The sequence below is a fragment of the Tateyamaria omphalii genome, assembly GCF_001969365.1.
Taxonomy (GTDB): domain Bacteria; phylum Pseudomonadota; class Alphaproteobacteria; order Rhodobacterales; family Rhodobacteraceae; genus Tateyamaria; species Tateyamaria omphalii_A.
This window is the reverse complement of record NZ_CP019312.1, coordinates 173,015-227,876: the sequence shown is the minus strand read 5'-3', so window position 1 is coordinate 227,876 and position 54,862 is coordinate 173,015. Positions and strand designations below refer to the sequence as shown.

At 62.7% G+C, this 54,862-nt stretch carries 60 protein-coding genes and 1 pseudogene (1 of these 61 only partly in view); 35 read left to right on the top strand and 26 right to left on the bottom strand.

The features are described from left to right. Positions 1–39 precede the first annotated feature (39 nt). From sdhD to BWR18_RS01025, 8 genes are all read right to left on the bottom strand, one after another. On the bottom strand, positions 40–411 hold the full coding sequence (gene sdhD, locus BWR18_RS01060; protein WP_076626314.1) for a succinate dehydrogenase, hydrophobic membrane anchor protein: 372 nt from the start codon (positions 409–411) through the stop codon (positions 40–42). A 12-nt stretch (positions 412–423) separates the two neighbouring features. Continuing rightward, positions 424–807 carry a succinate dehydrogenase, cytochrome b556 subunit gene (gene sdhC / locus BWR18_RS01055; RefSeq protein ID WP_076626313.1) on the bottom strand — a complete coding sequence of 128 codons (384 nt, stop codon included), beginning with the start codon at positions 805–807 and terminating at the stop codon, positions 424–426. A gap of 151 nt (positions 808–958) precedes the next feature. After that, positions 959–1,618: a DUF1194 domain-containing protein gene (locus tag BWR18_RS01050; protein ID WP_076626312.1), complete on the bottom strand. Its 660-nt coding sequence runs from the start codon at positions 1,616–1,618 to the stop codon at positions 959–961. A gap of 50 nt (positions 1,619–1,668) precedes the next feature. Beyond that, the gene (locus tag BWR18_RS01045; protein WP_076626311.1) at positions 1,669–2,379 is read right to left on the bottom strand and encodes a DUF4344 domain-containing metallopeptidase; all 711 of its coding nucleotides are present in this window, start codon (positions 2,377–2,379) and stop codon (positions 1,669–1,671) included. A 71-nt stretch (positions 2,380–2,450) separates the two neighbouring features. Then, complete coding sequence (locus tag BWR18_RS01040) at positions 2,451–3,482, bottom strand: MaoC family dehydratase (RefSeq protein WP_076626310.1); 1,032 nt, start codon at positions 3,480–3,482, stop codon at positions 2,451–2,453. Further along, positions 3,482–3,685: a DUF1737 domain-containing protein gene (locus BWR18_RS01035; RefSeq protein WP_076626309.1), complete on the bottom strand. Its 204-nt coding sequence runs from the start codon at positions 3,683–3,685 to the stop codon at positions 3,482–3,484. The genes BWR18_RS01040 and BWR18_RS01035 overlap by 1 nt, the downstream gene beginning before the upstream one ends. 4 nt (positions 3,686–3,689) lie before the next feature. Beyond that, positions 3,690–4,244, bottom strand: coding sequence for an NnrU family protein (locus tag BWR18_RS01030; RefSeq protein WP_076626308.1), 555 nt, complete (start codon positions 4,242–4,244; stop codon positions 3,690–3,692). A 3-nt stretch (positions 4,245–4,247) separates the two neighbouring features. Next, on the bottom strand, positions 4,248–5,102 hold the full coding sequence (locus tag BWR18_RS01025) for an HpcH/HpaI aldolase/citrate lyase family protein (RefSeq protein WP_076630037.1): 855 nt from the start codon (positions 5,100–5,102) through the stop codon (positions 4,248–4,250). A gap of 353 nt (positions 5,103–5,455) precedes the next feature. On the opposite strand from BWR18_RS01025, the gene BWR18_RS01020 reads away from it, so the two are divergent. Further along, on the top strand, positions 5,456–5,776 hold the full coding sequence (locus BWR18_RS01020; RefSeq protein ID WP_076626307.1) for a hypothetical protein: 321 nt from the start codon (positions 5,456–5,458) through the stop codon (positions 5,774–5,776). A 119-nt stretch (positions 5,777–5,895) separates the two neighbouring features. On the opposite strand, the gene BWR18_RS01015 is transcribed toward BWR18_RS01020, so the two are convergent. Both BWR18_RS01015 and BWR18_RS01010 read right to left on the bottom strand, forming a co-directional pair. Beyond that, complete coding sequence (locus tag BWR18_RS01015; RefSeq protein ID WP_076626306.1) at positions 5,896–6,333, bottom strand: GNAT family N-acetyltransferase; 438 nt, start codon at positions 6,331–6,333, stop codon at positions 5,896–5,898. After that, positions 6,330–7,082, bottom strand: a complete 753-nt coding sequence (locus tag BWR18_RS01010) for a sulfite exporter TauE/SafE family protein (RefSeq protein ID WP_076626304.1) — start codon at positions 7,080–7,082, stop codon at positions 6,330–6,332. The genes BWR18_RS01015 and BWR18_RS01010 overlap by 4 nt, the downstream gene beginning before the upstream one ends. Positions 7,083–7,251: 169 nt before the next feature. Here BWR18_RS01010 and mdh point away from each other — a divergent pair, with 169 nt between their 5' ends. Both mdh and BWR18_RS01000 read left to right on the top strand, forming a co-directional pair. Next, positions 7,252–8,214 (top strand): malate dehydrogenase, encoded by a 963-nt coding sequence (gene mdh / locus BWR18_RS01005; RefSeq protein WP_076626302.1) that lies wholly within the window; start codon positions 7,252–7,254, stop codon positions 8,212–8,214. Positions 8,215–8,286: 72 nt separating this feature from the next. Next, positions 8,287–9,102 carry an adenylate/guanylate cyclase domain-containing protein gene (locus BWR18_RS01000; protein WP_076626301.1) on the top strand — a complete coding sequence of 272 codons (816 nt, stop codon included), beginning with the start codon at positions 8,287–8,289 and terminating at the stop codon, positions 9,100–9,102. Here BWR18_RS01000 and BWR18_RS00995 read toward each other — a convergent pair. Next, positions 9,099–10,133 carry a glycosyltransferase family 2 protein gene (locus BWR18_RS00995; protein ID WP_172839339.1) on the bottom strand — a complete coding sequence of 345 codons (1,035 nt, stop codon included), beginning with the start codon at positions 10,131–10,133 and terminating at the stop codon, positions 9,099–9,101. The two genes, BWR18_RS01000 and BWR18_RS00995, sit on opposite strands and share 4 nt — an antisense overlap. Before the next feature lie 177 nt (positions 10,134–10,310). On the opposite strand from BWR18_RS00995, the gene sucC reads away from it, so the two are divergent. From sucC to lpdA, 13 genes and pseudogenes are all read left to right on the top strand, one after another. Beyond that, positions 10,311–11,504, top strand: coding sequence for an ADP-forming succinate--CoA ligase subunit beta (sucC, locus tag BWR18_RS00990; protein ID WP_076626297.1), 1,194 nt, complete (start codon positions 10,311–10,313; stop codon positions 11,502–11,504). 4 nt (positions 11,505–11,508) lie between these two features. Further along, positions 11,509–12,198: a hypothetical protein gene (locus BWR18_RS00985; RefSeq protein WP_076626296.1), complete on the top strand. Its 690-nt coding sequence runs from the start codon at positions 11,509–11,511 to the stop codon at positions 12,196–12,198. A 44-nt stretch (positions 12,199–12,242) separates the two neighbouring features. Continuing rightward, positions 12,243–12,671, top strand: coding sequence for a hypothetical protein (locus tag BWR18_RS00980; protein ID WP_254684908.1), 429 nt, complete (start codon positions 12,243–12,245; stop codon positions 12,669–12,671). Continuing rightward, positions 12,668–13,489, top strand: a complete 822-nt coding sequence (locus BWR18_RS00975) for a glycosyltransferase family 25 protein (RefSeq protein WP_076626292.1) — start codon at positions 12,668–12,670, stop codon at positions 13,487–13,489. Before BWR18_RS00980 ends, BWR18_RS00975 begins: the two co-directional genes overlap by 4 nt. A gap of 19 nt (positions 13,490–13,508) precedes the next feature. Continuing rightward, complete coding sequence (sucD, locus tag BWR18_RS00970) at positions 13,509–14,393, top strand: succinate--CoA ligase subunit alpha (protein WP_076626291.1); 885 nt, start codon at positions 13,509–13,511, stop codon at positions 14,391–14,393. Positions 14,394–14,446: 53 nt separating this feature from the next. Then, the gene (locus tag BWR18_RS00965) at positions 14,447–15,163 is read left to right on the top strand and encodes a sulfotransferase family 2 domain-containing protein (RefSeq protein WP_076626289.1); all 717 of its coding nucleotides are present in this window, start codon (positions 14,447–14,449) and stop codon (positions 15,161–15,163) included. Positions 15,164–15,218: 55 nt separating this feature from the next. Continuing rightward, positions 15,219–18,175, top strand: a pseudogene (locus tag BWR18_RS00960) (2-oxoglutarate dehydrogenase E1 component). A 4-nt stretch (positions 18,176–18,179) separates the two neighbouring features. Then, a complete protein-coding gene (odhB, locus tag BWR18_RS00955) occupies positions 18,180–19,715 on the top strand; it encodes a 2-oxoglutarate dehydrogenase complex dihydrolipoyllysine-residue succinyltransferase (RefSeq protein ID WP_076626288.1) in 1,536 nt (511 codons plus the stop codon). 4 nt (positions 19,716–19,719) lie between these two features. Then, a complete protein-coding gene (locus tag BWR18_RS00950) occupies positions 19,720–20,079 on the top strand; it encodes a VOC family protein (RefSeq protein ID WP_076626287.1) in 360 nt (119 codons plus the stop codon). Then, positions 20,076–20,504, top strand: a complete 429-nt coding sequence (locus BWR18_RS00945; protein WP_076626285.1) for an MAPEG family protein — start codon at positions 20,076–20,078, stop codon at positions 20,502–20,504. Before BWR18_RS00950 ends, BWR18_RS00945 begins: the two co-directional genes overlap by 4 nt. Then, positions 20,501–21,046 (top strand): hypothetical protein, encoded by a 546-nt coding sequence (locus BWR18_RS00940; protein ID WP_076626283.1) that lies wholly within the window; start codon positions 20,501–20,503, stop codon positions 21,044–21,046. Before BWR18_RS00945 ends, BWR18_RS00940 begins: the two co-directional genes overlap by 4 nt. Next, a complete protein-coding gene (locus BWR18_RS00935) occupies positions 21,043–21,453 on the top strand; it encodes an MAPEG family protein (RefSeq protein WP_076626282.1) in 411 nt (136 codons plus the stop codon). The genes BWR18_RS00940 and BWR18_RS00935 overlap by 4 nt, the downstream gene beginning before the upstream one ends. A 75-nt stretch (positions 21,454–21,528) precedes the next feature. Then, positions 21,529–22,917, top strand: a complete 1,389-nt coding sequence (lpdA, locus tag BWR18_RS00930; protein WP_076626281.1) for a dihydrolipoyl dehydrogenase — start codon at positions 21,529–21,531, stop codon at positions 22,915–22,917. 97 nt (positions 22,918–23,014) lie between these two features. Here lpdA and BWR18_RS00925 read toward each other — a convergent pair whose 3' ends face one another. Beyond that, positions 23,015–23,386: a hypothetical protein gene (locus tag BWR18_RS00925; protein ID WP_076626280.1), complete on the bottom strand. Its 372-nt coding sequence runs from the start codon at positions 23,384–23,386 to the stop codon at positions 23,015–23,017. Positions 23,387–23,715: 329 nt separating this feature from the next. On the opposite strand from BWR18_RS00925, the gene BWR18_RS00920 reads away from it, so the two are divergent. Continuing rightward, positions 23,716–24,216 carry a fasciclin domain-containing protein gene (locus BWR18_RS00920; protein WP_076626279.1) on the top strand — a complete coding sequence of 167 codons (501 nt, stop codon included), beginning with the start codon at positions 23,716–23,718 and terminating at the stop codon, positions 24,214–24,216. A gap of 40 nt (positions 24,217–24,256) precedes the next feature. Here the strand turns inward: BWR18_RS00920 and BWR18_RS00915 are convergent, their stop codons facing one another. From BWR18_RS00915 to BWR18_RS00900, 4 genes are read right to left on the bottom strand one after another with little or no spacing between them, the layout of a single operon-like run. Then, a complete protein-coding gene (locus tag BWR18_RS00915) occupies positions 24,257–24,859 on the bottom strand; it encodes a pyridoxamine 5'-phosphate oxidase family protein (protein ID WP_076626277.1) in 603 nt (200 codons plus the stop codon). After that, the gene (locus BWR18_RS00910; RefSeq protein WP_076626275.1) at positions 24,846–25,577 is read right to left on the bottom strand and encodes a lysophospholipid acyltransferase family protein; all 732 of its coding nucleotides are present in this window, start codon (positions 25,575–25,577) and stop codon (positions 24,846–24,848) included. Before BWR18_RS00910 ends, BWR18_RS00915 begins: the two co-directional genes overlap by 14 nt. Then, positions 25,574–26,467: a cell division protein FtsX gene (locus BWR18_RS00905; RefSeq protein ID WP_076630036.1), complete on the bottom strand. Its 894-nt coding sequence runs from the start codon at positions 26,465–26,467 to the stop codon at positions 25,574–25,576. Before BWR18_RS00905 ends, BWR18_RS00910 begins: the two co-directional genes overlap by 4 nt. An 8-nt stretch (positions 26,468–26,475) precedes the next feature. Next, the gene (locus tag BWR18_RS00900; RefSeq protein ID WP_076626274.1) at positions 26,476–27,153 is read right to left on the bottom strand and encodes a cell division ATP-binding protein FtsE; all 678 of its coding nucleotides are present in this window, start codon (positions 27,151–27,153) and stop codon (positions 26,476–26,478) included. A 149-nt stretch (positions 27,154–27,302) separates the two neighbouring features. Between BWR18_RS00900 and BWR18_RS00895 the strand changes: the two genes are divergently transcribed. Continuing rightward, positions 27,303–28,115, top strand: coding sequence for a zinc-ribbon domain-containing protein (locus tag BWR18_RS00895; protein WP_076626273.1), 813 nt, complete (start codon positions 27,303–27,305; stop codon positions 28,113–28,115). 3 nt (positions 28,116–28,118) lie between these two features. On the opposite strand, the gene BWR18_RS00890 is transcribed toward BWR18_RS00895, so the two are convergent. The 6 genes from BWR18_RS00890 to argH form a co-directional block, all read right to left on the bottom strand. Continuing rightward, entirely contained in the window at positions 28,119–30,728 is a 2,610-nt protein-coding gene (locus BWR18_RS00890) for a TIGR02302 family protein (protein ID WP_076626272.1), read from the bottom strand. A 70-nt stretch (positions 30,729–30,798) separates the two neighbouring features. Then, positions 30,799–32,064 (bottom strand): diaminopimelate decarboxylase, encoded by a 1,266-nt coding sequence (gene lysA, locus BWR18_RS00885; RefSeq protein WP_076626270.1) that lies wholly within the window; start codon positions 32,062–32,064, stop codon positions 30,799–30,801. Positions 32,065–32,104: 40 nt separating this feature from the next. Further along, positions 32,105–33,292, bottom strand: coding sequence for a sugar-transfer associated ATP-grasp domain-containing protein (locus BWR18_RS00880; protein ID WP_076626269.1), 1,188 nt, complete (start codon positions 33,290–33,292; stop codon positions 32,105–32,107). A gap of 89 nt (positions 33,293–33,381) precedes the next feature. Continuing rightward, positions 33,382–33,699: a DUF2834 domain-containing protein gene (locus tag BWR18_RS00875; protein ID WP_076626268.1), complete on the bottom strand. Its 318-nt coding sequence runs from the start codon at positions 33,697–33,699 to the stop codon at positions 33,382–33,384. Between the two features lie 3 nt (positions 33,700–33,702). After that, positions 33,703–33,879 (bottom strand): hypothetical protein, encoded by a 177-nt coding sequence (locus BWR18_RS21845; protein WP_172839338.1) that lies wholly within the window; start codon positions 33,877–33,879, stop codon positions 33,703–33,705. After that, positions 33,876–35,267 (bottom strand): argininosuccinate lyase, encoded by a 1,392-nt coding sequence (gene argH / locus BWR18_RS00870; protein WP_076626266.1) that lies wholly within the window; start codon positions 35,265–35,267, stop codon positions 33,876–33,878. The genes BWR18_RS21845 and argH overlap by 4 nt, the downstream gene beginning before the upstream one ends. Positions 35,268–35,291: 24 nt before the next feature. Here argH and BWR18_RS00865 point away from each other — a divergent pair, with 24 nt between their 5' ends. The 3 genes from BWR18_RS00865 to BWR18_RS00855 all read left to right on the top strand — a co-directional run bounded on the left by BWR18_RS00865 (position 35,292) and on the right by BWR18_RS00855 (position 37,329). Continuing rightward, entirely contained in the window at positions 35,292–35,858 is a 567-nt protein-coding gene (locus BWR18_RS00865) for a TlpA disulfide reductase family protein (protein ID WP_076626265.1), read from the top strand. A 155-nt stretch (positions 35,859–36,013) separates the two neighbouring features. Continuing rightward, entirely contained in the window at positions 36,014–36,403 is a 390-nt protein-coding gene (locus BWR18_RS00860; protein ID WP_076626263.1) for a hypothetical protein, read from the top strand. Continuing rightward, a complete protein-coding gene (locus BWR18_RS00855; protein ID WP_076626262.1) occupies positions 36,400–37,329 on the top strand; it encodes a sterol desaturase family protein in 930 nt (309 codons plus the stop codon). Before BWR18_RS00860 ends, BWR18_RS00855 begins: the two co-directional genes overlap by 4 nt. A gap of 97 nt (positions 37,330–37,426) precedes the next feature. On the opposite strand, the gene BWR18_RS00850 is transcribed toward BWR18_RS00855, so the two are convergent. Further along, positions 37,427–38,491: a Hint domain-containing protein gene (locus tag BWR18_RS00850; RefSeq protein ID WP_076626261.1), complete on the bottom strand. Its 1,065-nt coding sequence runs from the start codon at positions 38,489–38,491 to the stop codon at positions 37,427–37,429. Between the two features lie 193 nt (positions 38,492–38,684). After that, the gene (locus BWR18_RS00845; RefSeq protein WP_076626260.1) at positions 38,685–39,689 is read right to left on the bottom strand and encodes a GlxA family transcriptional regulator; all 1,005 of its coding nucleotides are present in this window, start codon (positions 39,687–39,689) and stop codon (positions 38,685–38,687) included. Positions 39,690–39,751: 62 nt separating this feature from the next. Here BWR18_RS00845 and BWR18_RS00840 point away from each other — a divergent pair, with 62 nt between their 5' ends. From BWR18_RS00840 to BWR18_RS00775, 14 genes are all read left to right on the top strand, one after another. Continuing rightward, complete coding sequence (locus BWR18_RS00840; protein WP_076626258.1) at positions 39,752–40,006, top strand: DUF1272 domain-containing protein; 255 nt, start codon at positions 39,752–39,754, stop codon at positions 40,004–40,006. A gap of 14 nt (positions 40,007–40,020) precedes the next feature. Continuing rightward, positions 40,021–40,503 (top strand): protein tyrosine phosphatase family protein, encoded by a 483-nt coding sequence (locus tag BWR18_RS00835; protein WP_076626257.1) that lies wholly within the window; start codon positions 40,021–40,023, stop codon positions 40,501–40,503. Positions 40,504–40,673: 170 nt separating this feature from the next. Next, on the top strand, positions 40,674–41,660 hold the full coding sequence (locus BWR18_RS00830; RefSeq protein WP_076630035.1) for an ABC transporter substrate-binding protein: 987 nt from the start codon (positions 40,674–40,676) through the stop codon (positions 41,658–41,660). A gap of 83 nt (positions 41,661–41,743) precedes the next feature. Next, complete coding sequence (locus tag BWR18_RS00825; RefSeq protein WP_076626255.1) at positions 41,744–42,526, top strand: ABC transporter ATP-binding protein; 783 nt, start codon at positions 41,744–41,746, stop codon at positions 42,524–42,526. After that, positions 42,523–43,383, top strand: coding sequence for an ABC transporter permease (locus BWR18_RS00820; RefSeq protein WP_076626254.1), 861 nt, complete (start codon positions 42,523–42,525; stop codon positions 43,381–43,383). The genes BWR18_RS00825 and BWR18_RS00820 overlap by 4 nt, the downstream gene beginning before the upstream one ends. Beyond that, positions 43,383–44,654, top strand: coding sequence for a cytosine deaminase (locus BWR18_RS00815; RefSeq protein ID WP_076626252.1), 1,272 nt, complete (start codon positions 43,383–43,385; stop codon positions 44,652–44,654). Before BWR18_RS00820 ends, BWR18_RS00815 begins: the two co-directional genes overlap by 1 nt. Then, on the top strand, positions 44,651–46,045 hold the full coding sequence (locus BWR18_RS00810; RefSeq protein WP_076626251.1) for an FAD-binding oxidoreductase: 1,395 nt from the start codon (positions 44,651–44,653) through the stop codon (positions 46,043–46,045). Before BWR18_RS00815 ends, BWR18_RS00810 begins: the two co-directional genes overlap by 4 nt. Further along, entirely contained in the window at positions 46,042–46,653 is a 612-nt protein-coding gene (locus tag BWR18_RS00805; RefSeq protein ID WP_076626249.1) for an NAD(P)H-dependent oxidoreductase, read from the top strand. The genes BWR18_RS00810 and BWR18_RS00805 overlap by 4 nt, the downstream gene beginning before the upstream one ends. Beyond that, positions 46,653–47,249, top strand: a complete 597-nt coding sequence (locus BWR18_RS00800) for an NAD(P)H-dependent oxidoreductase (protein ID WP_076626248.1) — start codon at positions 46,653–46,655, stop codon at positions 47,247–47,249. Before BWR18_RS00805 ends, BWR18_RS00800 begins: the two co-directional genes overlap by 1 nt. Next, entirely contained in the window at positions 47,246–48,166 is a 921-nt protein-coding gene (locus BWR18_RS00795; RefSeq protein ID WP_076626246.1) for an isopenicillin N synthase family dioxygenase, read from the top strand. The genes BWR18_RS00800 and BWR18_RS00795 overlap by 4 nt, the downstream gene beginning before the upstream one ends. Beyond that, positions 48,163–48,945, top strand: a complete 783-nt coding sequence (locus tag BWR18_RS00790) for a creatininase family protein (RefSeq protein ID WP_076626244.1) — start codon at positions 48,163–48,165, stop codon at positions 48,943–48,945. The genes BWR18_RS00795 and BWR18_RS00790 overlap by 4 nt, the downstream gene beginning before the upstream one ends. Before the next feature lie 165 nt (positions 48,946–49,110). Beyond that, complete coding sequence (locus BWR18_RS00785; RefSeq protein WP_076626243.1) at positions 49,111–50,379, top strand: alpha/beta hydrolase family protein; 1,269 nt, start codon at positions 49,111–49,113, stop codon at positions 50,377–50,379. 171 nt (positions 50,380–50,550) lie between these two features. Then, complete coding sequence (locus tag BWR18_RS00780) at positions 50,551–51,195, top strand: hypothetical protein (protein WP_076626242.1); 645 nt, start codon at positions 50,551–50,553, stop codon at positions 51,193–51,195. A 14-nt stretch (positions 51,196–51,209) separates the two neighbouring features. Beyond that, complete coding sequence (locus tag BWR18_RS00775) at positions 51,210–52,511, top strand: surface lipoprotein assembly modifier (protein WP_076626241.1); 1,302 nt, start codon at positions 51,210–51,212, stop codon at positions 52,509–52,511. A 20-nt stretch (positions 52,512–52,531) separates the two neighbouring features. On the opposite strand, the gene BWR18_RS00770 is transcribed toward BWR18_RS00775, so the two are convergent. After that, positions 52,532–53,752 (bottom strand): helix-turn-helix domain-containing protein, encoded by a 1,221-nt coding sequence (locus BWR18_RS00770; protein ID WP_076626240.1) that lies wholly within the window; start codon positions 53,750–53,752, stop codon positions 52,532–52,534. Positions 53,753–54,670: 918 nt separating this feature from the next. Next, positions 54,671–54,862 carry the 3' end of a neuraminidase-like domain-containing protein gene (locus tag BWR18_RS00765; protein ID WP_076626238.1) on the bottom strand. Its footprint extends 7,320 nt past the window's final position, so the window shows 192 of its 7,512 coding nt (coding positions 7,321–7,512); its start codon lies beyond the right edge, outside the window — the gene reads right to left on this strand; its stop codon occupies positions 54,671–54,673.

The window sequence follows — 54,862 nt, the reverse complement described above, 5'->3', positions numbered from 1 at the left end:
TGGTTCAAAGCGGCGCTGGCGAGGCGCTGCTGGTCAGTTCTAAAGCGCGATGCGCGCGATCGCGAACAAGCCTGCCGCGATCATGGTGTAGGCAAATGCGGTGGTTGCGATCAGGGTCAACTTGCCCGCAGTGCCATGGATGTAATCCTCGATCGCGGCGTGGGCCTCGCGCATCAGGTGCTGCACGACGACAATCAGCGACAGGGCCATCAGGATGGCCGGGATCGGACGGCTGAAGAAGGCCAGCACCTCGGCATGGGTGCCGCCCAGCGCAGCGCCGAACAGGATAACGAGGATTGGCACCAGCGGCACCAAAAGGATCGAGCTGACCATCATCTGCCAGTGGTGGTGCGTGCCCTCGCGGCCTGACCCGAGGCCGGTGGCGCGTTTGCGGTCTGTTAGAAAGCGCATGTCGATCCCTCCTTAGACCACGACCAGAACAAATATGGTGAGCAGCGTGGCGCCGATGAACATGCCCTTGGCCATATCCTCGGACACGGGCACCTGCACGAGATAGCCAAAGTCCCACAGCACGTGCCGCAGCCGACCCAGCATGTGGTAGAAGATGCCCCACATCGCGAGGACCAGGATCAGGGTGCCCAGAATGCTGCGAAAGAGCCCGTCGATGGCGGTGAATGCGGCCTCGGACGAGGCGGCGGCGAGCAGCCAGGACACGACCAGCACAGAGGCCAGCAGACAGCCGATGCCGGTGATCCGGACCATGATGGAAGAGATCGACGTCCATTGCGGGCGGTAGATCTGGATGTGTGGCGAGAGCGGGCGATTGCCCCGATTGACGTCGGCCATGTTGCTTCCTTTATCCTCGGCTGCCTCTTGATACTCCTTTTTGCGCGTGAGTCACGCGCTGCAGCCCGCGAAGTGGCGCGGTTTTTTGGCGCATTTGCAGGATTCTGCTCAAACGTGATCACGCTTGAAATACGTGTGATCACAAGTTCGCCTAGTCTGCAAAATAAGTCACCTGTCGGATCGTCTCGCGCTGCAACTTTCGTTTGATTTGTTCGGGATAGTCCTCGAATCCCTGCGCTGTCACCACGAAGGCGCCCGGCCCGGTGATCACATTTTCAAAGAAATAGGCCGTCAGGTCCGTATCGTCGGTTTCGATGGCGATGGCATTTACCGTGATGTCGGCGGCATTCAACGCGGTGCGCTGGCCCGCCGGTTCCATGCCTTCGTTCGACACACCGTCGCCGGATACGTCGATGACCTTGCGCGTGCAATGCGCAACCTGTGCAAAGGCTGCATACGACACGGCAAGCGCCTCTCCGATCGCTGTTGAGTAGTTGCGCCAGATCCGCGGGTCGTTTTCGATCCGCTCGGCGAGTGCCGATACATCGCCGTAGGTGCCGATCTGCGTCCAGGGCACCGTCTGGCGTTGGCGCGTTGCACCGGTCCACTGCACCAGCGCGACCTGTGCTTCCTGTTCGATCAGGGCGTCGGCGACGATGCCGTCGCGCAGGGCGTGGGCCAGCCCGTCCATCTGAATGCGGTATTCGTCGCGATCCACTGACCCGGACACGTCCACGGCCAGAAGCAGTGCAAGCTGGCAGGCTTGGACCGGTGTGCTTGCCAGCAGAAAGAGGAGACATGCGCGCCACATGCGCAAAGCCTAGCCCGCGCCATGCGCAAACGCACCTCACAAATGTTCCGTCACTCGAACTGATCGTAGAGCGCGCGCAGATGGTCCTCGAACTCCGTGCACATGATGATCTCGGTTGTGCCGAGGTCGTAGAACGCGTTGGCCTCGCCGCAGGCTTCGACCCGGACGATCAGCGGTACGGGCAGGTCGAAGTCGTCGTTCAGCGCGGCGACTTCGGCGGCCATCACGTCGGTCGTGAGCAGGTTGTGCCCGCCGTCCTCAAACAGGATCGAGTTGCCGCGGCCGGTGATCTCGTCAAAGGCGGGGCCCCAGCTGTCGAGCGCCAGTTGAAACTCCTCGGGGCAGGTTTCCGCGCGCTCTTCGGGCAGGCCGAGGTCGATGGCAAAGTCCTCGCGCGCGTCGGGATTGCCGCCGTAGAAGAGGCACACCGTGTTGTAGAAACGCTGCTCGTCCGGGCCATGCACGTCCCAATAGGTGACGTCGCCTGCGAAATCCGCTTCGGCCAGAAAGCCGAAGGCCGTGTCATAGGCGAGCGCCTGGGCGGCGTCCTCTTCGTAGAAACCGTCGATCAGGAGGACGGAGGCGACGTCAGCGGCATCCTCCTCCTGTCCGAAGACCGGCAGCGCGAGAATGTCGATCAGCGCGTGGCCCAGTTCGTGATAGAAGATGCCCAGCAGGTTCGCCTCGACAAAGGCTTCGCGCTCGTCATTGGCGACCGCCGGACCGGCAAGCATCAGGAAGGGCAGAACATATCGCAACATCAGCGCGCTCCTTGCACCATGCGGGATGGCGGGTGGGGCGTCGTCGCAAGACGCGCGTCGCCCGTCGTCCTTTAGATTGGCATCAAGGCCCAGTAATCCAAGTCAAGCAAGACCTCTGGCAAGTATTTGCCATCTTCACCGCGCAACTTGAACGGCGCGCCGCCCTTGGTCGCCACCAGCCGCAGTCGGATCGCGCCCACGCCGGGGGCAGAGGTTTCGGCCTTGTCCAGCACCTCGGACCACGCCCGCACCGTATCCCCCGCAAGGCACGGATTGGCATGGGCGCCTGCGTTCAGGCCCACCACCATCTGCGCATTGGCCAGCCCGTTGAAAGAGAGCGCCCGCGCCATGGAAATCACATGCCCGCCATAGATCAGCCGTGTCCCGTCGGGCCGGGCCGACGTGTCGAAATGCACCTTGGCCGTGTTCTGCCAGAGCCGCGTGGCCATCATGTGCTCGGCCTCTTCGATCGTGACGCCATCGACGTGGTTGATCTGTTCCCCGATCTCGTAATCGCCCCAGCGGTGTGGCTCGCCCGCTTGGTCGAAGTCGTAGTTTTGGAAGGTCAGGCCCTCGGGTATCGCGAGTGTCCCCGCCGGGACAACTTTTGCCAAGTCCGGGATCACGGTCTCGGGCGCGGGCGCATCCAGGTTCCCTTTGCGCACCATGACCCAGCGGACATAGTCCAGAACCGCCTCGCCCTGCTGGTTCCGCCCGGTCGTGCGCACATAGACCACGCCGGATTTGCCGTTCGAGTTCTGCTTGACCCCGATCACCTCGGAGGCCGACGTCAGCGTGTCGCCGGGCCAGACCGGTTTCAGCCAGCGCCCTTCGGCGTAGCCCAGGTTTGCCACGGCATTCAGCGACACGTCCGGCACGGTTTTGCCAAAGACGGTGTGGAACGCGATCATGTCATCCAGCGGCGACGCAGCCAGTCCGCTGGCCTGTGCAAAGGTATCTGACGAATAAAGCGCGTGGCGGGCCGGGTAAAGCGCGTGATAGAGCGCGCGCTCCCCTGCCCCCACCGTGCGGGGCACGGCGTGGGTCAGCGTATCGCCGACGCTGTAATCTTCGAAAAACCGGCCTGCATTGGTCTTGGCCATCACTGCTCTCCTATTTTTGTCTCCGGGGTGTAGTCCCCCGGCACATCCTTTGTGACCGCCTGCCCGCAGCGCATGAGGCCTGCGGCATGGTCCCAGGTTTGCGTGGGCGAGCCGTGCAATTCCCAGCCCGCGTTCAGCGCCGCCGTCACCTTGTGGCAAAAGGCGGATGTGTCCTCTTCGGACAGAAAACGGTAGAGTTTCATGGGCTTATCCCGGGAACGGCCAGACGCCCAGCCAGTTGTGGATCCAGCCGATCACACCAAGCAGGATGACGGAGCCCGCCAAGAACATGGCATCCTTGGCCAGCGTCCCTTCGGGTCCGCGCTGCCAATTTGGTTCGGCGGTGTTGATGATGCGTGCCGTTGCGATGGCCCAGACCAGCAGACCGCCGAACAGGATGATCGAGGCCAGATCGCCGTTCACCAGAAGGTGCGCGATGGCCCAGAGCGAAAAGCCGGTCAGCATCGGGTGCCGCATGCCCGACACCAGCTTGCCGCGCTTGGGCGCAGGGCTGAGCAGGTATATGGCGATGAGCATTAGCAAATTGTTGATGTGGACCGTGAAACTGGGCGGGAACCAGACGTTGACGAAATCCGTGCCGCGGTAGCCAATCACCATCAAAACGATGGACAGGACCACCCCGATTGCCACGGCGCCCTTGCCCGGATCGCCCATTGCGGCCCGCCGTTCCGGCGCCACGCGTTTGAACAGATGCGCCGAACACCACAGGGCGACACCCGCAACCAGAATGATCCAATACATCGTCTATCCTTTTGCCATGGCTGCGATGGCGTCGGCCTTGGCCAACGTCTCGCGCGCGGTGACGATGTGCAGATTCTCGACGATACGTCCATCGACAACGGCAACGCCCTGCCCACTGGCCTCGACCTCTTCGAAGGCAGTGATCTGACGGCGGGCGAGGTCGATCTCGTCCTCGGAGGGGGAGAAGGCGGCGTTGGCGATGTCCACCTGAGCGGGGTGGATCAGTGTCTTGCCGTCAAAGCCCATGTCGCGGCCCTGGTCGCATTCGATCTTCAAGCCGTCTTCGTCCTTGAACGCGTTATAGACACCGTCCACGATCGCGCAGCCATGCGCCTTGGCCGCGAGCAGGCAAAGCCCGAGGCCCGTTTGCAGCGGCAGGCGGTCGGGGCGGAAGCGGGTTTGCAGTTCCTTGGCCAGATCATTGGTGCCCATCACCATGCCTTGCAGCTTGGCGTGCGCGGCGATGGCAGGCGCGTTGATCATCCCCAATGGTGTTTCCATCATCGCCCAGAGCGGCGTGTCGCCCGTGATCTCGGCCAGCGCGTCCAGATCGGCGGGGCTGTTCACCTTGGGCAACAGGATCGCATCGGCGCCCATATCCTTGGCCGCCTGCGCGTCGTCCCGCCCCCATTCCGTGTCGAACCCGTTGATGCGCACGATTTTCAGTCGGGGGCCGTACCCACCCTCGGCCAGCGCGTCGGCCAGCGTGGCGCGGGCGCTTTCCTTTTCCTCAAGCGATACGGCGTCTTCCAAGTCAAATATAACAGCATCAACCGGCAACCCGCGCGCCTTGTCCAGCGCCCGTGGTTTTGAGCCGGGGATATACAGAACGGAGCGGAGGGGACGGTCGAGGGCCATGGCGTGCGATCCTTGCAAGTCATAAAGTTGCGCGGAAAGGGCCATTTTTTGCCAGATAGTTCAAGCGCTATTTTGCTGCGTCGCAGAAAAGTCGTGCCGACTTTGGTCGGATTCAGCAGCCTTTCATCAAATTTTCACGACCCGCGCACGGTGCGTTAACCATTATTCAAGTCTCAGTTTGCACTCTGGCCCCACTCCGACCACGCGGGGAGGGCCGTTTCGGCAGGGCCGCCGAACACTTCACGGAACGCGCAATGGATCGGGTTTGAACCGGGGCCGCCCGGTCATCGCCGGAGTTCCGGCTGGGCCAGATGACCAGAGGTGACGCCTTCCATTGTGAAAGGCTGAACGTGATGACACGGATTATGAATGTGATGACAGCGGGTGTTCTGGCGCTCGCGGCGATGGTGAATGCGGCGCAGGCGCAGCAGCAGGCGCGCAATTGCGGGCCGCGCGATATCGTGGTGAGCCGGTTGGCCGAAGGGTATGGCGAGACGCGCCAGTCCATGGGTCTGGGCGCCAACAATTCGGTGATCGAGGTGTTTGCCTCGGACGAGAGCGGGACGTGGACGATCACGGTGACCACGCCCAACGGCGTGACCTGCCTTGTGGCCAGCGGTCAGGCGTTCGAGGCGCTGGCCGAAGCGCTGCCGGCGAAAGGCAGCGACGCATGAGCGGCAGGCGGACGACACGTGCGCCTGACGATTGGAATATACGGCAAAGGGCGCTCGATCGGGCGCCTTTTTCTTTGGGGGTGTCGCTGGATCGTAAGGCGGATCCTGATCCGCCTCTGTCAGCCCCGCACCGGCGCCCGGCGGATGGTCATGCCCCATTTCTCCTCCGCGCCGAAGCCAAGCGTTTCATAGAAGCCCCGCGCCTCTGCCGTCTGCCCGGTCAGGAGCATGATCTTGTAGCACTCCGCATCCCACGCGGCGTCGATCACGGCCTGCATGACCCGCCGTCCCTGCCCGGTGCCGCGATGGTTCCGGTGTGTGACAACGTTTTCGACCAGCGCATACGGCCTGCCGCCTTGGGTCATGTTCGGCAGGACATGGAGGGTGGCCATGGCGACCAGGCTGTCATCGGCGAAGGCACCGATGACAGATGTTCCGGGATGATCAACCACGCGGGCGAACGCATCCGCCGACGCGACCGGACCGTCACCGACAAGATGCTGATAGAGCACCAGCGCCCGTTCCGCGTCCCTGACCGTCAAGGGACGGGTTGTCATGTCAGCCCGTCCCAGATCAGTTTCGTGCCTGTCACGACCAGCAACACATAGGTGAGGCGGAAGAACAGTTTTTCAGGCACCATGTGGTGCGCCTTGACCCCCAGCCACGCACCCAGCAGCGCAAACGGGGCGAGGGCCAGATTGGCGACCGTCGTCTGCGTCGTGAACATGCCCAGAAAGGCATAGGGCACGAATTTGGCGATGTTGATCGCCCAGAAGGTCAGGACGGTGCTGGCCTGGTATTCGGTCTTGGTCAGTTTCAGCGACAAAAGATAGACGGCAGCGGGTGGGCCACCTGCGTGGCTGACGAAACTGGTGAAGCCTGCCACGACGCCTGCAAACGCGCCCACCCCCTTGGACAGCGCCACCTGCGAGGCGCGGATCCAGCCACGCGATTGCGCGATCTGCCAGGCGACGAAACCGATGGAAATGGCGCCGATCAGCACGCGGAACACATCGGCGTCCGCACGCGCGAACAGCAGCGCGCCCAGCGCGACACCGGGCAGACCCCCGAGGATCAAAAGCAGGGACGCGCGGGCGTTCCATTTGCCCCAATAGGGCCGCAAGGTCGCCAGGTCGATCAGCATCAGGAGCGGCAGCATCACCCCCAGCGCCAGCCCCGGCTCGACCACCAGCGCCAGAATCGATGCGGCGGCAAACGCCGCACCCGATCCGAAACCGCCCTTGGACACCCCGGCAAAGATCACGGCAGGCGCGGCGATGGCGAAAAACCAAAGATCAAGCGTCACGGGTGCGGTGCCCTTCGAAAAACGGCTTCTTTCCGATGCCTTAGCCTGCAAACCCGTCAAACGCCAGCGCGGCGGCATTACTCTGCTGCGGTGCAGCGCCCTTGCGCGACGCCCCGTCACGCGCTAGGCACCGCGCCAGCTAAAACCCCAAGTGCGGAGACTTTCACCCATGGCCAGACCCAAGATTGCCCTGATCGGCGCCGGTCAGATCGGCGGCACGCTTGCCCACCTCGCAGCTTTGAAAGAGCTGGGCGACGTGATCCTGTTCGACATCGCCGAAGGCACCCCCGAAGGCAAAGCCCTCGACATCGCGGAATCCGGCCCCTCCGAAGGGTTCGATGCCAAGCTGAAGGGCACGCAGTCCTATGCGGACATCGCCGGTGCCGATGTGTGCATCGTGACCGCTGGTGTGCCGCGCAAGCCGGGCATGAGCCGCGATGACCTCTTGGGCATCAACCTCAAGGTCATGAAATCCGTGGGCGAAGGCATTGCCGCCAACGCCCCCGACGCGTTTGTCATCTGCATCACCAACCCGCTCGATGCGATGGTCTGGGCGTTGCAGAAGTTTTCGGGCCTGCCCGCGAACAAGGTCTGCGGCATGGCCGGTGTGCTGGACAGCGCGCGTTTCCGCCACTTCCTGGCCGACGAGTTCGACGTGTCGATGAAGGACGTCACCGCCTTTGTTCTGGGCGGTCACGGCGACACGATGGTGCCGTCGGTGCGCTATTCGACCGTTGCAGGCATCCCCCTGCCCGACCTGATCGCCATGGGCTGGACCACGCAGGAAAAGATGGACGCGATTGTGCAGCGCACCCGTGATGGCGGTGCCGAGATCGTGGGCCTGCTGAAGACCGGCTCTGCTTTCTACGCCCCTGCCACCGCCGGGATCGAGATGGCCGAAGCCTATCTCAAGGACCAGAAGCGCGTTCTGCCCTGTGCCGCCCATTGTGATGGCGAGTTCGGCCTGAAGGGTATGTATGTGGGCGTGCCCACCGTGATCGGCGCAGGCGGGATCGAGCGGATCGTGAACATCAAGCTCAACAAGGAAGAGCAGGAGATGTTCGACACATCCGTCAAAGCGGTGCAGGGTCTGATGGAGGCCTGCAAGGGCATCGACGACAGCCTCGCGTAATCCTGCCACAGGCATGAAATTTGAGGGTCGGATGTCATCGCATCCGGCCCTTTTCATGTTTATATGGTTCACATGCCCGAGACGCGCCCCATAGAACGCAAGCTGACCACGGTTCTGGCCGCGGATGCTGCGAACTATTCCGGTCGGATGAGTCTGGATGAGGAGGGCACCGTGCGCGCCTTGCGCGGCACCCGTGCCATCATTGACGCTGCCATTTCCAGATGCGGGGGGCGGATTGCAAATACGTCCGGCGACGGGCTGATTGCGGACATCCCGTCGGTGGTGGGCGCCGTCCGCTGCGCCGTGGACATCCAGCGCACGATCAACAGCCGCCCCGATCTGCTGCCGTTTCGGTTGGGCATCCATCTTGGCGACGTGATCATCGAGGGCGATGACCTGCTCGGCGATGGCGTGAACCTTGCCGCACGCTTGCAGGAGATGGCGGATGTGGGTGGTATCCTGGTGTCGCAATACGTCTATGACACGGCGCGCAACAATCTGGGCACGGTCGAGATGCGGCCCCTGGGTCCGACAACGCCGAAACATCTGGCCGATGAGATTGGCGTTTACGCGGTCATTGCCGAGGGGGTCACCGCCCCGCGACTGCTGGACAATCTGGGGCCCAAAGTGACGCCGGGCGGGGCCCTGCCCCCCTCGGAGGAAGAGGCCGCGCCGCCCGCGTCCGCGGTCGAGGACAGCCCGGTCCGGACCAAGTTCAAAAAGGATCGCAACCGCATCCTTGGCGCTTTGGGATTTGTGGTTGTCGTGGATATCACGGCAGGTTTGCCGTTTCTGGCGACGGCCATTCCACAGATTGCATTGCTCTACCTGCTGTACGGCAAGTGGAAGGCGTACAAGGAGGCGACCGAGCCGGCGGCGCCGACCTAAGTGCTTACGACGCCTGCCAACGCCGGGTTGCGACGCATCAGATCGGCGTCAAAGCCGGCCATGTGCAGATCCGGGCAGTCCGGGCCAAGCACACGGGCCGGGTCGAAGGGGATGTCGCGCAACAGGCCGAAGCGTGTAAGCTGTGCGCGCCGTTCGGGGCTGAGGGCAAAGAGTGTGCGGTGCGCCGACCGCGCCTGTTCCAGATTGGTGGCGTTGTCCAACAGCCACTCGATTTGCGCGGCCCGATGCGGCTGCAGAATGGCGGCCTGCACATCGGGCGGGGTCTGGCGATAGCGCAGCCCTTTCATGAGCCAATGCAGCGGGGTCAGCCCGTCGAAATGCAGAAGCCGCGCGGTCGTCGAGACACGCTTGGCCGCGCGCCGCTGCCGTCCCTCGGACCCGGTGCGCGTCGCGTTGTGCACCCCAAGGCGCAGACCAGCCCCGACCTGCACACCGCTTTTTCCCGCGCCATGCGAATACTGACCCCGTTTCATGAACTGCGTGAACGGGGCAAAGGCGGCTTCGGCGTCGTCTTCCGTCAGGTCCGAACTGGCACGGTACGTGCCTTCGAACAGTGTCGACTGTGCGCCCGGGGGAAAGATGCGTTCCAACACCGGCAGGTTCAGTTCCGTCTGTGGATCGGTCTGCGCGGCCAGCTCTGCGGCCAAATCGTCGTCCTGCCAGATGAACTCGTCCGCGTCGATGTGAAAGAGCCAGTCCAGATCGCATCGGTTCTGTGCCCGGTTGGCGTTGATGGTCTGGCGGCGCATCTGCGATGCGGGCCGCCCCTTGTGCGGACGCCGTGCCCGCCAATAGGCATCGTCGCACAGCTGGACCGTGCAGTCCGTGATGTCCGACAGCGCCTCAGCCGCCGGGTCATCCGGGTCGTCCAGAAACACGAACATGGCCGATGCGCCGGTCGCAAGATGCCAGCGCACATTCGTCTCGACCAGCGCCAGGGGTTCGTTGGCTGTCAGGACCGCCCCCCAGCGCAGCCCGTTTTCCATTGATTTTATAGGAAATTGCGACACTGCCCGTCTGATTCCTTTACAATTCGTAATTTGTGATCACACGATTTCATGCAGTGATCACAAAATCACGATTTCACCCCTCAAAACCCCCGGTGCGACATATTTTCCGTTTACGCACTGTTCTGTGTTGGTCGAATAGGCCCCAACCTTGACGTATCTATACGGGATCAAACCGCCATGAACATCCATGAATACCAGGCCAAAGCCCTTCTGCGCAGCTACGGGGCCCCGGTCTCGGACGGGCGCGTTGTCCTGCGGGCCGAAGACGCAAAGACCGCAGCAGGCGCGTTGGATGGCCCGATGTGGGTGGTCAAGGCGCAGATCCACGCCGGTGGCCGCGGCAAGGGCAGCTTCAAGGAAGCGGATGCCGGGGAAAAAGGCGGCGTGCGCCTGACCAAGTCGGTCGAGGAAGCCGCCGAAGAGACCAAAAAGATGCTGGGTCGCACCCTCGTCACGCACCAGACAGGCCCCGCGGGCAAGCAGGTCAACCGCATATATATCGAGGACGGCTCGGGCATCGAGACAGAGATGTATCTGGCCCTGCTGGTCGACCGTGTGACCAGCCGCGTGTCCTTCGTCTGCTCGACCGAGGGCGGCATGGACATCGAAGAGGTCGCCGCCGAAACCCCCGAAAAGATCCTCAGCTTCAGCGTCGATCCCGCCACCGGCTACCAAGCCTATCATGGCCGCCGCATCGCCTTCATGCTGGGTCTGGAAGGCAAGCAGGTGAAGCAATGCGTGGGCCTGATGGGCCTCCTGTACAAAGCGTTCATCGAAAAAGACATGGAGATGCTTGAGATCAACCCGCTGATCGTGACCGACAGCGGCGATCTGAAGGTGCTGGACGCCAAAGTCAGCTTCGATGGCAATGCCATCTACCGCCATGCCGACATCAATGAGTTGCGCGACGAGACCGAGGAAGACCCCAAGGAACTTGCCGCCTCCAAATACGACCTGAACTACATCGCGCTGGATGGCGAGATCGGGTGCATGGTAAACGGCGCTGGCCTGGCGATGGCGACGATGGACATCATCAAGCTCTACGGTGCCGAGCCTGCCAACTTCCTAGACGTGGGCGGCGGTGCGACCAAGGAAAAGGTGACCGAAGCCTTCAAGATCATCACGTCCGACCCCAATGTCAAAGGCATCCTCGTCAACATCTTCGGCGGCATCATGCGCTGTGATGTGATTGCCGAGGGCGTGGTCGCAGCCGTGAAAGAGGTGGGCCTGCAAGTGCCGCTGGTCGTCCGCCTTGAGGGCACGAATGTGCAGCAGGGCAAGGACATCATCAACAATTCCGGCCTTGATGTGATTGCTGCCGACGACCTGAAGGACGGCGCGCAGAAGATTGTGAAGGCGGTCAAGGGCTAGGGCGATGCGACGCACCGGTCTGATCATCGCGGCCCTCTCTGTTCTGGCTGCCTGCAGTGCAAGCCGCCCCAACGTCCCCGTGCAGGAGAATTTCCCGCCCGTGGGCCTCGCCTCGACCGCCGTTTGGCTGGAACAGCGGCAGGCACTCAGTTCCGAAGCGCGACTCGGTGCTGCGCAGGCACAGGCGGCGACAGTGCCGGATGCGCGGCTGCAAAGCGCATCGTCCACCGTGTCGGTGCCCGAGCGCGCTCGCCCGAACACACGGCAGGCTCGCGCGGTCCAGGCTTTCCGCGATATCTGCGTGGCCTCGGTTTCGGACGTCAGCAGACTTCCGATGCGAATGCTTGCTGTCAATCTGCGGGATTTCGATGGCCCTGCGCGGAATCGAACCAATAGTACCGGCGGACAGGTTCTGGTCGGTGGCATACCAGACGGACCGATAAGAACGCAGACTGAGGTGAACACTGCGGGCGGTGACCGCGCATTGTGTGGCGTCTCGACGATCAGCGTGGGCTCGCGAGCTATTGCGCAGGAGAAAATCGGCACTCTGGCGGATGCCGGTTTCAGACTGGAACCCACACAAACGCGCGGCCGCGCACAACAAAGCTGGCAGATTGTTGGCGCGCCTGCCGGCACGACCCTCAATGTGCGAACAACCGGTTTGGGTGCCGGAGCTTGGATCGCATGGCGTTAAGGGCACTACATATCATTGGCCTGTTTCTTTGGTCCGGTTCTGCCATGGCGCATCCCGCGATTGATGCGTTCACCACCTGGTGCTTCAAGGCAGGCCAAACGCCTGCGCGGGCACTGGCCAACATGCAGGACACCGCAGGCACCCCCCTGCCCTTTGACCTGACCTTTTGGGATACGTCCCTCGAACCCGCGCCCGATGCTCCGGCCCATGCCGAGCGCCGATGCGAGGTGGCGTTCGATGGCGACCACGTGCGCGATGCCGTCAACGCCGTGCAGTCCAAGATGGCGACACCGCCCGTCTTCGGCACACCAATCCCCCTGCCCGCACCCTACGCGGCCGAACCCGGCACCGCCTATATCGAAGGCCGCGAATTGCTGCGCGGCCGCGTGGCGGTTGTGCATATCGGACGGCGCGGGGCGCGCACCTTTATCGGGGTGGACCGCCTGCCCGCCGGGATGGGGTTACCGGAATGACCCAGGTCTATTGCGAAATGATCAACCTGGCGCAGGCGCAATCACGGCGCGACCTGATGGCCCCGCAATTGCAGGCCGCACGCGTTGAACCCTACGTGCACCCTGCCTTTGACCACCGCCAAGACACGCGCGGCGACATCGACCGGCTGTCGCGCGCCTTCGGGGCCTGGGGTGTGTTCAAGCGGCAGGACCGCGCAATCACGATCAGCCATGCACAGGTGTGGCAACGCTTTGTCGACAGCGGTGCCAGCCATTGCCTCGTGATCGAGGATGACGTGTATCTCTCGCATGACCTGGGCCAATGGCTTTACGATCTGTGCTGGTGGCCGGAGAGCGCGCATATCGTCAAGCTGGAACGCTGGCGCAGCGGAACCCTCAAGGTGCTGATGCGCCCCGGCCACGAACATCTCGGTCGCGAAGTGCGCCAGGTCCTGTCCCGTCACACCGGGGCGGCCGGGTACATGCTGACCCGTCATGCGGCCAAAGTGTTGCTGGATCAGCAGCCGTACAAGCTGACGGTTGATCAATTGCTGTTCAACCTCAACGCCTCGCGCGTGGCCCGCAAGCTGGGTGTGGCCCAGGTCACGCCAGCGCTTGTCGTGCAGGGCAACGAACCGCATGACCACGCCGCGCACAACGACGTGCGCAGCCGCCCGACCGGGTGGCAGTTGCGTCGTCAGAAGCTGCACCGCGCCTATTATGAAATCGCCTATCCGCTTTCAACTTTCTTCGCCGTCGCGCGCGGGCATGCCCGCCTCGACCCCGTCCCCTTCGCCGAAACAACCCTCTCGCCGCAGACCCATGGCGTCTGCGCCTGACCAACCAAGGAAAAGCTTCATGGCCGTACTTATTGATGAAAACACCAAGGTGATTTGCCAGGGCCTCACCGGCTCGCAAGGCACGTTCCATACCGAACAGGCCATCGCCTATGGAACCAAGATGGTGGGCGGCGTGACCCCGGGCAAAGGCGGGATGACGCATCTGGACCTGCCCGTCTTCAACTCGGTGCACGAAGCCATGGACGTGACCGAAGCCAACGCCAGCGTGATCTACGTGCCGCCGCCCTTTGCCGCGGATTCGATCCTTGAGGCCATCGACGCCGAAATGCCCCTGATCGTCTGCATCACCGAAGGCATCCCGGTGCTCGACATGATGAAGGTGCAGCGCGCGCTGGAAAGCTCGTCCTCGCGCTTGATCGGTCCGAACTGCCCCGGTGTCATCACGCCTGATGCGTGCAAGATCGGCATCATGCCCGGCCACATCCACAAGCGCGGGTCCTGCGGTGTCGTGTCCCGTTCCGGCACGCTGACCTATGAAGCGGTCAAGCAGACCACCGATCTTGGCATTGGCCAATCAAGCGCCGTGGGCATCGGCGGCGACCCGATCAAAGGCACCGAACACATCGACGTGCTGGAAATGTTTCTGGCGGATGACGAAACGACAAGCATCATCATGATCGGAGAAATCGGCGGCTCTGCCGAAGAAGACGCCGCGCAGTTCCTGGCGGATGAGAAGAAGGCGGGCCGCTGGAAGCCCACCGCCGGTTTCATCGCAGGCCGCACCGCCCCTCCGGGCCGCCGCATGGGCCACGCGGGCGCCATTGTCGCTGGCGGCAAGGGCGGCGCCGAGGACAAGATCGAAGCCATGCGCGCCGCAGGCATCGTGGTGGCCGACAGCCCCGCGACGCTGGGCGAGGCCGTGATGGAGGCGATCAAGGGGTAAAAGGGTCGCCGCGCTGGCTTCGGCCAGCGCGACCATCATCCCCCTGCGACATCATGCTTATCAGTCACAGCCATAAGTTCATCTTCATCAAGTCACCGAAATCCGGTGGCACGTCGGTTGAACGGCTGCTGCAGCATTTGTGCGTCCCGCCCGGGCAGGTCGTAAAGAACAAGACACCCCCGATAGAAACCAATGCCGGTATCGTCGGCTTTCGCGGGCGCCTGGGCGACGAACCGGTGCCGCCGAAATGGTATCATCACCAAACCGGGCAAGAGATTTGCGACAAGGTCCCCACCGACCTTTGGCGCAGCTACTTCAAATTCTCGGTCGTGCGGAACCCGTTCGCGCGCATCGTGTCGCAGTTTCTGTTCCGCCTTCGCGTCACCAAGGAAAGCGAGCAGGGTTTCGACGCCCTATTGCAGGGCTTCGACGCTTTTCTGGATGACTTTCCGGTGCGCACGCAGGAAGCGATGTTCAAGGTCAACGGCGCCTGGTGCCTGGACTTCGCCATTCGGTTCGAGGATTTCAGGACCGGCGTCGAAACGGCCCTCGGCCGTATCGGGGTGCCAGAGCTATGCTCGGACCTCTCGCATCTGAAACCAGGCAATGACCGGCTCGCGGGCCGTCCCGTCGCCGACTTCTTCGACACCCGTCGAACGCGCAAGTTTCTCGACCTCGAGCGCGGCGCATTCGAGCAATTCGACTATTCCACCGATCCGGCCGACGCGGGCCTGATCGGACAGAACTCCAGCACAATTGGAGCCGCCTGATGCCATCTGACCTTCGCCCGTCCGCGCCCCCCAACACCTCACCGGAGTGATTGCAATGACCGACCAGTCCCCCAACGACCAGTTCCATGCCTCGTCCTTCATGCAGGGACACAATGCGGAATACCTCGAACAGATGTACGCCCGCTATGCCAATGACCCCGGCGCAGTCGACGAAAGTTGGCAGGCTTTTTTCAAGGCGATGGGGATGATGAGGTCTCCGTCAAACGCGAGGCGGAGGGGCCGTCCTGGGCGCGCGCCGATTGGCCGCCGCAACCCGGCGATGACCTGACCCAGGCCCTCACGGGCGAATGGGCCGCCCCGGCAGAGGTCAAAGGGGCCGGGGACAAGATCAAGGCCAAGGCCGCCGAGAAAGGCGTTGAGGTCTCCGACGACCAGATCAAGCGCGCCGTGCTCGACAGCATCCGCGCGCTCATGCTGATCCGGGCCTACCGCATCCGGGGTCACCTTGTGGCAGACCTCGATCCGCTGGGCATGCGCGACCAGACCCCGCACCCCGAACTTGATCCAAAATCCTACGGTTTCACCGAGGCCGACATGGACCGCCCGATCTTCATCGACAACGTGCTCGGCCTGCAAGTGGCGTCCATGCGCGAGATCGTGGCCATCGTGAAGCGCACCTATTGCGGCACCTTTGCCCTGCAATACATGCACATCTCCAACCCCGAAGAGGCCAGCTGGCTCAAGGAACGGATCGAAGGGTTCGGCAAGGAAATCCAGTTCACCCGCGAGGGGCGCAAGGCGATCCTGAACAAGATGGTCGAGGCCGAGGGGTTCGAGAAATTCCTGCACGTCAAATACATGGGCACCAAGCGCTTTGGCCTTGATGGCGGCGAAAGCCTGATCCCCGCGATGGAGCAGATCATCAAGCGCGGCGGCGCGCTGGGGGTCAAGGACATCGTGATCGGGATGCCCCACCGGGGGCGCCTGTCGGTCCTCGCCAACGTGATGGCGAAACCCTACAAGGCGATCTTCAACGAATTCCAGGGCGGCAGCTTCAAACCCGAAGAGGTCGATGGGTCCGGCGACGTGAAATACCACCTCGGCGCGTCCTCGGACCGCGAGTTTGATGGCAACGAAGTGCACCTGTCCCTGACCGCGAACCCCTCGCACCTCGAGGCGGTGAACCCCGTGGTGCTGGGCAAGGCGCGCGCCAAGCAGGACCAGAACAACGACCGCGAACGCACGACGGTGATGCCGATCCTGCTGCACGGCGACGCGGCCTTTGCCGGTCAGGGTGTCGTGGCCGAATGCTTTGCGCTGTCGGGCCTGCGCGGGCACCGCACGGGGGGCACCATGCACATCGTGGTCAACAACCAGATCGGCTTCACCACGGCCCCCCACTTCTCGCGCTCCTCCCCCTACCCCACCGACAACGCGCTGGTGGTCGAGGCGCCGATTTTCCACGTGAACGGCGACGACCCCGAGGCCGTCGTCCACGCGGCCAAGGTCGCGACCGAGTTCCGGCAGAAGTTCCACAAGGACGTGGTCATCGACATCTTCTGCTACCGCCGGTTCGGACATAACGAGGGCGACGAGCCCATGTTCACCAACCCGGTGATGTACAAGAAGATCAAGAAACACAAAACGACCCTCACGCTCTATACAGAGCGGCTGGTCAAGGACGGCCTGATCCCGGAAGGAGAGATCGAGGACATGAAAGCCGCCTTCCAGGCGCGCATGAATGACGAGTTCGAAGCGGGCAAGGACTACAAACCGAACAAGGCCGATTGGCTGGACGGCAAGTGGTCCCATCTCGACAAGAACAAGGACGATTACCAACGCGGCAAGACGGCCATCGCGCCCGAAACGCTGGCCGATGTGGGCAAGGCGCTGACCTTTTCGCCCGACGGATTCCCGATGCACAAGACCGTGGGCCGCCTGATCGACGCCAAGAAAAAGATGTTCGACAGCGGCGAAGGGTTCGACTGGGCCACGGGCGAGGCCATCGCCTTTGGCTCGCTTCTGACCGAAGGGTTCCCGGTGCGATTGTCTGGTCAGGACAGTACCCGCGGCACGTTCAGCCAGCGGCATTCGGGCTTCGTGAACCAGGAGACCGAGGAACGGTTCTACCCCCTCAACAACATCCGCGCCGGTCAGGCGCATTACGAAGTGATCGACTCGATGCTGTCGGAATACGCGGTGCTGGGGTTCGAGTATGGCTACTCGATGGCCGAACCCAACGCCCTGACACTGTGGGAGGCACAGTTCGGCGACTTCGCCAACGGCGCGCAGATCATGTTCGACCAGTTCATCAGTTCAGGTGAATCGAAGTGGCTTCGGATGTCCGGCCTGACGGTCCTGCTGCCCCACGGATTCGAAGGACAAGGGCCCGAACACTCTTCTGCCCGGCTGGAACGCTTCCTGCAGATGTGCGGCCAGGACAACTGGATCGTCGCCAACTGCACGACGCCTGCCAACTACTTCCACATCCTGCGCCGCCAGATCCACCGCGACTTCCGCAAGCCGCTGATCCTGATGACGCCCAAATCGCTCCTGCGGCACAAGCTGGCCGTGTCCAAGGCCGAGGAGTTCACGACCGGCTCCTCCTTCCACCGCGTGTTGTGGGACGACGCCGAACAGGGCATTTCGGACACCAAGCTGGCCAAGGATGACAAGATCAAGCGCGTCGTCATGTGTTCGGGCAAGGTCTACTACGACCTGCTCGAAGAACGGGACGCCCGCGGCATCGACGACGTCTACATCATGCGGATCGAACAGTTCTATCCGTTCCCGGCGATCTCTCTGGTCAAGGAACTGGAGCGGTTCAAAGGCGCCGAAATGGTCTGGTGCCAGGAAGAGCCCAAGAACCAGGGCGCCTGGACGTTCATCGAGCCCAACATCGAATGGGTCCTGACCCGGATCAAGGCCAAACATCAGCGCCCCATGTATGTCGGCCGCGCCACCTCCGCCAGCCCTGCCACGGGTCTGGCCAGCCAGCACAAAGCCCAACAAGCAGCCCTCGTAAACGAAGCGCTGACCATCGAAGGATAAGAATATGACCACCGAAGTCCGCGTGCCCACCCTGGGCGAAAGCGTCACCGAAGCCACCGTCGCCACCTGGTTCAAGAAACCCGGCGACGCTGTCGAGGTGGACGAGATGCTGTGCGAGTTGGAAACCGACAAGGTGACGGTCGAAGTGCCCAGCCCTGCCGCTGGCACCCTCGCCGACATCGTTGCCGCCGAAGGCGAGACCGTGGGCGTCGACGCGCTGCTGGCCAACATCGCCGAAGGGTCCACCGAAGGTAAGACCGACGACGCCCCCAAAGCCGAACCAAAGGCCGAGGAGGCACCCGCCAAAGACGCGCCCAGCGGTGACAGCGTCGACGTGATGGTCCCGACCCTGGGCGAAAGCGTGACCGAGGCGACGGTCAGCACATGGTTCAAGGCCGTGGGCGACAGCGTCGCGCAGGATGAAATGCTGTGTGAGTTGGAAACCGACAAGGTCAGCGTCGAAGTCCCCGCCCCGGCCTCCGGCGTGCTGGCCGAGATCACAGCCCCCGAAGGCACCACCGTGGACGCCTCTGCCAAACTGGCCGTCATCTCTTCCTCCGGCGCCGCCCCTGCCGCAACCGAAGGCAGCGCGGAACCCACCAGCGACTACCAGACCCCGCCCGCAGGCGACGGCGCTGGCCGCTCTGACGTGGAAAACGCCCCCTCCGCCCAAAAGGCCATGGCCGAAGCCGGGATCAGCGCCGACAAGGTCACCGGCACAGGCCGCGACGGCCGCGTGATGAAAGAGGACGTGGCCAAGGCCGTGGCCGCCGCCGCAAGCGCGCCCGCCCCGTCAGCCCCCGCCGCAGCCCCCCGCGCGCCCGTCGCCGCGGACGATGCCGCGCGCGAGGAACGGGTGAAGATGACCCGCCTGCGCCAAACCATCGCCAAGCGCCTGAAAGACAGCCAGAACACCGCCGCCATGCTCACCACCTATAACGAGGTGGACATGACCGAGGTCATGGCCCTGCGCAACGAATACAAGGACCTCTTCCTGAAGAAACACGGGGTCAAGCTGGGCTTTATGTCCTTCTTCACCAAGGCGTGCTGCCACGCCCTGAAAGAAGTGCCCGAAGTGAATGCCGAGATTGACGGCACCGACATCGTCTACAAGAACTTCGTCCACATGGGCATTGCCGCAGGCACGCCCACCGGCCTCGTCGTGCCGGTGATCCGCGACGCGGACGCCATGTCCTTCCATGCCATCGAACAGGCCATCGCCGAAAAAGGCGCCCGCGCCCGCGACGGCAAGCTGAGCATGGCCGAAATGCAGGGCGGCACCTTCACCATCTCGAACGGCGGCGTCTACGGCTCGCTCATGTCCTCGCCCATCCTGAACCCCCCGCAATCGGGCATCCTGGGGATGCACAAGATCCAGGACCGGCCCATGGCCATCGGTGGTCAGGTCGTGATCCGGCCTATGATGTACCTGGCGCTCAGCTACGACCACCGGATCGTCGACGGCAAGGGGGCGGTGACGTTCCTCGTCCGGGTCAAAGAAGCGTTGGAGGATCCGCGGCGGTTGTTGATGGATCTCTGACCCAATGTCCCTGCATCTCGCACTTCTGAAGATACCGGTGTCCGATCTGAAAAGGTCGGTTGCCTTCTATGAAGCGGTGCTTGGATGCAATGTGGACTTCGTAGCACAAGAGTTCGGCTGGGCGCAGTTTTCCCAACCCGCGCCCGGTTTGGCCCTCTACGTTCCCGGTGCCGGAGGTGGCAACAGGTCGCTGGGAGGGTCACTGGACTTTCACCTCTCCGCTCCCGATCTTGAGGCCACGCTCGAACGCGTGAGACACGTTGCCGAAACTGCCAAGATTTATGAAAACGCAGACGGTTCTGGCAGTCTCGAACTGGAAGACCCAGATGGAAACGTGCTCAAGATCATGGGAGCAGCACAATGACACCCGAACTCACCTACCTCACCTACGCCACCCTCCTCCTGATCGCCCATGTCCTGATCCAGGCGACCCTGTCGGACCTGTCCAAAGGCATCGGCTGGGCCCTCGGCCCGCAGGACGAAAAGCGCGATCAGAACGCCGTTGCCGGTCGTATCGAACGCGCCCTCTGGAACTACGTCACCTACTTTCCCGCCTTCGCCGCCGTCGCATTGGCGCTCACCGTCACCAACCTCAACACAGAAACCACAGCACTTGGGGCCGCCCTCTGGTTCTGGGCCCGCGTCGCCTACGTCCCCGCCTACGCCTCCGGCATTCCGCTCGTGCGCTCGTGCGCATGGATCGCTTCCATGGTCGGCCTCGTCATCATGGTGCTGGGCATGTTCGGCACGCCGCCCGACCCCGTATTGCTGCAACCTGCCACCGAATGACATTGACACAGGCATACCACCGCGCCATCGCAGCACGGCGTGCCTTCCGCCTGCCGGGCTATCCAACGCTGGCCGAGGCAGGGTTCGATGGCGACTATGTCTCGCCCATCCAGATGACCTCGGGCAACCTCACAGGCCCGCTTCTGATGTCAAAGGACTGGCTCGACGCGCCCTCGGCCCGCGCGCACCATAACCAACTCAAGCGCATCGGCTATCTGCCAAACATCCCCTACAACAAGGTCATTGACCGGGTTCTCAAACTCCTGAACCTCACGCGGGCCGATATTTACATCACCCCGATCTTTCACCTTCTGACCCCAAAACGGTCCAGCACGATCCCGCCCGCCCATGCGCGCGCCAGCTTTGACGCCATCGGCAGGCACGAATTGCTGGGCCGCCGCCCTGTCGCCCTCGGCACCGACAGCGCGCGGGTGCTGCGCCATTTCGGCATCGACCACGTCACCGCGCCGCACCCGTCGGCCCGCATCGGCAGCTATGACCACCGGGCCAACCTGATCGCACAGGCGGTGCAAGCCGCATGACACCCGAACTCACCGCCCTCGCCCTCGCCGCGCTGCTGCAAGTGATCCAGTTCTGCCTGATGGCCGTGCCCACGAACATCGAACTGTCACCGGGCAAGACGCTCTCGCCGCGCGACCGCACACGCCTCGGCGGCAGCATCCAGGACCAGGTGTCCGACAAGACCGCCCGCCTGATCCGCGCCTGGGAAAACCACTTCGAAAGCCTCGCGCTCTTCACGATCGCGGTCACCGTGGTGTCGCTCGCAAACGCAAACACGGCCTTCACTGCCACCTGCGCCTGGACCTACCTGATCGCCCGCACGCTTTACATCCCCGCCTACTATTTCGGCCTGACCCCGTGGCGGTCGCTGATCTGGATGGTGGGCTTTCTCGCCGCCCCTCTCATGCTCATCGCAACGCTCATCTGATCTTCTTCTGACCCAAAATACCACGGGGTCCGGGGCAGCGCCCCGGTCCGACCGCAAAACAAAAGGACCAAGACCATGGCTTCTTACGACGTAATCATCATCGGCTCCGGCCCCGGCGGCTATGTCTGCGCGATCCGCTGCGCGCAACTGGGGCTCAAAACAGCCTGCGTCGAAGGGCGCGAGACCCTGGGCGGCACCTGCCTGAACGTGGGCTGCATCCCCTCCAAGGCGCTCTTGCACGCCAGCCACATGCTGCACGAGGCCGAACACAACTTCGCCGCCATGGGCCTCAAGGGCAAAAGCCCCTCGGTCGACTGGAAACAGATGCTGGAATACAAGACCGACACGATTGGCCAGAACACCAAGGGCGTCGAGTTTCTGTTCAAGAAGAACAAGATCGACTGGCTCAAGGGCTGGGGCAGCATCCCCGAAGCGGGCAAGGTCAAGGTCGGGGACGAGGTGCACGAGGCGGGGAACATCATCATCGCCTCCGGCTCTGACGTGGCCACCCTGCCGGGTGTCGAGATTGACGAAAAAATCGTCGTCTCCTCCACCGGCGCGTTGGAGCTGGGCAAGATCCCCAAGAAAATGGTGGTGATCGGCGCAGGCGTCATCGGGCTTGAGCTGGGGTCGGTCTACAGCCGTCTGGGATCAGAGGTGCAGGTGATCGAATTCCTCGACGCCGTGACGCCGGGCATGGACGCCGAAGTGCAGCGCCAGTTCCAGAAGATCATGACCAAACAGGGCCTCAGCTTCACCATGGGCGCCGCCGTTCAATCCGTGGACGTGGCCAGGAACAAGGCCAAGGTCACCTACAAGCTGCGCAAGGATGACAGCGAGCATACGGTCGATGCAGACACCGTTCTGGTCGCCACCGGGCGCAAACCCTACACCGACGGCCTCGGCCTCGATGCGCTTGGGATCAAGATGACCGACCGCGGCCAGATCGCCGTGGACGCCCATTGGCAGACCAACGTGCCCGGCATCTACGCCATCGGCGACGTGATCGAAGGCCCGATGCTGGCCCACAAGGCCGAGGATGAGGGCATGGCCGCTGCCGAACAGGTCGCGGGCAAACATGGGCACGTGAACTACGGCGTAATCCCCGGCGTGATCTACACCCACCCGGAGGTTGCCAATGTCGGCGTCACCGAGGAGCAGTTGAAAAAGGACGGCCACAAGTACAAGGCGGGCAAATTCAGCTTCATGGGCAATGGCCGGGCCAAGGCGAACTTTGCCGCCGACGGCTTCGTCAAGATCCTCGCCGATGCCGAAACCGACCGTATCCTGGGTGCGCACATCATCGGGCCAAGCGCGGGCGACCTGATCCACGAGGTTTGCGTCGCGATGGAGTTCGGCGCCTCAGCCGAAGACCTCGCGCTGACCTGCCACGCCCACCCCACCTATTCCGAAGCGGTCCGCGAAGCGGCCCTCGCCTGCGGCTTGGGGCCGATCCATAGCTAAACACCGCACACAAAACTGCGCCACGACACGGCGCGCAGGACAAAACCACGTCTGACCAAGGCACGGTCCAAAACCGGCCCGCGCCTTGGTCGACCGATTACCCTTGTTGGAAGCTCACACCGCACCCTCTTTGCGTGCTGGCCGCTTCCAGCGCCTGCATCTCACCTTTCAGTCGGCCCAGCTCTGCCGCCGTTGCCTTGTCGCCCTTGATGAAGAATGCGGCCGGCCAAAACAGCACCAGGGCCACGGCCGTGGCAGTGGCGTCGCCCTTCGCCTTTTTGTCCTGTACGCCGGACACCTCGGACGCGCGCAGGCTGATGCGCGTCGCTTCCTGCCGCAATTGCGTGCAGTTGAGGCTTTGGAACTGAAGCGGTGACACATATGTGGCCGTGACATTCTCGGCCTTTTGGGCGCAGCCTGAAACGGCCAGGGCGAGGGTCAAAACAAGTGTACTGGTTACTTTGAACATTGAGGTTCCTTTCTATCGCGCAGGCACGGTACCGCGGGTATCTTGTGGACCTGTTAAACCGCGCCCACCGACTGAAACGCATTCGACACAAACTGTTTGGGCATGGCTCAACCAGGCCTCTGTGGCGGTCGCCCAAAGGGGCCATCCAGCCCAAACCGGCGCATTCCCGCCGGTCTGCGCCATACGCAGGGGAACATTTCTGCCGATTTGGACGTTTCACCGAAACGGGGGAGCAGCAGGCCATTGTTTTCGATGCCCTACCGCCCCTTTCATCACAACGAGGCCGCTTCCGGCCCCGGACGCATTTGAAAAGACAAGAGGACATCACCATGGATCGTCGTAGCACATTGAAACTGATCGGGGGCGGCGCCGCCCTTGTCACCCTTGCCGCCTGCGCGCAGCCGCAAGACCCCGACATCGTGGACGTCGCCGCGGGCGATCCGAATTTCTCGACCCTCGTGGCTGCGGTACAGGCCGCCGGTCTGGTCGACACGCTCAAGGGTCCCGGCCCGTTCACCGTCTTTGCGCCGACAAACGACGCCTTTGCCGCGCTGCCCCCCGGCACCGTCGACAGCCTGCTCTTGCCCGAAAACCAGGCCCAGCTGATCGACATCCTGACCTATCACGTGGTCCCCGGCCAAATCACGGCTGGCGACGTGCTGGGCACGCGCCAGAACGTGACGACGGTTCAGGGCGGCACGCTGGACGTGAACGGCATCGTGGGCAAGTTCGGCTCGGGCGTGACAGTGAACGGCGCCAATGTCATTCAGCCTGACATCTTTGCATCGAATGGCGTGATCCACGCCATTGATCAGGTGCTGCTGCCCTGATCAGAGCGATGTGTCCCATGATGGGACACATTATGTTAAATTACCACATGGTCCGGGCGGCACGCTCGGGCCATGCGTCGTCATAGGGCTTTCCGCCCTCTTCGCCCTTCGACACCTCAGCCAATATCTCGCCAGGCGTCGGCAGACCGTCCGCATCGTTGCGCGACCACAGCCCGGCCCGGATCAGGGCACGCGCGCACTGGGTGTAAACTTCGCCCAATGTGACAACGATCACGGTCGCCGGGTGGCGGCCTTTCTGTTCGAAGCGCGCGCGCAAGTCCTCATCCGCCGTGAGCCTGGCCACCCCGTTCACCCGCACAACCGTATTCGATCCCGGCACCATGAACATGAGCGACACGCGCCCGTCCGATACGATGTTGCGCAAGCTATCGAGCCGTTGGTTGCCACGCCAATCGGGCAAGGCCAGTGTCTTGGGATCAAGCTGCAAAACGACGGGGCCATCGTCGCCGCGCGGGCTGCCGTCGGTGCCGTCCGGGCCAACGGTGGTCAGCACGACAAAGCGGGATCTGTCGATCCAACTGGCATAAAGCGGCGTCAGGTGACCGGCCACCTTGCGCAGCGACGCCGCACCCGGTGTGCCGTACAACGCTTCAAGCGCTGCGATGTCTTCAATGAACTCCATCGGGTTCGAACCCTCCTTCGCGCATCAGCGCGTCTGACCGCGCCTCGACCGTCTCTTCCAGATGGACCAGAAAGTCCTCCTTGGACATCCCGTCGGGCATGGCAGGTAGAAACTCGACCACGGCGGTGCCCGGTTTGCGCAGGATACCCGTGCGCGGCCAGAACACACCGACATTGGTGGCCACGGGCACGCAAGGCTGGCCCAACTGCTCATACAGCACGGCGGTGCCCACCTTGTAAGGGCACTTGGCCCCCGGCGCGACTCGGGTGCCTTGGGAATAAATGATCAACTGGCCCGGCGTGGCGCGCCCGGCCTCGACATCCTCGACCATCTTGGCAATGGCCGCGCCGCGCTTGCCCCGGTCCACCGGCACACATTCCAGACGCTTGGCATACAGCCCGATGATGGGCGTCCACAGGATCGACCGTTTCATGATGAACTTGGCCGAGGGCAGCGCGGTGAAGATCATCATGATGTCGAGAAAGGACTGGTGCTTGGCTGCGATCAACACCTCGCCCGACGGCACCGTGCCCCGCACCTCGGCCCGGATCCCCACCATCCAGCGCATCGACCAGAACACATAGCGGCTGTAGCTTTTGCAGGCCGACCGGGCGCCATGTTTGCTGACGATGGCGTATGGTGCCCATAGCAACCCAACCACCAGCATCATGACATAGATGTGGCCCACAAAGACAAGCGAGCGGAGGTATTGGATCATGTAAGTGTCCTTAGGGCGCGGCTGGCGGCATAGGCCGTGGCGATGAGGGCGACCGCCGCGCAAACAAGCGGCAGCAAAAGTGGGACGAGCCAGCCTGCGCCCTGAAAGCCCAAACCGGTCAGAAAGCCCGGTGCCTCGCCCCCGGAAGGCATCAGCCAGACGGCCAGCACACCCAAGGCCACACCGGCGGCGGAGCCTGCCAGAGCGCGCAAGGTGAACCGGCGGACAAACGCGTTGGCGATGTAGCTGTCGGTGGCGCCCACAAGGCGCAGCACCGCGATGACCTGCGCATTGGCCGCAAGGGCCGCATTGGCCGCGAGCGTCACCATCGCCGCGACGGCGCCGACGATCAGCATCGCAACGGTCCAGCCCAGCAGACGCAATCGTTGGGCCGCTGAGACGAGAGGCGCGCGCCAGCGTCCATGATCGTCCAGCACAGCGCCCGGCACCTCGGCCGCCAGACGCAGGCGCAGGCCCGTTGCGTCAAAGCCCTGACCGGTTGCCTCGATCTCGATCAACCGGGGCACGGGCAGCGTATCAAGCGGCAGGTCCTGGCCGAACCACGGGGCAAGCAGGGCCTGTTGCTCTTCGTCGGTGAGCGCGCGGGCCTGCGCCACGCCCGGCGTTGTGGACAGCACTTGCAGCGCGGCGGTTGTCTGAATGGCACGTTGATCTTCGGGGGCCACGATACGGATGGTGGCGGTGCGCGCCAGCTCGTCCCCCCAACGGTCGGCCAACCGACCGGAGGCCAGCGACAGCGCAAGCGCAAAGACCGCCAGGAACGCCATGGCACCTGATACGAAAAGGGTCAGTTGCGCGGTGAAGCCCGTTGGCGGCACGACCCGGTCGGCATAGCGATCACCGGCCAGAAGGGCGCGCAGGGTCCGCATGTTGAATTTCAAAGGTCCGCCCCCGCCAGCTGCACCCGCCGGTTCGAAATGCGCAGCACGCGCGCCTGCACCTGCGCCTTGGCCGCGCGGATCAGCGACAGGTCGTGGGTGGCGATCAGGACCGTCTTGCCCATCTTGTTCAGCTCGACAAGCAGGGTGAGCAGGCGTTGGGACATGTCCCAATCGACGTTGCCGGTGGGTTCGTCCGCCAGCACCACATCGGGCGACATGATGACGGCGCGCGCCAGCGCCGCGCGTTGGCGTTCGCCGCCCGAAAGCTCTGGCGGCAGCGCATCTGCCCGCACGGTCAGGCCGACCCAGGTCATCAGCTCCGTCAGATCCCCGTTGGCCGCGTCCGCATGGCGGCCCGACACGGTCAGCGGCAGCGCCACGTTGTCCGACACCGGAAGGTGGTCGAGGAATTGCACATCCTGGTGCACCACGCCCACGCGCCGCCGCACCTTGGCGATGTCGTCGCGCTGCAGGCTGCGCACATCGCGGTCGAACAGGCGCACCTGGCCGGATGTCGGCAGAAGCGCGCCATAGCAGAGTTTCAAAAGCGTGGTCTTGCCCGCCCCCGACGGACCGGTCAGGAAATGGAATGACCCCGGGGCCAGCTTGACCGAAATGTCGGACAAAAGCTCACCCCCGCCATAGCTGTACGCCACATTTTCCAGCTCGATCACGTGCGCCCCCCGCCCCTTTGCGACCTGTTGTGCCTCAGCACCATGCCGGATTCAATGTGAATGCTTGGCCTGCGCCGCAGGCAGTTATGTCTTTTATGAACACGGCCTACAACATATGGTAACCTATAAAAATCGAGGCAGGATCTGAAATGCGGCTGATTTGTCCCAATTGCGATGCGCAATACGAAGTTGTGGATGACGTGATCCCGGCTGAGGGGCGCGACGTGCAGTGTTCGAACTGTGGCCAGACGTGGTTTCAGCACCACCCCAACCAGATGCCCGACGACCCGGATATCGAAGATGTGCCCGCCGATCTGGCGCCCGCAGACGACAGCCCGGCCGAAGACGAGGAGCCCGCCGACGCCCCCGCGCCAAAGCGCCGGGAGCTTGATCCATCCGTGGCCGACATCCTGCGCGAAGAGGCCGAGATGGAGAGCCAGGCGCGCGCAAGCGACGCTGAAACGCTGGAAAGCCAGCCTGAGCTTGGCCTGGACAGCGCCGAAACAGATGCTGATCGCCGTGGCCGTGAGGCCCGCGACCGCATGGCCCGTATGAGGGGCGAAGAGCCTGAGGCGCCTGCGCAAGTGACAGAAGCGGCGGCCACCGCTGCTGCCATCGGCTCGCGGCGCGATCTGTTGCCCGATATCGAAGAGATCAATTCCACGCTGCGATCAACGGGGGACCGTCAGTCGACACCCGGCGCAGAGGTGACAGCGGACCCCGCAGAGACGGTTCAGGACCGTTCCGGGTTCCGGCGGGGTTTCATGTTGGTGGTCCTGCTCGCCATTGTGTTGTTGGTGATCTACGTTTTCGCGCCCGACATCGCGCAAGCGGTTCCGCAGGTTGACCCATTGCTCAGCTCTTATGTGGCGCAGGTCGACAGCGCTCGGGTGTGGCTGGACGGGCAGGTTGCGGCCGGTCTGACATGGCTGGACAATCTGACGGCCAGCGAAGGGGAGTAACCCTCAGAAGCGGTCGAGAAGGCGTTTGAGATAGTCAAGTTCGACATCGGGACGCTCGCCCTCACCTGAGCGGCGGCGGATCTCGTCCAGCAGATCACGGGCGCGGCGGTACACGTCCTCGCCCTGCAACAGCCCCTCTTCGGTGCCGACCGACCCGTTTGATCCCGGCTCGCGGCCCAGAGGATCGCGCGCTTCGGCCCGGCGGTCGCTTTCAGATGTGCCCTGACCCTGCTGGGCGTCCTGCTGTTCCTGCTGCATGGCTTCGCCAAGGGCGCGCATACCCTCGCGCAGGGCCTCCATGGCCTGGCTTTGATTGTCGATGGCGTCGGCAAAGTCGCGTTGGCGCAGCGCCTCTTCGGCGCCGTCCATGGCGCGGCCCGCACGGTCCAGCGCGTCGCGGGCCGCCTCGCCCTCGGGTGTGCCGGAACCGGGCAGGCTGCCCTGCTGGCGGCGCAATTCGTCGCGCAGCGCCTGTTGGCGGTCGGCAAGCGCGCCTTCGCCCTGCGCTTCGCCATCGGCCTGTTCGTTGCCTTCGCCGCCTTGTTCGGTATCACCTTGCTGGCCCTGACCCTGACCGCCCTGGCTGTGCTCCTGACCACGGCCCTGACCGCCATCGCGGCCCTCGTTGCCCTGGCTTTCACCGGCCTGCGCGTTCGGGTTGAACTGTTCCTGAAGGTCGCGGAATGCCTGATCGCTCAGGCCCTGCTGTTCGCGCAGCGTTTCGGCCAGACCTTCCATGGCCTGCTCACCGGGGCTTTGGCCTTCGCCACCCTGGCCTTGGGTGACCTGCATGTTTTCCAGCATTTCCTGCAACTCGCGCAGGGCCTGCTCGGCCTCGGCCATGCGGCCCTGTTCCATCAACTCCTGAATGCGGTCCATCATGCGCTGGATGTCATCCTGCGTCATCTGCATCTGGTTTTCGGACTGCTGGTTGCGCGGATTTTCTTCGTTGTTCTGACGATCCAACTCGGCCTGGCGCGACAGCTGCTGCATGTAATCGTCGGTGGCGCGGCGCAACTCGCGCATCAGCTCTTCGATTTCCTCGGGGCTCGCCCCATCGCGCATGGCCTGTTCCAACCGCTCGCGCGCGCGACGCAGCCGCTCCAGCGCGTCCGCCAGATCCCCTTCCTCGATCCCAAGGGCAAGGTCCCACATATCGCGCGAGATGTCTTCCTGTTGCTCGTCGGTCAGACCATAGCTGGCAAAGGTTTCAAGTTTTGTGATCACGCGGCGCAGGCGCAGTTGGTCCACCTCGCGCCGGAACACGTCGTCGGGTCTGTGCGCCACGGCACGCAGGATCTGCGCGACGCGGGTGCTGTTGTCCTTCGACCACAGCAGATCGCGGCGCTGTTCGATGATGGAGGCGGCGAGCGGGTCGAAAAACCGCCGCCCCGGCAGGATCATCTGGAACGGTTCGGTCTCGGATTGCTGTTCGGCCGCATCAAGCGCGGTCATCACGACGGTCACCGGCAGATTGGCCCACGGGTGTTCCGAAAAATCCTCGACCAGCGCCTCTTCGAATTCGGTGCGATCACCGGTGAAGGGCATGGGCAAGGAAGCCGTGATCTCCGGGCGCGCCTCTGGCGCAATGGCCAACCCGTGGCGGCGGTCCACCTCGGGCAGATCAAGGGCAAAGCGTGCCTCGCCCGCTTCGACCCCGTAGTCGTCGGAAGCCGCGTAAGGCAAGGTCATCTCGCCCAGAGCAGTTGTCTCCGGTCCGTCAAGGACCTCAATGGTTGGGGCTGTGTCGGCCAGCACGGCGACGGTCCATGTCCGCCCACCGGGGCCATTGATTGCAATTTCACCCGACTGGTTGACGGTAAAGTCCTGCTCGGGCGCAGAGGCCGGGGGCACTTCGCCGATCCGCCCGGACACCGTTTCCGCGATGGTCAGCGCGCCAACCTCGCCATACAGGCGCAATGTGATCAGCGACCCGACAGGAACTTCAAGCGTGCCCTCCGGAATATCGTTCAGGTAGATGGTGGGCCGACCGGTGTAGCGCGGGCTTTCCGCCCACCCTTCCCAAACCGGCCCGGTGGCCAGACCGTCCGCACCGCCCGGCGTCATGTCGGCGACAGACCCGACGCGCCAGATGGAACCAAAAATCAGCGCCACGGCAAAGATCAGGACAGCCACGTAGCGCAGGGCATAGGGATCGCGCCGCGCGATGCGCAGATCAGCAGGCACCGGTTGTGCCCGTGCCGCGCGTTCGGCCATGCGCGCCTGGTGCGCCCGCCACACCGCGGTCGAGGCGGCATCGCCATCCCCCACAGCCTGTTCATCAAGCAGCGCCTGGATTGGACGGCCCGGCAGGGTTTCGTCCAACCGAACAAGGGCGGCCGCGCGGGTCGGGATGCGGAACGTGCGCAGCGCATAGACCAGGGCTCCGATAGCCGCTCCTGTCGCGACAACCGCCGCGAACCACACCAGTTCGACCATCACCGTGTCTTGCAGGCCCAGCATCAAAACGGCGAGCGCCGCCAGAACCACGGTTGCAAGTGGCCATGTGGCTTGCCAGAACGCTTCAGCAAACATGCCCGCACGCGTGAACGTCAGCGGCCAGCGCAGTGCTTTCAGCCCGCGCCGCGCGTCATGTTTGGAATAGTTGGCCATTCATCGCGTCCCTTGTCGGTGGCGCGGGCCACATCATAGCGCCCTCAGCCTCATGTAGGCGCTGAAAGGATCAGAGCCACCCTGGGATGGTATCGCGATTTATCATTTCGTCAAAGGTCGGGCGTGCGCGGATCACCGCGTATTGATCACCATTCACCAGAACTTCGGGAATAAGTGGTCGCGTGTTGTACTCACTGCTCATTACTGCGCCATATGCGCCCGCCGATCTGAACGCGACAAGGTCACCGGCGTTCAGCCGCGGCATCATCCGCTGCTTGGCAAACGTGTCCCCGGATTCGCAGACCGGCCCCACAATGTCATAGGGGGCCTGTTCCGCGCCGGGCGCAGGTTCGATGATGGGCACGATATCATGATAGGCCTCGTACATCGCGGGCCGGATCAGGTCGTTCATGGCGCCATCCAGGATCAGAAAATCGCGCCCCTCGCCCGATTTGACGTAGATGACCTCGGACACCATGATCCCGGCATTTCCCGAAATCAGGCGCCCCGGCTCGATCTCGATCTCGCAGCCCAGATGGCCGACGGTGCGCTTGATCAGCGCGCCATAGTCCGTTGGCAGCGGCGGCGCCTCGTTCGAGCGGGCGTAGGGAATGCCAAGGCCGCCCCCCAGATCAAGGCGGCGGATGTTGTGCCCGTCCTCGCGCAGTTGCACGGTCAGTTCGGCCACTTTTGCATAGGCCAACTCGAACGGCGCAAGCTCCGTCAATTGCGAGCCGATATGCACGTCGATGCCGATGACATCGAGGTTTTCCATCGCTCCGGCCATCGCATACACCTCGCGGGCGCGGGCGATGGGGATGCCGAACTTGTTCTCGGACTTGCCGGTGGCGATCTTGGCGTGCGTCTTGGCATCGACATCGGGGTTCACGCGGATGGTGATGGGGGCAACGGCGCCCACCTCGCCCGCGACGCGGTTCAGCACCTCCATCTCGGGTTCCGATTCCACGTTGAACTGGCGGATGCCACCGGTCAGCGCCATGCGGATTTCATCCGCCGTCTTGCCCACGCCGGAAAACACGATCTTGTCGCCCGGCACGCCCGCCGCCCTCGCCCGCGCGTATTCGCCGACCGACACCACGTCCATGCCTGCGCCCGCCTGGGCCAGTGTCTTGAGGATCGCCTGATTGCTCGCCGCCTTCATGGCGTAGCACACCAGGTGGTCCATGCCGTTCAGGGCGTCATCAAACAGCGTGAAGTGGCGCAGCAGCGTGGCGGTCGAGTAAACGTAGAATGGCGTACCGACGGCGGCGGCAATATCGGCCACCGGCACATCCTCGGCGTGCAGAACGCCATCGCGGTAGAGAAAATGATCCATGAGCGCCTGCCTAGATCAGCAGGCGCCCGGCTTCAATTGTTTAGCGCGGCAGATCACCCGCCTTTTTACGCGCTTTTTCCGTTTCGATGCGGCGCGACTTGATCGCCGCCGAACACGCGATGGCCGCGTCGAACTGCGGCATGTGACGCGCATTCAGCACGCCCTCGCCCGTGGCCAGCTGATACAGCATGTGAAACGGGTTGGCGTTGCACTCGATGACCAGCGGGCCACCCGCATCAATCGCGATGTCCCAACCGAACACGCCGAAGTCAGGAAACAGCATGTGGTTGTCCATCGCCAGCTTCTGCACGGCATCCCAATGCGGGATCTGCGCGCCGACAATGGGCTGCCCGCTCACCGGATGCGTGTCGATCCACTCGGCGGCAAGGCCCGTGCCGCGCTTGCAGCGGCTGACAACGCCATCGTCGCCCACCTGGGCCACCATCGACCCCGCCTGCCAGAAATTGTCGGACATGGCCGAGGGCGAGGGCAGTTTCCACAGCGAATAAAGCACCTTTGGGCCATGCTCGTCCCGCAGGGTCACGACGCGCAACGTGCCGACCGCCGGGCCGGTGATGGCGGTCATGTCGGGGTGCTGCTGCACCGCCGATTGCAGGATAAATCCTTCGGGATAATCCTCGACCAGCTCATGCGCGAAGCCTTGAAGGTCCACCTCGCGCCCGTTGCCCAGACGCAGCATGTCGCCCTCCAGCCCCGTGATCAGGGCCGAACCCACGCTTTTCGACCCTTCGCAGGGCTTGCCGAACAGCGGATATTCCGCGTCAGTCTTCAGAAACGCGACAACCGCCTGCGGGTCGCGCAGCACCGGGATGGTGCCACAGGTGCGGTTGGGATGCACCATGGCCTGCGTGTGCGTGGTCCGCGCGCCCAGACGTTCCAGAAGGGCGGCATACATCGCCTTGTCGCGGATGAACGCACGCATCGGCGTCAGATCCAGCGGCGACAGGCGATTGTTCAGCTTGAAGCTGCCCATCTCGCCGACAAAGGTCTTCTTCTCATCCATCGACAGCGCCGGGTCATACACACCCGATGTGTGATACTCATCCGCACGCATACGGCTCTGACCACGGCGCAGCGCCCACATCTCGCGCATCTGGCGGAACGGGCTGACGCCATGGGCGCGGGCCACATCGACAATCATCTGGGGGGCGGGGGGAATCGGATTGGCCGGGGCAGCCAAAAGGGCTTTGGGGGCTGTCTGTTCCATAAAATCTGTCCTCTGCTCGAACGCATTGTGCCTGCGGGCGAAACAATACCGAGGAATTGGGCGAAATTAGGGCCGCAAAAGGTCAGATTTTATTGAACCGGGCGCGACCGCAGGAACAGGTACAGCGGCAGGCCGCAACTGACACCGATGCAAAACGTGGCGGGGATGGCGACAAGGGCAGACCAGTTCCGCCGCACGGCAACCTCAGAGATGATCCAGACGGTCAACGCAAGCGCAGCAATCGTCAGGTCCCAGACCAGCCCGCTGGTGGCGGCATTCACATGCCACGCATCCACCATCGCCATGATGTCCCAGGTGTTCGCCTGAAACCAGCTGACGAAATAGTACATCGGGTGAATGGCACCCCAGATGGCCAGGGCCAGATAAATCATGCGCACCGGGGCCATGGATCAGAACAGACTCACGCCGACAGACAAGGGCCCGCGCCGCACGCCGACCGTACCGCCCGCATGAACGCCGTTCGACCCCACGCCGATGGTCACGCCACCCGTGGGCTGTACGGGCTCGCCATCGGCGCCACAGGCGGCGACAAACAACAGCGACAGGACACAAAGACTGCGGATCATGCGATCACCTCTCTCCACCGGGCGACCTGCGCGCGCACCTGAACGGGCGCAGTGCCTCCGTAACTTGTACGCGATGCGACGGAATTTTCCACGCTCAAAACGGTGAACACGTCTTCAGTGATGCCCTCATGCGCCGTTTTCATCTGCGCCAGCGTCAGATCGGGCAGGTCGCAGCCCTCGGATTCCGCCAGCGCGACAAGGCTGCCGGTGATGTGATGCGCATCCCGAAACGGCAGGCCCAGCACCCGCACCAGCCAGTCGGCCAGATCCGTCGCCGTGGAAAACCCGGACCCGGCGGCGGCGGCCAGGCTCTCGCGATTGGCGGTCATGTCGCGCACCATCCCATCCATCGCCGCCAGCGCCAGCATCCAGTTGTCGGCGGCGTCGAACACCTGTTCCTTGTCCTCCTGCATGTCCTTGGAATAGGCCAGCGGCAGCCCCTTCATCACCATCATCAGCGCCGTGTTCGCGCCAAAGATGCGACCCACCTTGGCCCGGATCAGCTCCGCGGCATCGGGGTTCTTCTTCTGCGGCATGATAGACGACCCGGTGGAAAACCGGTCCGACAACGTGACAAAGCGGAACTGGGCCGACGACCAGATCACCAATTCTTCGGCAAAGCGCGACAGGTGCATCGCGCAAATGCTGGCCGTGCCCAGAAACTCCAGCGCAAAATCCCGGTCACTCACCGCATCCAGCGAATTGGCCGCAGGCCGGTCAAAGCCCAGCGCCTCCGCCGTCATCTGCCGATCAATCGGGAATGACGTGCCGGCCAAGGCCGCAGCCCCCAGCGGGCTCTCATTCATCCGCGCCCGCCCATCGCGCACACGGGACAGGTCACGCCCGAACATCTCGACATAGGCCATCATGTGATGGCCCCAGGTCACCGGCTGGGCCGTCTGCAAATGGGTAAAGCCGGGCATGACCCAATCGGCCCCCGCCTCCGCCTGATCCAGCAACGCCGCGATCAGCGACAACAGCGCCCCTTCGGCGGCATCGAACTGGTCGCGCACCCACAGCTTGAAATCGGTCGCCACCTGATCGTTCCGGCTGCGCCCCGTATGCAACCGCCCCGCAGGCTCCCCGATCATCTCTTTCAGCCGCGCTTCCACATTCATATGGATGTCTTCCAAAGCTGTCGAAAACTGAAACGTCCCTGCTTCGATTTCTGACAAGACCGTGAGCAGCCCTTCCCGGATCGCCTCCACATCCTTATCACTCAGGATGCCGGTGGCGCCCAACATGGCGGCATGGGCCCGCGAGCCTGCTATGTCCTGGGACGCCATGCGCTGGTCAAACCCGATCGAGGCATTAATTGCCTCCATGATCGCATCGGGACCCGCTGCAAACCGGCCCCCCCACATCTGATTTGCGGTCTTGTCGGACATGAACGTGGCACCTTGAGGAAGATCATGAAAAAGCTTGTTACCGCAGCCCTCTACATGGCCCTGAGCGTGGGCGCAATTCCTGCACTCGCCGACACCTCGGCGGCAGAGGCCCTGCGCGAGGGAGACATGAAAAAGCTGATCTTCCACGGCACGCCCGAGGCGGTGTCCGGTCAGTCCTTCGATCTGGCCGACGGCGCGGGCCAGGGCTCGCTCGCGGACTACGAAGGCAAGCACATCCTTGTGAACTTCTGGGCGACCTGGTGCGCGCCCTGTCGGCACGAGATGCCGATGCTGTCCGAATTGCAGACCGAGTTCGGCGGCGACGAGTTTGAGGTGGTGACCATCGCCACGGGCCGCAACAACCCCGCGGCCATCGTCAAGTTCCTCGACGAGATCGGCGCCACCAACCTGCCCCGCCACCAGGATCCCAAGCAGAAGCTGGCGGCACAGATGGGGGTCTTCGGCCTGCCCATCACGGTGATCATCGACCCCGAGGGGCGCGAGATCGCGCGCCTGCGCGGTGATGCCGACTGGTCCTCCGACAGCGCCAAGGCCATCATCGCGTCCCTGATCGGTGCCGAAAGCAGCTAGCGTACGGTGCCGTAACTCAAATTTAACAAGCGTTAACAATGCGTTATGTTACCCACGGGTAACCGTTACCCATGCCGCGCCACCCAAGCTGACGCTACGCCACGCTTGACGATCCGCCCCCGTCCCCGCTGAACTATGCGCGGGAGGACTGGACCGTGCCGTTGCACATCCTGTTGATTTTGGTGGTTGGTGGCATCGCAGGCATCGCGCTTGCGCTGCACATGTTGGGCCTGTCCCGCGCCGCCCCCTTCACCGCCGACACGGCCCATGACGCATGGCACCGCGCGCATCCCGACGACACCATTGACGCGATCACGGTCACCAGCGACGGCCGCGCGGCGCGGATCACGACCGATCAGGGCCGGGGCGTTCTATGGCAAATGGGCGCCGACAGCTGCGCGCGCCGCCTGACCGGCCGTGAACGGCTGACGCGCGCCGGGGACACCTCCACCCTGCATCTCGATGATTATGCCGCGCCCAAAGTGCGGCTCACGCTCACGCCACAGGAACACAGCGCGTGGCAAGACTGGATGGCACACACATGATGGCAGACCTCACCTACCCCGACGTCGTTAACTTCGCCGTGCCCTTCTTCATCGCGGCCATCGCCATCGAACTGGCCTGGATCGTGATCAAGGGCCGCGGCGGACGGTACGAAACGCGCGATGCCGTGACCTCGCTGATCATGGGGGCAGGCAACGTCGCCTCGGGCATCCTGCTCGGTTTCATCGCCTGGGGGTTCTTCATGTGGCTCTGGGCCATCACTCCGCTTGATCTGGGCACCAGTCTCTGGGTCGTTCTGCTGTGCTTCGTGCTCGACGACTTCCGCTATTACTGGGTCCACCGCTTCGGACACCGCATCCGCTGGGTCTGGGCCAGCCATGTCAACCACCACTCCTCGCAACACTACAATCTGACGACAGCGCTCAGGCAAACCTGGACGGGCACGTTCACCTTCATGATGGTGGTGCGCGCGCCCCTGATCCTTCTGGGCTTTCACCCGGCGATGGTCCTGTTCGTGGGCGGGCTGAACCTGATCTACCAGTTCTGGATCCACACCGAAGCCATCGGCAAACTGCCGCGCTGGATCGAGGCGGTGATGAACACGCCCAGCCACCACCGGGTCCACCACGGCCGCAACGCCCGCTACCTCGACGCAAACTACGCCGGTGTCTTCATCATCTGGGACAGGATGTTCGGCACCTTCGTGCCCGAACTGGACAGCGAGAAGCCGGATTACGGACTGGTCCAGAACATCGGCACCTTCAATCCGATCCGGGTGGCCTTCCACGAATGGGTCGGCATCTGGAAAGACGTCACACAACGGGGCCTGAGCCTCAAGGACCGTCTGCGCTACGCCGTCGCCCCGCCGGGTTGGAGCCACGACGGATCACGCGACACCTCTGAACAGATCAAGGCCAAGCACCTGGTACGCACACCCCAGGACAAGGGAACCGCAGGGTTCACCTGACCCCCCATTTCTTCTGACCGAAAATACCACGGGGGAGTCCGAAGGACGGGGGCAGAGCCCCCTAAACACTGTCGTCGCGCACCGCGCGTCCTTTGGATCACGCCGCGTGGTTCAGGATCGCGGCCTCGCTCGCGCTCAGGTTCCGACGGGCATGGCTGCCGTAGCTGTGCGGATCCTCCGCGAGATCCGGCATCGCCCCGATCAAACGCGCGCGGTCGTCTTCCTTCAGCATCGACAGCGCGGCATTTGCGGGATGAAAGCTCTCCGTCTCCACACCGTTGGCGCGCAGCACTTCGTGGCGTGGCAACAGAAGATGCACATAGGTGGCGGAGCGTGCCTTGATGTCCACAGTGATGGTCGAGCCGTTCACCAGATCCTTGGCCGCCACCAGAACCTCGGGCGCGTTGAACAGATCCCGGGCCGCATCGCCCTTCAACAGCATCCGGTGGTCGGGCGACACCAACAGTTCCTGATCGGGCCGTTCGATGCCCAGCGCACCGGTCGCGATGCGGATCGGTCGCAAGTGGGGCATAGCAAAGAGCCGCGCGCCCGTCATATGACGGCTGCCGACCCACAGGATCTCTTGCGCGCCATTGTCCAGGGTCTGCACCTTGTCGCCTTCACGCAGGTCTTCGATCAAACGGGGGCCATCCGGCGTGTCGATCCGTGTGCCCGGGGTGAAACAGATCACGCGGCTCGGCAGATCCGAGGACGGCTCGGGCTTGGCAGGAGCAATCCTGTGATGCACCACCCAAAGATCCGTTTTGCGCGGAGGGATGGTGTCCACAAACATCAAGAGCGGCTGGGCGTCACGGCCAGCATCAATCACGGTGACCGTGTAGCTCTTGGCACCATCGGTCACAACGAAACTGTTGTCCGGCATCACCGTGTCCTGCTCTGCCATGTCAGGCGCGAGCGGTGTGTTGTCGAGTGCTGCACCCACCAGCCGATGCACCATGCGCGCAGCGCGCCTGCGGATGTCTTCTTCCCCGTTTGCCCTGTCCAGGCGCAACACGTCTTGCGGACCATCGACCTGCACGGGGTCTCCACGCCAGGCCCAGGCTGCCCCAACAGCCAACGATGCCAACGGCGCGGCCTCGAGGCCGTCCACTTCTGTTTGCGACCAGGAGATGACAAACGTGCCACGAAAGCCCGTTTTCATTGCCTGTATGCCTGCCTTGTCTTTTTTTATTGGTGGTAGAATAGCAACGTGGCTTTCATCTGTGAAGCCCGGATTCGTATCAGATTCCAGCGGCTTGCGGCCCGTACATGAAGTTACACGTCAATTTCTGTCCCGTGCGCCCCTCAGCAGCACACAAGGAACCCGCGACCAGATCGCATTCTTGGCGTGTCAATCACGACACGTTGAAATTCGCGCGGTACTCGGACGGCGATACGCCAAGCAGCCCGACAAATGCGCGACGCATCCTGTCTTCGTCCCGAAAACCGCATGATGCAGCGATTTGCTTGACCCCTTGCGCGGTGGTTTCAAGCAGCCCCTGCGCGCGTTCCAAACGCATGGCGGCAACGGCCTTGGCCGGTGTCATGCCCATCGTCCTGGCATATACACGCGCGAAGTTGCGTGGGCTCATCCCCGCGCGCGCGGCAAGCAATTCGACCGTCAGGTCTTCGCACAGGTTATGTGCGATCCAGGCGTGCAGCGCCTCGAACTGGCCCGCCTGGTCCCGCAATTGGCGGCTGAGGGCGGGGCTGAACTGTGACTGGCCACCAGAGCGGACCATTTGCGCCACCATGGAGCGCGCGACGGTAAAGGCGGCGGCGCGCCCAAGATCCTCGGCCACGATGGCGAGCGCCATGTCGATGCCCGCCGTGATCCCGGCGGAGGTCCAGACCGGGCCGTCCTTGATGAAAATCGGATCCAGCTCGACCCGCACTTCGGGAAATTCAGCGGCGAGCATGGCGCAGTCATCCCAATGCGTGACAGCCCGGCGACCGTTCAGCCACCCGGTTGCGGCAAGCACCAGTGCGCCGGAGCACACGGATGCGACGCGCTCTGCTCGACGCGCAAGCGTCTTGACCAGGCCGACAAGTTTCGCGTCCCGCATGCCTGGAATGGCGCCATCGCCGCCAACCACGATCAAAGTGTGAATGTCTTGGTCCGCCAGCGTTTCGGCCGCGACACTGGGGATCGACAGGACCGTGTTGGTCGTAGTCAACGCGCCATTCACCGACGCGACAACGCATTCATATCCCGGCGCATCCGTGGCCGGGTCCGGTGCGTGGGAAAAGACCTGCAGCGGCCCCACAAGATCCAGCAGCACGATGTTGTCATAGACAACGAACACGACCAATCGCCTGGCCACGGAGGTGCAAGAGGATTTGGCAGTTTTTGCTGTCATCTTGTCATTTCTGCCATCCAGAAACCCGGTAGTCTACCTCCAAACAACGCGGAGTGCCCGACATGCTGGCCCTGAAACCCAATTGCGAATGCTGCGACAAGGATTTGCCACCCGCAGCCACAGATGCCCGGATTTGCAGTTTCGAATGCACGTTCTGCGCCCAGTGTGCGGAAACACGGTTCGACCAAACCTGCCCCAATTGCGGTGGCGCCTTCGTACCCCGCCCGGTTCGTCCGGCCGCCAAGCTGATCAGGTTTCCCGCCTCAACCCAACGCGTGACCAAGGCCCATGCCGCTTGCGCGCACATGTCCGACTGACGCTGGAGAGACAGATGAACGACCTGCCTGATATCCTGAACTGGCGTCGTATCAACGCGCGCCTGACCACCTCTGGCCAGCCGACCGAGCGTCAGCTTGCCGACATCCGCGCCCTGGGCGTCACACATATCGTGAACCTGGGCCTGCATCACGTCGAGGGCGCCTTGCCGGACGAAGCCGGAACCGTGGCCGGGTTGGGCATGACGTATATCCATATTCCCGTGGATTTCGAGGCGCCAACGGATGAGGATTTCGCCGTATTTGATCAGGCGATCAAGGGGCATCCGAACGCGGTGATGCACGTGCACTGCATCTACAACGCACGCGTGAGCGCCTTTTTCTATCGCCATGCGCAGTCGGGCACGGAACTGTCCCCCGAAGACGCCTTGGCCAACATGGACAGCATCTGGCGGCCCGGCGAAGACTGGGCCGATTTCATCGGTGAACCCGCCGCAAAAGGTCAGCCAAACCGATATGCGGGCGAGGATTACGCGTAACCGAACGCCATCACGCGATCATTTTTTCATCGCACCGCCCCTTTTTTAGGCGTCATTCCGCCAATTCCGTCGCAGCCTGAACGATCCCACAGACGCGTGACTTTCTTTCCGTGGGGTAAACGCCATCCTCTGCGCTCACGTGATGCCAAAAAACAGGGGAGATGATTGTGATGTATAGATTTGCGCTGAGCGCGGCATTGGCCGCCGTGCCTTTGGCCGGGATGGCCGAGGAATTGACGCCGGTCACGTTCGGGACAAACTGGTTGGCCCAGGCGGAACATGGCGGTTTTTACCAATCCGTGGCTGACGGCACCTATGCCGCCTGCGGGCTGGACGTCACGATCGTTTCAGGCGGGCCGCAGGTGAACAACCGCGCCCTCCTGCTGGCGGACCGCATTCAGTACCATATGGGCGGTGACATGTTGCAGGCGTTCAACGCCGTGGCCGAGGACATCCCCGTTGTCGCGGTCGCCGCCATTTTTCAGAAACACCCGCAGGTCATCGTGGCCCACCCGGACGTCGAAAGCTGGGAGGACCTGAAGGACAAGACGCTGCTGATCGGCGACAATGGCTTTACCAGCTATTATCAGTGGATGATTGCCGAACATGGGTTCACCACCGAACAGCGCCAGCCCTACACCTTCAACCCGGCCCCCTTTATCGCCGACACCGAGCTGGCCATGCAGGGCTATCTGTCGTCCGAGCCTTACCTGGTCGAGAAGGAGGCCGGTTTCAAACCCAATGTGTTCCTGATCGCGGACAACGGCTATTCGTCCTATGCCACCACCATTGAGGTGATGCAGAGCACCATTGATGAAAGCCCCGAACAGGTGGAATGCTTTGTCGATGCGTCCCTGACAGGTTGGTACAATTACCTCTATGGCGACAGCGCCGCCGCCGACGCGATGATCCTGGAAGCGAACGCTGACATGAGCCAGGACAAGATCGACTTTGCCAAGAACATGATGCGCGACGAGGGTATCGTGGACAGTGGCAAGACGCTTGATCTGGGGATCGGCGCCATGTCGGACGAGGTGATCGGTGACTTCTATCAGAAGATGGTCGACGCCGGCGTGATCTCTGGCGATCTGGACTGGAAGGCGGCCTATACGCTGGACTTTACAAACAAGAAGGTTGGGATGGACATCAAACCCTGATCGCCGTTCTATAATTCAGGAAACAGAATGCCGAACGGGGTGTGGTGCGTACGTTCGGCATTTTCTACGATAAAGAGGGCCACATGGCGCAAATCGCTCCTTTTGCCGAGCGTGACGATTTGATGCGTGTCAACGCAGTGGACAAGGTGTTTCCGGGCAATGTGCAGGCGTTGCGCGCGATGTCATTGACCGTGCGCGAGGGCGACTTCATCTCGCTTCTGGGGCCGTCCGGCTGTGGCAAGTCGACGGCCCTGCGTTTGATCGCGGGACTGTCCGAACCGACCACAGGCCGCATCGAATGGGCCACGCCCCGCGCCCAAGGCGACCTGGGCGTGGTGTTTCAGGAACCGACGCTGATGCCCTGGGCCACGGTGGCGCAAAACGTGTACCTGCCCTTTCGGCTTGAGGGGAAAAGCTATGCTGCGGTCAAGGACGAGATCCTCGAGGCGCTGAAGCTGGTGGGGCTGGAGAAATTTCAGAACGCCTATCCCCGTGAATTGTCGGGCGGCATGAAGATGCGCGTGTCGATTGCCCGCGCGATGGTCACGCAGCCCAAGTTGATCCTGATGGACGAACCCTTTGCCGCGCTGGATGAGATCACGCGGTTCAAGTTGAACAATGATCTGCTTGAGATGCAGGCGCGCATCGGCTGCACTGTGATTTTTGTGACGCACTCCGTTTTTGAAAGCGTGTTCCTGTCCGACCGCATCGTGGTGATGGCCGCGCGTCCCGGACGTGTGATCGACGAGTTGCACGTGGACGAACCCTATCCACGCGGAGAGATGTTTCGTACGTCGTCAGAATATGTGGCGCATTGTCGGGCAGCATCCCAAGCGCTGGAACAGGCCATGGAGGCCGCGGCATGAGCGTGACCGACCTGGACCGTCCCGCCGCCCCCACGGTTGATGCAGAAGAAGCACGCCGCGCGCGCAGCCGCCGGATCGAAAGGACGGCGCGCTGGCTGCTGCCGCTCTTGGTCATGGCGCTGATGATCTGGGTCTGGGACCGGATCGTGGTCTGGAACGAGATACCCCACTTTATCCTGCCCAGCCCGGCGCGTGTCTGGGGCAGCCTGACCGGGGACTGGGCGATCTTGTGGGACAGCGCGCTCTTGACCGGGCGCATCACTCTGATGGCCCTTGCCATTGCTGTGGTCGGCGGTGCCGGCCTTGCCATCCTGTTCAATCAGAACAAGATGGTTGAGCTGTCGCTGTACCCCTACGCGGTGATCCTGCAGGTCACACCTGTGGTGGCCATCGCGCCGCTGATCTTCATCTATGTGGAAAGCAAGACGGTCGGCATGTTGCTTTGCGCGTGGCTTGTGGCGTTCTTTCCGGTGCTCAGTTCGACGACGCTGGGGCTCAATTCAGTCGATCACAATCTGCGCGATCTCTTCCGCATCTATGGGGCGACGCGGTGGCAACGGTTGTGGATGCTGCAATTGCCCTCTGCCCTTCCGTACTTTCTGGGCGGTTTGAAGATCGCCGGGGGTCTGTCGCTGATCGGGGCCGTCGTGGCGGAACTGGTGGCTGGCACGGGCGGTGTGGGAACTGGCCTTGCCTTCCGCATTCAGGAGGCGGGCTACCGGCTGAACATCGCGCGCATGTTTGCGGCCCTTGCCATCGTGGCGGCGATGGGCGTGTTCATCTTTGCGGCCCTGTCGCTGTTGTCTCACATGCTGCTGCGCAAGTGGCACGAAAGCGCCATCAAACGGGAGGGTTGATGGATTTTCGCGCCCTGCCCAGCGGACACATAACCCTTGCCGATGTTACCGTTCCTGCCTGCCTGACCGGGCAGGACGGCGACCTGATCACCACCGATCTGCACATTGACGATGGCAAGATCAGCGACACACCCGGCCAGCGCGTCGATATGGGTCGGGCGATGGTGCTTCCGTGTTTCACCGATATGCACGTGCATCTGGACAAGGGGCATATCTGGCCGCGGGCGTCGAACCCCGACGGGTCGTTCATGGGCGCGCTCACCACCGTGCGCGCCGATCATGCCAACTGGTCGGCGGACGATCTGCGCGCCCGGATGGAGTTCGGCCTCGCTTGCGCCTATGCCCATGGCAGCCGTGCGGTGCGCACGCATCTGGACAGTATCCCGCCGCAGCCGCAGATCACGTGGCCCGTGTTTTCCGAATTGCGCGAGGCGTGGGCCGGTCGGATCGACCTGCAGGGCGTGTGCCTGATCGGCTGCGATGGATTTTCCGAGGACGGCGATTTCAAGGTGACCGCCGATCTGGTGGCCGAGCACGGCGGGACGTTGGGCATGGTCACCTATCCGGTGCCCGATCTGCGCGACCGGCTTGAGGGGTTCTTTCGCCTCGCCACGGCGCGCGGCCTTGATGCTGATTTCCATGTGGACGAGACGATGGACGCATCCTCGGAAACCCTCCGCCTGATTGCCGAAGTGGCGCTGGAGGTCGGGTTCGGCGGGCGCATCGTGGTCGGCCATTGCTGTTCGCTGTCCACGCAGGACGACGCGCGGGCGATGGACACGCTGGATCTGGTCGCAAGGGCCGGGCTGCATGTGGTCAGCCTGCCGATGTGCAATCTGTATCTTCAGGACCGTACACCCGAAGGCACCGCGCGCACTCCGCGCGGGCGGGGTGTGACGCTGGTGCATGAGATGCGCGCGCGGGGCATTCCGGTGTCCTTTGCGTCCGACAACACACGCGATCCGTTCTATGCCTATGGCGATCTGGATATGCTGGAGGTGATGCGGCAGGCGACGCGCATTGCACATCTGGATCACGCGCGCACCGATTGGGTGACATCCTTTACCACACAACCTGCCGCAACGTGCGGGTTTGAGGCGCAGAGCCTTGCGCCCGGCGCGCCTGCTGACCTCGTCATTTTCAAAGCGCGGGAATGGACCGAGCTCTATGCCCGCCCGCAATCCGACCGTATCGTTCTGCGGAATGGCGCCGCCATCGACCGCACATTGCCCGACTATTCCACCCTTGACCATCTGTGGGAGACACCATGAACATCGACGCCGCCAAAGCCGCCCTCGCCCATCTGGACATCGACGAGAAAGAGGCCAGCATTCGCGCCTCATCCCGCGACTTCTTCTGGTACTCACCCGTGCTCAAGGACCGGCTGGACCATGTCGTTGCCGACTTCGTCGTGCGCCCGCGGAATGAAGCGGAGGTGATCGAGGTGCTCAAGGTTTGTTACCACCACGATGTGCCCGTCACGACGCGCGGCGCGGGGACCGGGAATTATGGGCAGGCGATGCCGCTGGAGGGCGGGTGCGTGATGCACCTGCGCTGGATGGACAAGGTGAAAGCGGTGCATCCGGGCCGTGTGATTGTCGAACCGGGATGTTTGCTGAAAGATCTGGATGCAGCCTGCAAGGAGCAGTCGGGGCAGGAAATCCGCATGTTTTCGAGCACATGGGCGACGGCCACGATCGGCGGATTTATCGCGGGTGGCTCGGGCGGTGTCGGGTCCTGCACATGGGGGTCGTTGCGCGATCTGGGCAACATTATCCGCCTGCGCGTTGTCACCATGGAGGAAGAGCCGCGCATTCTTGAGTTCCGGGGCGAGGAGCTGGCCCGCGTCAGCCATGCCTACGGCACCAACGGCATCATCACCGAGATCGAGATGCCCCTTGCGCCCGCCTATGACTGGGTGGAGATGTTCGTCACCTCCAAGGACTTTATGGCCGCCACCCGCTTTGCCCAGGACCTTGCAAACGAGGACGGCATTCTGATCAAGCTGGCCACCGTGTTCGAGGCGCCGGTGGCCAAGGATTACTTCCAGCGCGTGGCGCCGCATGTCGAGGCCGACGATACCCTGATCGGCCTGATGGTCGCGCCGCATTCGATGGACGGGTTTCAGACGCTGTTGGGCCGCAGTCCGGCGCTGAACCTGATCTACCGCAGCGATGATCACGATTGGGACCGGTCGCCGGGCACCGTCTTTGAATACGGCTGGAACCATACGACACTGCGCGCGCTCAAGGTCGATCCGTCGATCACGTATTTGCAGGTGCGCTTTGGCTATCCGAACCAATTGGACCTGATCGAAAAGATGCGCGAGGCGCTGTCGCCCGAGGTGCTGCATCACCTTGAGGTGCTCAAAGAAGGCGGCAAGGTCATGTTTGCGGGCCTGTCCCTTGTCAAATTCACGACCGAGGAGCGGCTGGACGAGATCGTCAAGATACACGAGGACGCGGGCGCCATGGTGTTCAACCCGCACCGCTACACGCTGGAGGAAGGCGGGCGGCAGACGGTCGATGACCGGCAGTTGAAGTTCAAGCGCGAGGCGGACCCCAAGGGCCTGCTCAACCCCGGCAAGATGATCGCCTGGGATGATCCGGACTTCGATTTTGCCGAGATGTATTCCTATCCCAAGATACAGGCTGCCGAATGACGCCAGCACCCACCGTCCCGTCCGAACCACAGCGCGCTTTGGTGCTGGCAGCGCACCCGGTGCCTGACAGCTTCAATGCAGCGTTGCATACGCAAGTGGTTCAGTCATTGTTGGGGCGTGGTTGGGACGTGGATGATTGCGACCTCTATGCCGAAGGCTTCGATCCCGTAATGTCGGAGGCCGACAGGCGCGGCTATCATGACGTGCCGGACAATGTTGAACCCGTGAAGGACTATGTCGACCGTTTGCGCGCGGCCGACGCACTGGTCATGGTCTTTCCGGTGTGGAATTTCGGATACCCGGCGATGCTCAAGGGCTTTCTCGACCGGGTGTTTTTGCCGGGCGTGTCTTTCCGGTTGGACGATGGCAAGGTCGTCCCGAACCTGACACGCATTCGGCGGCTGGCGGCTGTCACCACATATGGTGGCACGCGGCTGCGGGCCATGCTGTGCGGGGATCCCCCGCGCAAATGCATCACGCGCGCCGTTTGGCACGTGTGCAGGCCACGAACGACCAAATACCTTGCCCTTTATGACATGAACCGGGCAACGGACGCACAGCGGCGCCGCTTCCTGACCCATGTCGGAGAACAATTAAGGACGTTCTGATGCGTGCGCTCATCATTTTTTGCCATCCCAAGGAGGACAGCTTTAACGCCGCCGTGCTGGGCACGGTCACGACCCATCTGGAGAAAGCAGGCGTCGAATACCGCTTGCGCGACCTTTATCGGTCGAACTTCATGCCAGTGCTCACCGCCCATGAGCTGGATTGCTATCTGGACGAAAGCTGCAACGCCGATCCGGTGGCGCAGGATGTGGCGGATGTGCAATGGGCCGATGCGCTGATCTTTATCTATCCGACGTGGTGGTATGGCCTGCCCGCGATGCTGAAGGGCTGGCTCGACCGGGTGCTGTTGCCTGGTGTCGCGTTTATCATGCCCAAGGGCGAAGGGGACAACATCCAGCCCGGCCTGACCCACATCAAACGCTTGGGCGTTTTCACGACCTGCGGCGCATCTTGGTGGCTGACGACCCTGATTGGTGCGCCCGGTCGCAAGATGCTGACACGCGGCGTGCGCGCCATTTGTGCCAAGAGGTGTCGCACCGTTTTTGCGGCGCATTACCTGATGGACAGTTCCACCGATACGTCGCGGTCACAGTACCTTAGGAAAGTGGCCGAACGTATGGAAAGGCTGACGGCATGATCCCTGTCCTCGACTGGACCAAAGCACAAACAGACCGCGCGGCCTTTCGGTCCCAATTGGGCCCGGCGGTGCGCGAAACCGGGTTCTTCCTGCTGGCAAACCCGCAAGTGCCGCACACCCTGCGGGACGAGGTGTTCGCGCTGGCAGACACGTTCTTCAACCAACCGCGCGCCGAGAAGGCCAAACTGTCGATCCTGGACACGCCGCATTATCGCGGCTGGGCGAAGCCGGGGGACGAGTCCCTGGACGAAACGCGGCCCGAGGTGGACAGCAAGGAGACCTTCAACATCGGCTATGACCTTGCGCCAGATGATCCCCGCGTCTTGGCCGATGAACCCTTTCGCGGGGTGAACCGCTGGCCTGATATCCCCGGCTTTGCCGACACGATGCTGGCCTATTACGACGCGTGCCAGACACAAGCCTCGGCGCTTTTGAGCGTTATGGCCGAGGACCTTGGCCTGCCCGCCACGCATTTTGCCGATCTGTTTACCGAACCGTTGTCGGCCATGCGGCTGCTGCACTACCCGCCCGCCAGCGGTGCAGCGAATGAAATCGGCGCGGGCGCACATACAGATTATGGCGCGATCACGCTGCTGATGACGGACGGCGAGCCGGGGTTGCAGGTGCAGCCACGGGGTGGCGACTGGACAGATGTGCCCCACGTTCCCGGCGCTTATGTGGTCAATATCGGCGACTGCCTGATGCGGTGGACAAACGACATCTACGTCTCGACCCCGCACCGGGTGCTGCCACCCAAGCGCCAGCGGCGTTCGGTTGCCTTCTTCTGCGAAGCGAACCCGGATGCGCGGGTCGCGGCCCTGCCCGGCACAGGCGACGCCAAGTATCCACCCATCCGGGCCGCCGACTATCTGGCGTCGCGGCTGGCGGCGACCTATGCGCCGAAGGAAACCACATGAGCGCGCGCAACTGGGCCGATCTTCGCATGCCGGAGTTCGAGGCGCTGGATCCGGAGCGCACCATCGTCCTGCTACCCACGGCAGCCATCGAACAGCACGGCCCGCATTTGCCGGTGGGCACCGATACGCTGATTGCCGAAGGGATGCTGAACGCGGTGCACGCCACCTGCCCCGAGGACCTCGACCTGGTGATCCTGCCGGTGCAGGCCATCGGCAAGTCGAACGAACACCTATGGGCGGCTGGAACATGTACATTAACGGCAGAAACCGCTCTGCGCGCCTGGACGGAGATTGGACTGTCCGTCGCCCGTGCCGGGCTGAAAAAGCTGATGATCGTCAATTCGCATGGCGGCAATCTCGACCTGATCTCGATTCTGTCGCGCGAGTTGCGCGTGCAGGCGGGGATGCTGGCAGTCAAGACGCAATGGGGATCGTTTGGTGCGCCCGAGGGGCTGTTCAGCGACCAGGAAAACACGTTTGGCATCCACGGCGGGGACCGCGAAACATCTCTGATGCTCGCCTTTAAGCCCGAGACGGTTGACATGGATGTGGCACGGGACTTCCGGTCCAGCGCCGAGACATCCGAAATCCCGCCAATAGGACCCATATCCTTCGGCTGGATCGCATCGGATTTGTCGGATAGCGGCGTGGTGGGCGAGGCGCATCTAGCCACCGCAGGCAAGGGGCACGCTTTGGCGCAGCATCAAGCGTCGGGATGCATTGCGCTGGCGCGGCACATGGTGGACATGTCGGTGCCGGGCGCGCCCGCACTGCGCTGACCCCAGCCCTTGAACTGCGAAACGCAACTGCAAACCAGGATAGCACGCACATCTGCTGTCCGAGTGTGACGGCGCGGACGTTTGCCTTGCCCGTACGTCTGGTCGGCGTGGCCTGCCAGCGCGATACTCGGTCCCACCCCTAAACCACAACGACCGACGAGGCAGATGCGCATTGCAAATCAAATTCTTCTGGTCGCGCTGTTGCTGATCGCCAATATCTCTGAGGCACTGGCGGGCGCGGACGACGGCCACCAGTGCAAGGTCGGGGTTTTCTCGGGCTCCGAAAGCGGGTTCGTCGCTGTGACGCGGTCAGATACCGGGTTCAAATACACCTTTGATACCGGGCTGACAGGCGACGTGGGTGGGCCCGACGCGCCGGTCAGATGTCTTGAGAACGCCATAGACATTGTGGATGTGGGGGTATGGCCGCACATTGCGCACACGGTAACCTACACATCCTTTAAGTCTCGGGATGTGGACCTGGCAGGCCAGTTGATCGAACCGCCTGACCGGGCACCGGAAAGCCCTCTTGTCATATTTGCCCATGGATCGGAGGACAGCGGTTGGCTTGAACGGGCGCGGGATCCGTATCAGATGGTCGGGCGCGGGATATCTGTGTTCGTCTATGACAAACGGGGCACTGGACAATCCGGCGGTGCGTATACGCAAAATTTCGGGCTGCTGGCAGACGACCTGGTCGCGGCATCGCGTGAGGCAAAGCGCCTCGCGCGCGGTCGCTTCGGGCGCTTTGGCCTGATCGGCCTCAGCCAGGGTGGATGGGTGGCGCCGCTGGCAGCGCCGCGGGCAAACGCGGACTTCATCGCGGTCGGCTACGGGTTGGTCATGGACATTCGGGAAGAGGACGCGGCCCAAGTCGCCCTGGAGCTGCGCGCCGCCGGTTTCGGAGACAACGTGCAGGCCAAGGCGCGCCAGATCACGGACGCAACGGCACAGCTCGCGCGGCACCCGTCAGCGGCGTCGATCGCTGCATTCGATGAGGTGCGGAACCGTTTTGCAGATGCATTGTGGCTGCCGCATGTACGCGGCGACTACACCGGAATACTTCTTGATGCCTCGGTTGAAGAGATCGAAACTGTCATTCTGCCACTGTTCGAAAGCTATGATATCGACTGGAGCATCGACCCCGTCGACGCAGTTCGGGCCGTCAGAGTTCCACAATTGTGGGTCTTTGCGGGCAACGACCGCGCAGCACCACCGGGCATCAGCATCGGCCGATTGCGAGCCTTGGAAGATAACGGCCAAGACATCACGATCCGGGTTTTTCCACGCACCGATCACGGCATGTGGGACTACGTGCAAAATGACAATGGGACCCGGTCCCACACACGCATCACTGCCGGATACTACGACCTGATGGCCGATTGGGCGTCTGGCGCGCTGGCAGGTCGCCAAGGCGCTGCCCAGGCGCGCTGACTGCCTTCACGCCACCAGGCTCAGCTGTCCCGTCCTACCCGTCTGCACACCGCTCGCACCTGTCGTACCCGACAGGACGACGAGAGCACCCGAGTACGCCAAATGTATAGAACACGCATTTTGGCGTGGCGGGCCCTTGGGCTTTGTCCGAACGGATTTCAGGAGAAATGAATGGGACACAAATCACTTTACGGCATCGTCGCTCTGACATGTGCGTGCGCGCTTGCCGGCTGCTCCGGGTCTTCGACGGGCGGTTTTGGCGGCGGTTCGGGTAGCATTCCGCCCGGCCTGACGACGGACAGCAGGATTGTTACGCTGACCGCGAACGGCAATCTGCCAGATGTCGGCATCGTTGGGTCAATCGGGAATTCTTTTTCAAAGCAAAGCTTCTTGAACGGCAGCGGTTTTGCCTACCAACTTGGACGCGTGCGCGGAACTGACACATTTCTCGGCGTGGCGGGTATTCTGCCGAACAACCAGGTTGGCGGCGCGCCCACAGTGGCCACGGCAAGTTATGCGGGCGATTACAATTTATCCTACGCCGACAGCAACAGCTTTGAAACGAACGTGGCGGGCAAAATCACCCTGAACGCAGATTTCGGCCAAGGCACGCTGATCGGGCAGTCGGGCGGACTGGCTGTCAATGGTAACATTACCGGGCAAAATATCGGTGGTACGGCCAGCTACCGCGGGGTCGACGCACCGCTTGCCGGGCGCATCGGAAACGACCGCGCTGTCGGAGCATTTGCCGGACATACCAACCGAAAGGTGCTGGTCGGCGGGTTCATTGCAGAGCGGCCTAATCAGAACCCGTAGCGCCACAAAAGATCATGTTCGGATTGATGGAACAGCGCGCCCGCCTGTGTGCGGCCGTTTTGATTGTGCTGGGTGCGTTGAGCGTTTTGGCGCGCCCGGCTTTGGCAGTCTCTGACCGTATGCTTGTCACGTTGATCGCCAATGGGCAGGTTGAAGAAGCGCGTGCGCTTTTTGCATCGCAAGGGCCAACGGAAACCGACTGGCTTTTCTTTGAAGGGCGCGTCGCCAAGGCCGATGGCGATTTCGACCGCGCAATCCAGGTTTTCCGTGATGTCCTGTTGCGGGACCCGTCCTATTTGGCGGCGCGGCGCGAGTTGGCGCACAGCCTGCTTCTTGTCGGGGATTACAGGGCGTCGGCGCATCACTTCCGCACCCTTTTGCGCATTGATCCCTCCGAAGAGCTGCGGCGCGGATATGTCACCTTTCTTGATGAGATTGACCGCCTGCGCCCATTCTCGCTCAGCGGGCGGTTCGCCATCATTTCGTCAACCAATATCAACCGCGGCAGTTCCCAGGAGCGTTTCCAGCCTGGCGTGCCGAATGCGCCCTCATTCGATATCACGAGCCAGGCGGAACCGGGCACCGGCGTCGAACTTGGTCTTGCCGGGCGCCATCTGTGGCGCAGGGACAACGGGTTTCGCTGGACCCTGGATTGGGACCTGTCGACACGGCAATTCAGCGACAGCAGCCACAACAGCTTTTCCGCCTCTACACGGTTGCAATACGCGCGGCTCAGTGCGCAATCGCGTTGGTCGGTCGGACCGTTTGCGCATCGGCTCTGGACCGAGAACGAACAGGATGACCGGCTCGACCTCGGCGTCAGCTTCAGCACCGACCGACGGCTGAACGCGCGCAATACCCTCTTCTTGTCGGTCAGCGGCGAACAGCGGGACAACCTATCAGGTGACGCAAACGACGGCCCGCTTTACTGGATGCAGTTCGGGCTTGCACGGTCCGTGCAGGACGGCGTGTTGACTGTGGGTACACGGCTGATTGCGCACCGCCCGGAACGGGCTCATTTGCAATATGACGGACAAAGCGTCTTTGCCCACATTTCGCGGGCATGGTCCGGTGGACTGCAAGGCGGGATTGGCATTGAGCTTGGTCAACGCAGTTACGCGGCACTGTTTCCCCTTGCCGGCGTGGCGCGTGCGGATGACTACGCGCAAATCAACATATCAGCGCACCATGAGGCGATCCGGTTCGGGCGGTTCATGCCGACATTGCGCTGCACCTTCGGCAGGACCAGCAGCAATGTCGCCTTTTACGACCACGACATCGAGGAGTGCACGATTGGCGTCACCACACGGTTCTGAACATACGGATGAAGCACGCCTCAGGGACGCGCAGGCTGCCGTTCCTTCTTTAGATCCGCCGTCACCTGATGCACCTTGCCGTGCAAGGCACGGTGCTGAGTGGGCGTGTAACCGGTGTGCTTTTTGAACGCGGTGTAGAACGCAGACCGCGAATTGAAACCGACCTCATAGGCGATCGCCAAAATCGTTTCATCGCCGTTGACCAACAGCTGTTCCGCCTCCTTGATCCGCCACTGGTTTACGAAATCGAAAAATGGCTGTTCCAGGTGTTCGTTCAGAGTCTGGGACACATAATTCGGCGACGACCCGATATGCTGGGCGAGCTTTGTGAGGGACAGGTTGGCATCGCGATGTAGCAGATCATCTGCCATCGCAGCGGTCAGTTTGCGCGCGATCCGGGCCGCGTGTTCGCCTGCCAGCGCGCTTTTTGAATACTTCGGAGCGTCCTGATGCGTGACCGGCCCGGCGCTGTCCAGTGCGCGATAGAGCCCCGGCGCTTGTTGCAAGCCGCGAATTGCGACCAGCAAGATGAACAGCAAGGCGATGATGCTATGCTGGATCGGACCAACCGGATGACCTAACCCGGCATCCCGGACAAAATACGACATCAGCGCCTGCGCAACATAGGCCGCCATAACGGCAGCCAGAGCGAGCGTCCAAACTGTCTCGCAACTGTTGCCATTGGCAAAAACCGTGCGCATGTGCGTGCCATTGCGCCTTTGCCAGCGAAACAGGAGCCAGATGTATATGAGCACAAAGGCGTAACCTCCGAACTCAAGTCGCAGCAGAGTGCGTACGGTGAACGCCATCCAGGGCGCAACATCCGGCGAAGACAGGTCTGCTTTCAACACAGCCATGCTGTCGCTGGGAATGAACATCGTGACCAAGGCCAGCATGAACACGGTCACCGGCAAAGTCATGTGCACCGCCAGTTCATTGCGGGTGATTGGCTCTGGTACACGGGACAGCAATTTCAGATGAATGAAGAATGTGGGCAGCAAAAGGAATGCAGCGACATATGACACCATATGCACGCCATGATGCAGGACCGCGGGCAGACCCGGCCACAGCGTTTCGACGATATAGACAAGCTGGCTCGCGACAAAGGCCAGGAACATGAAGGATGACAGGCCGTACACGGGGCTGAGCTGGCGCTGCAACAAATAGACGGCACCAGCAACAAATCCGACCGTGATAATGGCGAGCCTGACGCCAAACACCGCCGCATCGTCGGGAGACATATGTCACTGTCCTTGCGTTGGGGTCATCAGTTTCCGATGACACGAAGCGCGCCTTAAATGCACCTCGCGCGTAAGCAATGTAGGCGCTTTGCCGCCCTCGCTCAACGCGGTGCCCTAAGGTCACGATGTCCTGTCGGGACGGGCAGGACAGCAGAAAGATGCAACAGGACGACAATGCGTTTCGGCGAGTTGAAGCGCAGGCGTTGCGCCGCGTGCGGCTCGTGGTAGATCACAAGACCTGCGGCGCGACGCGCAACAAATTCGCCGTTCCTGGTGCGAGCCGAGTGACACGGCCTTTCCTATGCGCGTAAGCCTTTGATTTTAACAGAGTGAAAATCATGGCAGAATACCAAAGCAGCACTCATCGTCGCAAAAAATGCCCTTTAGACAGGCGATGACGCAAATTCTGCTTTAAGGCCAGACCGGTCGAAGTTACGGAGCGGAGCGATCAGTAGTGTCAAAGACGAATACACATTTGCCAATCACAATGCCGCCCAGCGTCAGCTGCGGAAAGACGCATGTGAAACTGATCTCGACCGCAGGCGCTCCTTACCGTTCTGTATGCTGGGGTCCGCCTGCGAAGTGGTGTTTTGGAGATGACCAGAGACTACGAAAATGGATGTGAACAGGACCACTCGAAGCAGAGGGTCAAATCCTATGACCTGCTCCCCTTTGAGTCCGCGTTTATTGGTTAGCTCTGTTCAGGTTTTGGTCTTCCTTTGACCGGTTAGCATATTCGTTTGGCGTCAGGCCAGCGAGGCTGGAGTGAGGCCGATTGTTTGTCGGGACCTCGGCGACGGTCCGGCTGGCAGGTGATCCCAGCGTGTCGCTCTTGGCTGCCTTGTCTGCCAAAGCGAACGGCGGCGAGGCAGTGGCATTCCACCGGCTGGCCTCGCCGCCATTTTGGGAAAATCGACCTTAGTGGCGCAGCCCCTCAGTGCCGACCCAACGTCCCGAAAACCGGACGGTGAAATCCACTTCGGTCATGTGTGATTCAAGCTCTTGATGGTGTTTCTCCGCGGCGGCACGCCAGTCCCGACTGCGACCATGCGCAGCCTTGCCTCTCTTCAGCTCCTGAACCGTTGGCATAACAAGATGCCAGCACGACTC

Excerpts from the sequence above, each read along its gene's own strand:
- sdhD (WP_076626314.1), bottom strand. The coding sequence starts at position 411 with ATGCGCTTTCTAACAGACCGCAAACGCGCCACCGGCCTCGGGTCAGGC.
- sdhC (WP_076626313.1), bottom strand. The coding sequence starts at position 807 with ATGGCCGACGTCAATCGGGGCAATCGCCCGCTCTCGCCACACATCCAG.
- BWR18_RS01050 (WP_076626312.1), bottom strand. The coding sequence starts at position 1,618 with ATGTGGCGCGCATGTCTCCTCTTTCTGCTGGCAAGCACACCGGTCCAA.
- BWR18_RS01045 (WP_076626311.1), bottom strand. The coding sequence starts at position 2,379 with ATGTTGCGATATGTTCTGCCCTTCCTGATGCTTGCCGGTCCGGCGGTC.
- BWR18_RS01040 (WP_076626310.1), bottom strand. The coding sequence starts at position 3,482 with ATGGCCAAGACCAATGCAGGCCGGTTTTTCGAAGATTACAGCGTCGGC.
- BWR18_RS01035 (WP_076626309.1), bottom strand. The coding sequence starts at position 3,685 with ATGAAACTCTACCGTTTTCTGTCCGAAGAGGACACATCCGCCTTTTGC.
- BWR18_RS01030 (WP_076626308.1), bottom strand. The coding sequence starts at position 4,244 with ATGTATTGGATCATTCTGGTTGCGGGTGTCGCCCTGTGGTGTTCGGCG.
- BWR18_RS01025 (WP_076630037.1), bottom strand. The coding sequence starts at position 5,102 with ATGGCCCTCGACCGTCCCCTCCGCTCCGTTCTGTATATCCCCGGCTCA.
- BWR18_RS01020 (WP_076626307.1), top strand. The coding sequence starts at position 5,456 with ATGACACGGATTATGAATGTGATGACAGCGGGTGTTCTGGCGCTCGCG.
- BWR18_RS01015 (WP_076626306.1), bottom strand. The coding sequence starts at position 6,333 with ATGACAACCCGTCCCTTGACGGTCAGGGACGCGGAACGGGCGCTGGTG.
- mdh (WP_076626302.1), top strand. The coding sequence starts at position 7,252 with ATGGCCAGACCCAAGATTGCCCTGATCGGCGCCGGTCAGATCGGCGGC.
- BWR18_RS01000 (WP_076626301.1), top strand. The coding sequence starts at position 8,287 with ATGCCCGAGACGCGCCCCATAGAACGCAAGCTGACCACGGTTCTGGCC.
- sucC (WP_076626297.1), top strand. The coding sequence starts at position 10,311 with ATGAACATCCATGAATACCAGGCCAAAGCCCTTCTGCGCAGCTACGGG.
- BWR18_RS00985 (WP_076626296.1), top strand. The coding sequence starts at position 11,509 with ATGCGACGCACCGGTCTGATCATCGCGGCCCTCTCTGTTCTGGCTGCC.
- BWR18_RS00980 (WP_254684908.1), top strand. The coding sequence starts at position 12,243 with ATGGCGCATCCCGCGATTGATGCGTTCACCACCTGGTGCTTCAAGGCA.
- BWR18_RS00975 (WP_076626292.1), top strand. The coding sequence starts at position 12,668 with ATGACCCAGGTCTATTGCGAAATGATCAACCTGGCGCAGGCGCAATCA.
- sucD (WP_076626291.1), top strand. The coding sequence starts at position 13,509 with ATGGCCGTACTTATTGATGAAAACACCAAGGTGATTTGCCAGGGCCTC.
- BWR18_RS00965 (WP_076626289.1), top strand. The coding sequence starts at position 14,447 with ATGCTTATCAGTCACAGCCATAAGTTCATCTTCATCAAGTCACCGAAA.
- odhB (WP_076626288.1), top strand. The coding sequence starts at position 18,180 with ATGACCACCGAAGTCCGCGTGCCCACCCTGGGCGAAAGCGTCACCGAA.
- BWR18_RS00950 (WP_076626287.1), top strand. The coding sequence starts at position 19,720 with ATGTCCCTGCATCTCGCACTTCTGAAGATACCGGTGTCCGATCTGAAA.
- BWR18_RS00945 (WP_076626285.1), top strand. The coding sequence starts at position 20,076 with ATGACACCCGAACTCACCTACCTCACCTACGCCACCCTCCTCCTGATC.
- BWR18_RS00940 (WP_076626283.1), top strand. The coding sequence starts at position 20,501 with ATGACATTGACACAGGCATACCACCGCGCCATCGCAGCACGGCGTGCC.
- BWR18_RS00935 (WP_076626282.1), top strand. The coding sequence starts at position 21,043 with ATGACACCCGAACTCACCGCCCTCGCCCTCGCCGCGCTGCTGCAAGTG.
- lpdA (WP_076626281.1), top strand. The coding sequence starts at position 21,529 with ATGGCTTCTTACGACGTAATCATCATCGGCTCCGGCCCCGGCGGCTAT.
- BWR18_RS00925 (WP_076626280.1), bottom strand. The coding sequence starts at position 23,386 with ATGTTCAAAGTAACCAGTACACTTGTTTTGACCCTCGCCCTGGCCGTT.
- BWR18_RS00920 (WP_076626279.1), top strand. The coding sequence starts at position 23,716 with ATGGATCGTCGTAGCACATTGAAACTGATCGGGGGCGGCGCCGCCCTT.
- BWR18_RS00915 (WP_076626277.1), bottom strand. The coding sequence starts at position 24,859 with ATGGAGTTCATTGAAGACATCGCAGCGCTTGAAGCGTTGTACGGCACA.
- BWR18_RS00910 (WP_076626275.1), bottom strand. The coding sequence starts at position 25,577 with ATGATCCAATACCTCCGCTCGCTTGTCTTTGTGGGCCACATCTATGTC.
- BWR18_RS00905 (WP_076630036.1), bottom strand. The coding sequence starts at position 26,467 with ATGCGGACCCTGCGCGCCCTTCTGGCCGGTGATCGCTATGCCGACCGG.
- BWR18_RS00895 (WP_076626273.1), top strand. The coding sequence starts at position 27,303 with ATGCGGCTGATTTGTCCCAATTGCGATGCGCAATACGAAGTTGTGGAT.
- BWR18_RS00890 (WP_076626272.1), bottom strand. The coding sequence starts at position 30,728 with ATGGCCAACTATTCCAAACATGACGCGCGGCGCGGGCTGAAAGCACTG.
- lysA (WP_076626270.1), bottom strand. The coding sequence starts at position 32,064 with ATGGATCATTTTCTCTACCGCGATGGCGTTCTGCACGCCGAGGATGTG.
- BWR18_RS00880 (WP_076626269.1), bottom strand. The coding sequence starts at position 33,292 with ATGGAACAGACAGCCCCCAAAGCCCTTTTGGCTGCCCCGGCCAATCCG.
- BWR18_RS00875 (WP_076626268.1), bottom strand. The coding sequence starts at position 33,699 with ATGGCCCCGGTGCGCATGATTTATCTGGCCCTGGCCATCTGGGGTGCC.
- BWR18_RS21845 (WP_172839338.1), bottom strand. The coding sequence starts at position 33,879 with ATGATCCGCAGTCTTTGTGTCCTGTCGCTGTTGTTTGTCGCCGCCTGT.
- argH (WP_076626266.1), bottom strand. The coding sequence starts at position 35,267 with ATGTCCGACAAGACCGCAAATCAGATGTGGGGGGGCCGGTTTGCAGCG.
- BWR18_RS00865 (WP_076626265.1), top strand. The coding sequence starts at position 35,292 with ATGAAAAAGCTTGTTACCGCAGCCCTCTACATGGCCCTGAGCGTGGGC.
- BWR18_RS00855 (WP_076626262.1), top strand. The coding sequence starts at position 36,400 with ATGATGGCAGACCTCACCTACCCCGACGTCGTTAACTTCGCCGTGCCC.
- BWR18_RS00850 (WP_076626261.1), bottom strand. The coding sequence starts at position 38,491 with ATGAAAACGGGCTTTCGTGGCACGTTTGTCATCTCCTGGTCGCAAACA.
- BWR18_RS00845 (WP_076626260.1), bottom strand. The coding sequence starts at position 39,689 with ATGACAGCAAAAACTGCCAAATCCTCTTGCACCTCCGTGGCCAGGCGA.
- BWR18_RS00840 (WP_076626258.1), top strand. The coding sequence starts at position 39,752 with ATGCTGGCCCTGAAACCCAATTGCGAATGCTGCGACAAGGATTTGCCA.
- BWR18_RS00835 (WP_076626257.1), top strand. The coding sequence starts at position 40,021 with ATGAACGACCTGCCTGATATCCTGAACTGGCGTCGTATCAACGCGCGC.
- BWR18_RS00830 (WP_076630035.1), top strand. The coding sequence starts at position 40,674 with ATGTATAGATTTGCGCTGAGCGCGGCATTGGCCGCCGTGCCTTTGGCC.
- BWR18_RS00825 (WP_076626255.1), top strand. The coding sequence starts at position 41,744 with ATGGCGCAAATCGCTCCTTTTGCCGAGCGTGACGATTTGATGCGTGTC.
- BWR18_RS00820 (WP_076626254.1), top strand. The coding sequence starts at position 42,523 with ATGAGCGTGACCGACCTGGACCGTCCCGCCGCCCCCACGGTTGATGCA.
- BWR18_RS00815 (WP_076626252.1), top strand. The coding sequence starts at position 43,383 with ATGGATTTTCGCGCCCTGCCCAGCGGACACATAACCCTTGCCGATGTT.
- BWR18_RS00810 (WP_076626251.1), top strand. The coding sequence starts at position 44,651 with ATGAACATCGACGCCGCCAAAGCCGCCCTCGCCCATCTGGACATCGAC.
- BWR18_RS00805 (WP_076626249.1), top strand. The coding sequence starts at position 46,042 with ATGACGCCAGCACCCACCGTCCCGTCCGAACCACAGCGCGCTTTGGTG.
- BWR18_RS00800 (WP_076626248.1), top strand. The coding sequence starts at position 46,653 with ATGCGTGCGCTCATCATTTTTTGCCATCCCAAGGAGGACAGCTTTAAC.
- BWR18_RS00795 (WP_076626246.1), top strand. The coding sequence starts at position 47,246 with ATGATCCCTGTCCTCGACTGGACCAAAGCACAAACAGACCGCGCGGCC.
- BWR18_RS00790 (WP_076626244.1), top strand. The coding sequence starts at position 48,163 with ATGAGCGCGCGCAACTGGGCCGATCTTCGCATGCCGGAGTTCGAGGCG.
- BWR18_RS00785 (WP_076626243.1), top strand. The coding sequence starts at position 49,111 with ATGCGCATTGCAAATCAAATTCTTCTGGTCGCGCTGTTGCTGATCGCC.
- BWR18_RS00780 (WP_076626242.1), top strand. The coding sequence starts at position 50,551 with ATGGGACACAAATCACTTTACGGCATCGTCGCTCTGACATGTGCGTGC.
- BWR18_RS00775 (WP_076626241.1), top strand. The coding sequence starts at position 51,210 with ATGTTCGGATTGATGGAACAGCGCGCCCGCCTGTGTGCGGCCGTTTTG.
- BWR18_RS00770 (WP_076626240.1), bottom strand. The coding sequence starts at position 53,752 with ATGTCTCCCGACGATGCGGCGGTGTTTGGCGTCAGGCTCGCCATTATC.